The sequence below is a fragment of the Streptomyces africanus genome, assembly GCF_030816955.1.
Taxonomy (GTDB): Bacteria; Actinomycetota; Actinomycetes; order Streptomycetales; family Streptomycetaceae; genus Streptomyces; species Streptomyces africanus.
The window spans coordinates 4,488,492-4,544,040 of the sequence record NZ_JAUSYP010000001.1 but is presented as its reverse complement, the minus strand read 5'-3'; the positions used below and the strand labels follow the sequence as shown (position 1 = coordinate 4,544,040).

The window sequence follows — 55,549 nt, the reverse complement described above, 5'->3', positions numbered from 1 at the left end:
ACCGCCCCGCGCCGCTCGTCGCTGACGTAGCAGCGGCCCTCCGCGTCGAGCGTGACGTCCACGGGGTGGTCGAGGCCTTCGGCCAGGACCGTGACCGTGTCCGTCCCGTCGATGGCGATGACGCGGCCGGCGCCCGTCTCGGCGACGACCAGGGTGCCGTCGGGGCGGGCCGTGATGCCGAGGGGCTGGTCCAGGCCGGTCGCCCTGGTGCGGGTGGTGCCGGTGGCGGGGTCGTAGGTCTGGACGGTGCCGAACTGCGAGGTCGTGTGCAGGACGTCGCCGTCGGCCGTGATGCCGTGGACGAAGGGCTGGAGGATCTCCGTGGTGACGTCGCCCGACGCGCCGGGGTCGGGCTCCTCCGGGCGGGTCACGCGGTAGTGGTCCGCCGCGTACACCGTGCCGCCCAGGTCGATCGTCACGCCGTAGGGGCCGTCCAGGCCGCGCGGTACGACGGGGCGGGTGCGTCCGTCGGGGTGGAGCTCCGTGATGCCGCCGCTGGCGAAGCTGGAGACGAACATGCGGTTCTCCCCGTCGAACGCGGCGTTGTCCAGGCCCGTGACCCCGCTGGTGACCAGGGAGCGGGAGCCCGTGCCGCGCAGGTCGACGCGGGTGACGATGCCCTCGGGGCCGCGCGACAGCACGTGCAGGACGCCGCCCTGGTCGAAGCGGACCGCGACCGGGTCGTGCACGTCCTCGGCGACGACCTCGGGCACTCCGCCGTCGGGGGGTATGCGCCAGACCTGATTGCCGACCATGTGCGGGTAGTAGAGGCAGCCGTCCGGGCCGAGCTGCATGGCGTTGCCGAGGGCCAGCCCGTCGGTCAGGACGACCGGGTCACCGCCCCCGGGGAAGAGCTCCAGCAGCCGGCCGTTCATCCGCATCTCGTTGACGAACAGCCGGTCGCCGACGCACGTGATGCCGTTGGGCACCTTCACCTCGTCGGAGACGAGGCCGTACTCGCCCCCGGGGCTGCGGCGCCACACCCGGCCGGGGACCAGGTCGGCGATGTACATCGACCCGTCCGCCCCGAAGGCCAGGTCGTCGGGCGACTGGACCGGGCCGTCCGGCGGGACCACGACCTCGACGTCCCCGGTGGCCGGGTCGACGGCGCTGATCTGCCCGGCGAGGAACTGCGCGACGTACAGCCGCCCGTCGGGGCCGAACGCGACACCGTTCGAACCCCACAGCGGATTCGGCGAGTTGAGGCGCCGGGCCGCCCAGCGGGTGCTGCGCACGCCACTCGCTTCGTGGCTGCTCGAACGCCCCGTCACGAGCCCAGCACCTCGTCCATGCCGCCCTCCGCCCGCCAGCGCCGGATCAGCTCGTAGAACGCGATCGGGCCGTCGCCGTACGACTCGCTGCGGGGTCTCGGCATGCCCTCGGCGTTGTAGTAGCCGGGGGTGCACTCGGACTGGAACGCGTACAGGTCCACCGACTTGGTACGGATCACGTCCCCCCAGGCGGCCTCCGCCTCGGCCGTCGGCTCCACGCACCGGACCCCGCGCCTGCGCGCCTCGGCGATCACCTCGGCGACGTGCGTGGCCTGCTCGTCCAGGACGTGCACGTAGTTCACGGAGCTGGCGGACTGCACCGAGCCGAGCATGAACAGGTTGGGGAAACCGCGGCTGTAGAAGCCGTGCAGGGTCCTCGGGCCGGTCTTCCCCCAGGCCTCCAGCAGGGCCACGCCGTCCCTGCCGTACGCGGGGAGCTGCCCGGACAGCAGCCCGGAGACGCCGACCTCGAAACCGGTGCCGAAGATGACGCAGTCGACCTCGTACTCCACCCCGCCGGCCACGACGGCCCGCTCCGTGACGCGCTCCACGCCCCCGTGGCCGGACGTGTCCACGAGGGTGACGTTCGGCCGGTTGAAGGTCTCCAGGTAACCGTCGCTGAACGTGGGCCGCTTGCACATGTAGCGGTACCAGGGCTTGAGCTTCTCGGCCGTCGCCGGGTCCTGGACGATCGCGTCGACCCGGGCCCGCAGCTCGTTCATCTTCTGGAAGTCGGCGATCTCCTCCAGGCGTTCGCGCTCCTCGGGTATGAGGCCGGTGAAGCCGTCGGTGGGGATGAGCTTCTGCTGGAGGCGGGCGGTGCTGGTCCAGCCGTCGGCTACGAGGTCCTCGTCGGCCCCGGCGCCCGTGACGACCGCGAGGAAGTTGTCCCGGCGCCGCCGCGCCCAGCCGGGCTGCAGCGAGCCGGCCCACTCGGGGTCGGTGGGGCGCTGTCCGCGCACGTCCACGGAGGACGGGGTGCGCTGGAAGACGTACAGGTGCTGGGCGTCCCGGCCCAGGTGCGGCACGACCTGGATGGCGGTGGCGCCGGTGCCGATGAGGGCGACGCGCTTGTCGGCGAGCTTGTGCAGTCCGCCGCCGGCGTCGCCGCCGGTGTAGTCGTAGTCCCAGCGGCTGGTGTGGAACATATGGCCCTTGAAGGACTCGATGCCTTCGATGCCGGGCAGTTTGGGCTGGCTGAGCAGGCCGGTGGCCGCGACGACGTGGCGTGCGGTCATGCGGTCGCCGCGGTCGGTGGTGACGAGCCAGGCGGACTCGCCCTCGTCCCAGCGCAGTTCGCTCACCTGCGTCCGGAAGCAGGCGTCGCGGTAGAGGCCGAAGTGCCGGGCGATCGCCTGCGCGTGCTGCCGGATCTCCTCGCCCGGCGCGTACTTCCACTTCGGGACGTAGCCGAGCTCCTCCAGCAGCGGCATGTAGACATACGACTCGATGTCGCAGTGGATGCCCGGGTACCGGTTCCAGTACCAGGTGCCGCCGAAGTCGGCTCCCTTCTCGATGATCCGGACGCTCTCCACGCCGGCCTGGCGCAGCCGGGCACCGGTCAGCAGGCCGCCGAAGCCGCCGCCGACGACCACGACGTCCACGTGGTCCTGCAGCGGCTCCCGGGTGAATCCGGGCTCGGCGTACGGGTCCTCGTCGAAGTGGCCGAACTCGCCGGTGGTGCGCCGGTACTGGCGGTTGCCGTCCGGGCGGATCCGCCGGTCGCGCTCGGCCCGGTACCGCTCGCGCAGGGCGTCCGGGTCGAAGTCCAGGGCCGGCAGGGGAGTGTGGGGGGCGGACATGCGTGTCCTCTTCCTCTCGCGGTACGGGGAGGCCGGATGGCGGGTGGGGTCAGACCGCGGCCCAGGCGTTGTCCACCGGCAGGACGACGCCGTTGACGCTGCTCGCCGCGTCGGAGGCGAGATAGACGATGGCGGCGGCCTGCTCCTCCGGGTCGCAGATGCGGCCCATGTTGACGAAGTGCCGTCCGACGACGGCCGGTCCGTGGGCCTCCCGGTCGATGTGGAGGCCGGCGGTGATGTCGGTGGCCGTGCCGCCCGGGGCTATGGCGTTGGTGCGGATGTTCTGGTCCCGGTACATCACCGCGAGGGAGCGGGTGAGTCCGAGGACGCCGTGCTTGGAGGCGGTGTAGGCCGTGCCGGCCGCGCTGCCGCGCAGTGCCGCCTCGGACGCGGTGTTGACGATGGCGCCGCCGCCCGCCGCGATCATGTGCGGCAGCACGGCCCGGGTCAGCAGGAACGGCGCGGTGAGGTTGATCCGCAGGACCCGCTCCCACTCGGCGTCGGTGACGTCCGCCGCGGCGGACATGCTGTCCATGACGCCGGCGTTGTTGACCAGGACGTCGATGCCGCCGAAGGTGTCGACCGCGGCGGCCACGACCGCGTCGACGACGGCGCTGTCGCTCAGGTCGCCCGTGACGGCGACGGCCCTTCCCCCGGCGGACTCGATGGCCCCGACGACCCCCTTGGCGCCCTCCGCGTTCAGGTCGGCGACCACGACCCGCGCTCCCTCCTGCGCGAACCGCAGGGCGGTGGCGCGGCCGATGCCGGAGGCGGCTCCGGTGACGATGACGCTCTTGCCTGACAGACCCGTGGCACCCATGGCGCTCCTCTGCTCGTCGCGTTGGCCCGGCGTTCGGGCACAGTACTGGTTTTTGTCTCAGTGCGACATAAAGACGCGTCGTGCCAACAGGTCGTTTCACGCCAGAGAGACGTGACGTGACGTAAAATAGAGTGGGGGCGGCAAGTCGAGGAGGGCGCATGGCCGGACGATCGGGTGGGGCCACGGGGCGGCCGCCGCTGACGGAGCGGCGGCGCGCCGAGACGCGGATGGAGATCGCCGAGGAGGCGGTCCGGCTCTTCGCCGCCAAGGGCGTGGCGGCGGTCACGGCGGAGGACATCGCCTCCGCGGCGGGGGTGTCGACGCGCACGCTGTGGCGCTACTTCCGCTCCAAGGAGGAGTGCGTACGCCCCCTGCTCACCACGGGCCTGGAGCTGCTGCGAGAACATCTGCGGGACTGCCGGGAGGAGCACGACTCCCTCGCGGAGGCGATCCTGAGCATCCGGTACGACGACGAGACGTCACCGCGCGTGCGGGCCCTGCGCGACCTGCTGCGGCTGAGCCGTGACGAGCCTGGGCTGCGAGCGGTGTGGCTGGAGGCGCACTACGACGCGGAGGCCGCGTTCGCCGCGATGATCGCCGAGCGAACGGGCCGGCCGGCCGGTGACCTCGCGGTCCGGGTGGAGGCGGGCGTACTGAACACCGCGATGCGCATCGCGGTGGAGGACTGGGCCCTGCGGTCCGACCGGTCGGCGGGACCGTCCTTCGCGGAGACGGTGACGCGGGCGTTGCGGATGATCGACAGAGTGGGGCGGGGATGAGAGTTCTGGATCTTCGATGACCGGTTGGTCGTCGTCGGGGACTGGCACGCCGCGCTGTGGCTGGACGACGGGGAGACGATCGCCCTGTATTCACGCGTCCGGGAAGCCTTCGACGAGGCCGCCGTGTACGGGACCGCCGCTCAGCGCGTGATCAGCCGGGCGCGGCGGGCCGTGAGCATCTGAGTCACCGCGATGCCCGTGGGCGTGCTCCCTCACCCCGTCGGTCCCGGCCCGGCGCCCCCGTGCTCTCCCGCCGCACCAACCGCGTGGGCACCAGCGTCGTCCCGTGCTCCTCCCCGTCCTGCCGCATCTTGCTCAGCACTCCCTCCACGCACAGCCGCCCCACCTGGGCGAAGTCCTGGTGGATGGTCGTGAGGGGCGGGAGGAAGGACGCGGACTCGGGGATGTCGTCGAAGCCGATGACGCTGATGTCGCCGGGGACGCGCAGGCCGCGTTCGTGCAGGGCCCGGAGCAGGCCCAGGGCCATCTGGTCGTTGGCCGTGAACACCGCGGTGCAGTCCGGCTCGTCGGCCAGCCGTAGCCCGGCCCGGTAGCCGGATTCGGCCGACCAGTCGCCCCGGACCAGGGGCGGCGGGACGCGGCCGGCCGCGGTGAGGGTGTCGCGCCAGGCGTTGGCGCGGCGCTGGGCGGCGAAGGAGCCCTCGGGGCCGGCCAGGTGCCACACCGTCTCGTGGCCGAGGTCCAGCAGGTGCCGTACGGCGTCCCGCGCGCCGCCCGCCTGGTCGGTGTCGACCACGGTGTAGCGGTCGCCGGCGTCCGAGTCGGCCACGACGACCTGCACACCGGGCGGGAGCGAGACCGTCGCCGCGTCCAGCAGATGGATCTCCATGATGACGATCACGGCGTCCACGGCGAGTTCGCCCAGGCGGGAGAAGGCGCCGTTCACCTCGTCCTGGGTGGGGACGGCGACGGGCAGCAGCGTAACGGCGTAGCCGTGCTGGGCCGCTGAGGTGGCGATGGCCTCCAGGGTGCGGATGTTGCCCATGGTGGAGAGGGAGAAGGTGATCACGCCGAGGGTGCGGAACTCACCGCGCTTGAGCGCCCGTGCGGCGCTGTTGGGGCGGTAGCCCAGCTCCCGCATCGCGGCCAGGACCTGCCGGCGGGTGTCCTCCGTGACGCCCGGGAAGCCGTTGGAGACGCGCGAGACCGTCTGGGAGGAGACGCCGGCGAGCTGGGCGACGTCCGCCATGGACACACCCTGACGGGGCCGGGCCGCACGCCTTCTCGTCCGGCTCGTGCCCCTCGACTCGCTCTCGCCGTCCACTGTGCCCACATTCCCCTCCCTACGCGACCGGCGCGCAAGTTTCGGTCCGGAACGAGTCCTTGACCCCTGAGATTCGGACAGTGTAGACATCCCGCCAGTGGATGTTTACGTAAACATTGCCTAGTCGAAATCGTACGAGAAGCCGCCGAATCCGTACCAGTCGCACCACGTAGGCCCCGATCTCTGCGTCCGCCGGGACGCGCGGCACGCAGAAGAGCTGGAGTACTCGAGATGGCACACCGCACCCGCAAGAGAAGGCTCCTCGGGGCCATCGGCGTCACCTTGGCGACCGGAGCCGTCCTGGCCACCGCCACCTTGCCCGCCGCGCACGCCGAGACGACGGCTGCCGAGGCCGCCGCGGCCGGGGTCACCGTCCAGCCCGACCCCTCGTACTCGGGGGAGAAGTTCGAGGGCTGGGGCACGAGCCTCGTCTGGTTCGCCAACGCCACCGGCGACTACCCGCCCGAGATACGCGAGAAGCTCTACAAGCTCCTCTTCGGCGACGAGGGCCTCGCCCTGAACATCGCCCGCTACAACATCGGCGGCGGCAACGCCCCGGACGTAAAGGACTACCTGCGGGCCGGCGGCGCGGTCGAGGGCTGGTGGAAGGCCCCGGCGGGCACCACCCGCGAGGACGTCGACTGGTGGGACGCCGACGACCCGGCCGACTGGAACAAGAACGCGGACAAGACGCAGCGCTGGTGGGTCGACCGCATCAAGAAGGACATCACCCACTGGGAGACCTTCAGCAACTCCCCGCCCTGGTTCATGACCGAGAGCGGCTACGTCTCGGGCAACTTCGACGCGGGCAAGGACCAGCTGAAGCCGGAGTCCGTCGAGGACTTCGCCAAGTACCTGGTGGGCGCGACCGAGCGGCTGGAGAAGGCACACGGCATCAAGGTCGACACGCTCGACCCGTTCAACGAGCCGAACACCAACTACTGGGGCACCAAGCTCGGCCCGGACGGCGAGCCGGTCGGCGGTCGCCAGGAGGGCGCGCACATCGGCCCCGAGCTGCAGCAGAAGGTGATCCGCGCCCTGGCCCCGGTCCTGAAGAAATCCAAGTCGGACGCGGAGATCTCCGCGATGGACGAGACGAATCCCGGCACGTTCGCCACGAACTGGAACTCCTACCCCCAGGACGTGCGCGACCTGGTGGGCCAGATGAACGTCCACACCTACGGCACCGGCCAGCGCACCACCGTCCGGGACCTCGCCAAGGCCGCCGACAAGCCGCTGTGGATGAGCGAGGTCGAGGGCGACTGGGGCGACGGCCAGAGCTTCACGGACATGCGGCCCGGCCTCGGCCTCGCCCAGCGCATGGTCGACGACCTGCGCGAACTGGAGCCCAAAGCCTGGGTGTTCTGGCAGCCCGTCGAGGACTACGACAACATGAAGCCGGGCGGTGAGTCCGCGAAGGGCGGCAACTGGGGCGAGATCCAGCTCCCGTTCAGCTGCACTTCGAAGGACACACTGAAGTCCTGCCCGGTCTACACGAACACCAAGTTCGACACGGCCCGCAACTTCACGCACTTCATCAAGCCCGGCGACCGGCTGATCAAGACGAACGACACGTCCAGCACCGCGGCGATCTCCCGCAAGGGCGACGCGGCGACGGTCGTCCACGTCAACAGCGCCACCGAGTCCCGTGCGGTCACCCTCGACCTGTCGAAGTTCGGCCGGGTCTCCTCGCACGCCACCGTCACCCCGGTGGTGACCAGCGCCGACGGCAAGCTGGAGAAGCAGAAGGCGGTCCGGGTCTCCGGCAAGCAGGCCACGGTCACCGTGCCCGCCCAGTCGGTGACGTCCTTCCTCGTCAAGGGCGTGTCCGGCGTCGCGAAGGACGCGGCCGAGCTGCGGAAGGGCCACACCTACCGGCTGACCGGCGTCCAGAGCGGCAAGGACCTCACCATCGCCGGCAACGGCACGGGCCTGGTCATCAAGAGCGCCAACGCCTCGGACCCGAGCGGTCAGCAGTGGCGGGTGGAGCAGATCCGCGGCAAGGACAACCGCAAGCGGTACGTGTTCACCGAGACCACCACGGACAAGCGCCTGGCCGTCCGGGACGGCGCCCTGGTCGCCGAGCCGGACGAGGGCCGCCGCGACAAGGCCACCGAGTGGATCATGTCCTCGACCGGTGACGGCACCTGGACCCTCGTCAACGCCGCCACCGGCCAACTCCCGGACGTCGGGGGCCAGTCCACGAACGAGGGCGCCTCGGTCGGCCTCTGGCAGCCGAACTCCGGCTCCAACCAGCGCTGGAAGGTGACGGACGTGACGGGCAGCTAGCCTTCTGCGTCCCGCACACACCCTCTGCACGACGCCCTCGGCCTGCCGCACCCCATGGTGACGGCGAGGCCGGGGGCGTCGTCGTGCCGGAGTGGGTGGTTCACGGCACCGCAACGGGGCGGAGCACCGTCAGGGACTCTTCCTGGCGAGCCACCATCGCGAAGGAGAACCGGTCGATCTCCAGGCAGAGATCGACATCGTCCAAGTGGAATCCGCTCCGCAGCCCACCGGCGAGGTCTGCCGCGGCACGGGAATTCCTCGCGCGCCGGAGATACGGGTCCGCCTCGACACCGCCCCCGGCCATGCATCGACCGATGTATTCAGCACAGGCCAGGTCCTCGTCGGCCCGGCCACCCTCGCCGGTGACGACGAACGTCACCGGACCGCAATCCCCCCTGGCCTGCAGGAACCGCGCGGTCGGGCCGGCCACCACGAAGCTCGCGCACAGGACGAGCGGCGCGTCGGCGACGGCCAGCGCGCCCACGGTTCCTGCCGTCGTCTTCTGCACCAGCGTGCGGCCGGCGAAATCACGTGACCTGAGCAGGCCGGGTGAGTTCACCGCGTCGAAGCCCGCCGCTGGAGCTCCGTCCTTCAGAGCCAGCCAGCCCGAGTGGCTCTCCTTCAAGGCAAGTGCCTCACTCTCCGTTTCGGCCAGGACGATCCTCTCGACGCCACGCGAGAAGGCCCAGGCAGCCACGGTGAAGGCACGCATGACGTCGATGACGACCGCGACACGGGGAACGCCGGTCAACTCGGGTATGCCGAGGAAGTGATGGTCCATCGCGCCATTGTGATGCCCTGCCCGAGATCACGGGGAAGAGGAGATCTGTTCCCGCACCCATTCCGGGTCGGGGTTGGTGTGCGGCCTGCCCGCCACGACGACCGTCGGCACGGTCTCGTTGCCGTCGTTGGCCGCCCTCACCACTGCGGCTCCCGCCGGATCACGCCAGATGTCGACCCAGTGCAACCGGCGGGCGCCGCGGCCCAGCCGGATGCGCAGCCGCATGCAGTACGTGCAGCCCGGCCGCCAGTAGACGACCGGCCGTCCGTCGACCGCGCTGCGGCGTTGTGCCTCCGGGGCACTGATCGACCTCGGGAAGATCAGGGGCGAGTTCACACCCGCGAGCACCAGGAACAGCAGCAGGACTGCCGTGGCGGCACCGGCGTTCCCCGCGGAGATCAGTCCGGCCGCGACGGCCGAGCCGCACAGCACCAGCAGCAAGGGCAGGACCCAGGCGCGCATCATGCTCCGAGTCAACCTCACGGCAGCAACCTTCACAGCCCGAAACAACTCCACCGCGTTGTCGTGGCACACCGCCCGCAGCCAGTCCTCTCCGAGGTCCAGCCGTTCCAGGGCGTGGAGCTGGTGCACGTACGGATAGGGGAGGTTGGGAAAGTCGGTGCCGAGCAGGACGCGGTCGCCCAGTGCGGCCAGCCGGGGCAGGGCCCGGCGGGGGAACGGCATAAAGGTCTCGGTGAAGTCGGTGAACGCCATCGTCGTGTCCAGCCGCACCTCCCCGTACCGTTCGGCCAGGCCGAAGAACTCCTCGTACTCGGGCATTCCCATGTGCGCGACGACCAGCCGCAGCCGGGGGTGCCGCGCCAGTACCCGGGCGATCGGCTCGGGGCCGGTGTGCTTGCCGGGCGCGGGCCCGGAGCCGCAGTGGATCACCACCGGGATCCCGGCCTCGGCCAGCAGCCCCCACGCCGGCTGGAGCAGTTCGTCGGCTGGGTCGTACGCCCCCACCTGCACATGCGCCTTGAAGACCCGCGCGCCCGCCTCGACGGCCTCCCGGACGTACGCCTCGACGCCCGGCTCGGGGAAGAGCGTCGCGGTGTGCAGACAGTCGGGGGTGCGACGGGCGAAGTCGACCGCCCAGCCGTTCAGCCAGCGGGCCATGCCCGGCTTGTGCGGATACAGCATCGCGGTGAAGGCCCGCACCCCGAACGCCCGCAGGATGTCCGCCCGTTCCGCCTCCTCCTGCCGGTAGGTGATCGGCCACTCCAGCCCTCCGGTCATCGGCCCGAGCGCGTCGAAGTAGTCCCACACCTTGTGCAGCACCCGCTCGGGCATGAAGTGCGTGTGCACATCGATCAGCCCGGGAAGCCCGAGCCGCTCCCGGAAACGACGGACCTCCTCCGCTTCCGTACGCGGACCGGCAGGGTCGACTGGCGCCACACGGTGATCATCCATGCCGCCCACGATCGGCCCGGGCGAGGCGGTCGGTCCACTCCCTTGCACGAGAGAGCGGTGAGGGATCCGTCACGGCTACGTCCGTCTCTCCTCGCGGCCCGTGACCACGGCCAGGCGCTCGGGCTGCCGCGAAGTCCACTGCCCCGGGCCGTACTCCGGCCGCAGCACCCAGACCGCGCCGCCGCGCACATCCGTGACGACACCGCGCCGGCCGGCGATCTCGTCATGGACCAAGTCGCCCACCCAGGGTCTCCGCTCGCCGGTCATCCGCGTTCCTCCCCGTGCAGCTCCGCCCACACCCGCTTGCCCCACGGCAGGTGATCGGTGCCCCAGTCCTTCGCCAGCGCTCCGACGAGCACGAGGCCGCGCCCGCTCTCGTCGCCCCTGCGCGGATCCCGTAATTCCGGTAACCGCTTGGACTTGTCCACGACCCCGATGCGCACCCGCGACGGCTCGGGTCTGGTGACCGTGACGCGGATGGAACGGCATCGCGCGTGCCGGACCGTGTTGGACACCAGCTCGGAAACGATCAGGGCCCCGTCGTCGGCCAGCTCGTCCAGACCCCAGGCGGCCAGCGCGACACACACCAGGCGCCGGGCCCTGCCCGCGCTCTCGGGCTCACGCGGCAGGGTCTCGCTGTACCCGGGACAGCCGGTGTGACGCGCCTGCGTCGTAGGTTGCGGCATGTCGGTCTGCTCTCTCAGATCGGCCAAGCCCCGGGGCCGTTCGCACGGTCGCCGAGGCGCTGTCCGTTATGCAAGCGACATGCCGGGAACGCCGACAGGGGCGCAACGTCCCACTTTCACCACGCTATTCACCGACGCCCAGAAACTCCGCCAATGAACGCAAGCCCGGCGGGTGGTTGGGAAGCGACCAGAGATCGCGCACGATGGCCACGGCCAGCGTGTGGTGCTGCATCCACGTCGGCGCCACACGGCGGAGGGACTCCAAGGTCTTCACCGCCCCGGCCGCGTCCCCGATGTCGGTGTGGGCCCGGGCCACATCGAGCAGCAGCCAAGTCCGCCAGGATGGTGGGGTGTCCTTGCTCAGTCGCATTCCCTTGGCCAGCGACAGGGCGTCCTGCGGGTGTCCGTACTGAACGGCGAGACGGACGCGTTCGATTCGGACCGACGACGGGCTGAAGACGCTCACCATGCGGTTGTCGCCACCATCGGGCAGTTTCGAGACCCGGGCCGCTTCCTTCTCCGCTGCCTCCATCATCGCGGCCGCACGCTCGTAGTCGCCGCTGCGCGCGGCGGACGTGGCGGCGCTCATGGTCAACGCGCCCCACACCTTCAGCCCGTCGGCCGTACCGGTCCGTCCGTTGTCCGCGATGTCGGCCGCGGCATGGAGCGCGATGTTCAACGCGTCCTCCAGGCGTCCTTGCCGCTGATAGGTCCACGCCGTGGAGTTGACGATCATCGGCACGAGCAGCGGATCGGAGGACTGTCCCGCAGCCTCTATCGCTCGCTCCAGGCTCGTCAGGGCAAGGTCCGTCTTGCCCATCCGCACAGCGACGTGTCCGGCGAGCTGAAGCGCCTTGCCGAGGGCCCCGTACCCGGCCTTGCGCTCGCCGTCGTCGCCCGAGGCGGTGGCGGTACGGGCGTCCGAGATGAGGTCCGGCAATGCCTTCATCACCGTGTCGAACTCGGCGGCGTGGTACTGCGTCCAGCCGTCCGCGATCTGCTCGCGCAGGCGCTCCAAAGAGAAGCCCGGTCCTGGTGGCTTCGGCGCAGACCCCCAGAGCACGGGCATGATGGCGCGACGCACAGCCACGAAGCGTGGCCCGTCATTCTCACCTGTGGAGGAGACCGCGGGCGGATCGCCCAGGAGCGTGGTGAGCTCCACTCCGAGACCGTTGGCCAGTGCGTGCAGTGTGGGCAGGCGTGCCGAGTGCTTCCGCCCCTGTTCGAGCTGGCGGATCACATCGACGGACACACCGGAGCGTTCGGCCAGTTCTTCTTGCGTCAAGGAGGCCAGACGACGCAAGCGGCGCAGGGTCCGCCCCAGGTCTTCGTTTGCCACGCTGCCACCGTACGCCGCGACGAGGAGGCGAACAGCGCCATCTCGCGAGCGGGGCAGGCACGGTACGACCTGCCCGCAGGCTCCGGCCGCCTCGTGCTCACGCTTTCGGGACGCCGTTGGAGGTCGCGACGCCGCCGCGACCCGCGTCGACGACATGGCTTGAGGAGTTCCGGCGGCGCCGCGCCGGGTGACGCACCACGGAGGTCCGGCTCCTTGCCGGCTGCTCTTATGGCGGCGACGGCAAGCGCGCGTGCCGCACAGTGCACTCCAACGGCGTAGAGGTCGGCTCGTCCGCCCGTCGACTGAAGGAAGACCCTTGACCAGTAAATCCACAGTCCAGAGGATCTTGCGCGGCCCTCAGGAGGCGCAGCGCACATCCGGCCGGACGGAACGGGGCGTGTCCGCTGCGCTTGCGGCGGCCGAAACCGTGCCCAGACTGAAGGGAAAGTTCCAGTGGAGGTGACCTTCTCATGGCCAGGATCACGCGGGAGACCGAGAACGAGTCGATCCAGGAGATCGAGCTTTTCGATGTCGACTTGAGCGAGGCGGAAAAGGCATTGTTTCGGTCGACCCCCGAGCAGTTCGCCAAGGACTTCCTCGAAAGTGAAGGGTTCACGGTCAATCGCGTCGTCGTCGAGAGGCGTCTGCATGGCGACGACGACACCGACCCCGGTTTCTGCGACCGGCCGTTGAAGCTGGTCCACGCCAAGGTGGGGAGCCTGAACTCCACCTGGATCTGGCTGTGCCCGCACCCCATCTAAGACCGTGTCCTACATGGTCAGTTTGAGAAACCGCTTGTAGCAGCCGAGAGCGGATACCAGTCCGAGAAAGGCCAGGTAGTTGCCTGGCTTCCGCTCGTAGCGGTGGTTGAGACGGCGGTAGCCGGTCAGCCAGGACATGGTGCGTTCGATGACCCACCTGCGACGGCCGAGCCGCTCGCTGGAGTCGATGCCCTTGCGGGCGATACGGACACCGATGCGTTTCGCCTCGGGCGGAACTCCCCTTCTCCAAGACCGACTTCGGTGCCGCCCTGGAGGAGTCCACCAGCCTGGTGCCGGCCTTCCGCACGGCGCCGAGGGGGCGCCGCCGCAACGGCGTGTTCGCCATGACCCCAGACGAACTCCCGCTGGTCGGGCCCGCCACCGGGCTCGCCGGACTGTGGTTCGCGGAGGCGTCCTGGGTCACGCACGCCGGCGGTGTCGGCCGTCAGCTCGCGAACATGCTCCTGGAGACCGGCGACCTGCTCGTCGACCCCGACCGGATGGCCCCCGACCGCTTCGCCTCCTGGAGCGACCAGCGGGTCCGCGAGACGGCACTGGCCCACTACCAGGGCATCTACGACGCGCACTGAGCCCTGGGACACCCCCTAGGGGGTGCCGACCGGCCGGAACCGGTCCGTGGCCGCCAGCACCGCCTCCGTCGTGGCGTCGCCCGACAACCCGTGCCCCTCCTCGCCGATCAGCACGAGCTCCGCGTCCGGCCACACCTGGGCCAGCCGCCACGCCACGTCCGGAGGGCCGCTGATGTCCAGCCGCCCGTGGATCAGCACGCCGGGGATGCCCGCCAGCTTCCCGGCGTCGCGCAGCAGCGCCCCGTCCTCCAGGAAGCCGGCGTGCCGCCAGTAGTGCGTGACGAGGCGGGCGAAGCGCAGCCGGAAGTGCGGGTCCTCGAAACGGGGATCGGGCCGGTGCCCGGGGTGCGTCGACACGTGCACGTCCTCCCACCGGCACCACTCCCGCGCGGCCCGCTCCCGTACGGCCGGATCCGGGTCGGCGAGCATCCTGGCGTACGCGTCCACCAGGCTGCCGTCGCGCTCCCCCTCGGGGACGGCGTCACGGAACCGGGCCCACTCCTCGGGGAAGATCCGGCCCATGTCCCGCGTGACCCACTCGACCTCGCGGCGGGTGGTGTTGGTGACGCTGAAGAGGACCAGCTCGGACACGCGCCCCGGGTGCCGCTCGGCGTAGGCCAGCGCGAGGGTCACGCCCCAGGAGCCGCCGATGACGAGCCATTCCCCGATGCCGAGGTGCTGCCGGAGCAGTTCGATGTCGGCGATCAGATGGGGGGTCGTGTTGGCGTCGAGCGAGGTCCGCGGATCGGCGGCGTCGGGTGTGCTGCGGCCGCACCCGCGCTGGTCGAACAGCACGATGCGGTACGCCGCCGGGTCGAACAGCCGCCGCCAGAACGGCCCCGCGCCGGATCCGGGCCCGCCGTGCAGGACGAGGGCGGGCTTGCCGGCCGGGTTCCCGCAGCTCTCCCAGTACACACGGTTGCCGTCGCCGACGTCGAGCATGCCGTGCTCGTACGGCTCGATGGGGGGATGGAGCTCGGCCATGACGCATTCTCCTCGACCCTCGGCTCTGGCTGTCCACAGATTTAACAGCACCGCCCCGGTTCTCCCCGGCGAGCTTCCTGCGGTGCGTTCACAGCAACGGCGGCGCGTGGAACTCGCCGAGCCCTGAGGTCAGATCCCGGTCCAGCCAGTAGCGGCGGGGTTCGGCGAGCATGACGTCGACGCTGACCGTGAGGATGCCGGGGATCTCGGCGAGTTCGTGGTCGACGAAGAATGCCAGGGCGGAGCGGTCGGGGACCAGGCCGGTGGCGAGGACCGACATGTCGCTGGCGACGTGGGCGACGAGCCGGGTCTGGGGGAGCCGGTCGATGCGCAGGGCCGCGACGACCTGCCCGACACCGCCGTCGGCGGTGCCAGCGACGCCAACTTCATCTCCGCCCTCGGCCTGCCCGTCCTGTGCGGCACGGGCGCGGTCGGCGACGGCGCCCACGCCCGGGGCGAGTTCATCCACCCCGACACGGTCCCCACCCAGACCGCCCTGGTCGCGGGCCTGCTGGCACGACTGGCCGAGCCGTTGCGGGGCTGAGCCATGGCGTCGACCGGCTGACCCGGTGGACTACACACGGGTGCCGACGGCGTCCGCAACCCGGTGGCATTCGGCGTGGAGATCAGGAACGCTGGCGCGCATGGTCTCTGTTGTGCAGAACGTGGCGATCGACTGTGCGAATGCTTACGAGCTCGCTCGGTTCTGGAGCAGTGTGACCGGGCGCTCGATGCATCCGGAGGACCGGCCGGGCGCCCGGGAGACTCAGGTGCTGCTGGCGGAGGGCCCGGTGCTGTACTTCAACCAGGTGCCCGAGGGCAAGACGGTCAAGAACCGGATCCACCTCTGCTTGCGCCCGGAGACCTCGCGCGATCAGGAGGTGGACCGGCTGCTGGGTCTCGGTGCCGCCTTCGTCGCGGATCACCGCAATCCCGATGGTTCAGGCTGGGCCGTCCTCGCTGATCCCGAAGGTAACGAATTCTGCGTTCTGCGCAGTGAGTCCGACCGGGCCGCCACGGATTCCGAGGTCAGCCGTACAGCGCCACCCTCGGCTCCACCGTCCCCCCGGCCCTCGGATTCAGGACGGTCACCCGGTACCGCTCCTTGAGCGTCTCCCCCGCCCCCAACGCCCGCTGCGCACCGACGAGATCCGTGAACAGCGTCCCCGTCTGGCTGCCCAGCCGCACGGGCATCCAGCAGCCGTGCCCCGTGCGCCGCTCGACCTTGACGTCCGACGGTGAGAGGAACGGCCCGGTGTCCGGGGACGTCACCAGGAGTTGGGGGGCGACGGTCGTGGTCGTCGGTGTGGGGTTGCGGTAGGTGACCGTGACCTGCTGGGGGCCGTCGGCCCGGAGGGGGCTCGCGGGCAGGGTCACGAAGTCCGTGGGTACGGCGGGCTCCTGCGTCTGAGAGGCCGCTGCGGTGGCCGCCGGCGGCGCCGCGAGGGCGGGACCCGCCGTGGTCAGGCCGGTGACCGCGACGACGGCGGCCAGGAGGGCGACTTTGAGACGACCGTTTTTCGACAACGACACGTGGGACGGTCCTTCGGGTGGGGGGAGGGATTCGCTCGGGTGAACTGGCTCGCCGCACAGCGGACTTGACCAGGTATGGCCTCAGACTACGCAGTCGATCCTGGGCAGCGGCCCCGACCCCGCGGATCGGCCGAACGGCCGAGGCGGCCGGTGTCGGCGCCGCGTACCCCCACCGTTCCGCGAGTGAACGGCATCGCAACTACCGCCGGGTAGTGGGGAGATCCCGTGGAAGGCGGCCCACAGGAGTGCTCGCCGTTCCCTTCCCCCTCCAGGTGAGCTAGAAACTTCAACGACCCAGCCCACACCACAGGGTGCTCGACGGCACACGCGCGCGCCCGAGGGGGAACCACCACAGTGACCGAACAAGCTCATGGACCGAGACGGTCCGGCACCCGCGCACACAGACGCTTCCCGCGTCTGAGGATCGCCATCGCCGCCGCCGTCTCCTTCGCGCTCGCCGGAACCGCCGCCCAGGCGATGGCCGGCCAGCCCGAGGACGGCGACGGGCAGCCGACCGTGCCGACCCTGTCCTGGTCCGACTGCCAGGGCGGCTTCGAATGCGCCAACGCCGACGTGCCGTTGGACTACCGCGACCCGCAGGGCAAGACCATGACCCTGGCGGTCATCCGCAAGAAGGCCCCGGACCAGGCCAGGAAGAAGGGCACGCTCTTCCTCCAGCCCGGCGGGCCCGGCAACTCCGGCGTGGACTTCGTGCGCGGCAACTACGCCGGCCTGCCCGCCGCCCTGCGCGACTCCTTCGACGTCTTCGGCTACGACGTACGCGGCGTCGGGCGCAGTTCGGCGGTCACGTGCTGGGACGACCCCACGTACACGCAGGCCGTCACCGCCGCCAAGGGCGCCCCCACCCCGGACGCCTACGAGACCGCCGTGCGCCAGGGCGCCGCGTTCGACCAGGCCTGCAAGGACAACGCGGGCGAGCTGGTGCCGTACGCGGGCACCGGGTACGTCGCCCGTGACATCGACCTGCTGCGTCAGGCGCTGGGCGAGGACCGACTGACCTACTACGGGCGGTCGTTCGGGAGCTACATCGGGACGGTCTACGCCGCCATGTTCCCCGACCGGGTGCGCGCGCTCGTCCTCGACGGCGCGTACGACCCCGAGCACTACGCGAACCACCCGTACGCCTACGACCGGCCCCAGTACCTGGCCCTGGACGGCGCGATGAGCCGCTTCCTCGACTGGTGCAAGGCGAACCAGGAGACGTGCGGGTTCGGGGACGGCGACCCCCGGGCCGCGTTCGAGAAGCTCAAGACCGACCTCGACGCCAACCCCGTACCGACCGCCAACGGCGGCCAGGCGAACGGCTACACCGTCGTCTACCGCCTCATGTTCAACATCAACGAGGGCAAGGTCATATGGCCCTCCCTCGGCCAGGCCCTGCGCAAGGCCCAGCAGCGCGACACCACCTCGTTCCTGCTCCGGCCGCCGTCCCCGGCCAGCTTCGACTTCCTCAACCCGAACATCGCGGTCGAGTGCGTCGACAAGGACTACCCGCGCAGCCCGGCCCTGCTGAAGCGGCAGGTCACCACGAACGCCAAGCTGGCCCCGCTGCTCGGCCCGGCCATGGCGTACGGCCCGCCGCTCTACGACCACCAGCACGCCACCACGTGCGCCCAGTGGACCGGCGAGAAGCCCAGCCGCTACGACGGTTCCTTCCGGGCGAAGGGCTCCGCGCCGATCCTCGTGCTCGGCACGACCGGTGACCCGGACACCCCGTACCAGGACGCGGTGGCCCTGTCCCGCACCCTCGACAACGGCCGGCTGCTCACCTTCCAGGCCGAGGGCCACACCGCCTTCGGGCGCAGCGCCTGCGCGACGGACGCCGTCACCGGCTACCTGGTGGACCTGAAGGTCCCGGCGCGCGGCACGAGGTGCGCGGACGAGACCCAGCCGCCGTCCGACCCGCCGAAGGTGGCCCCGCCGGGCACGACCCTCGGCGAGCTCCGCAACGGTGTGAGCGACCGCCTGGACCGCCTCGGCTCCATGCGCTGAGCAAGCCGCCGGCCGATGCGCTGACCGGCCGCACCGCGGCACCCCGGGTGCCGGGCCTCACCGGGCCCGGACCCGGGGTGTGCGCGTTTCCGGTGGTTCCCCCCTCTTGACCCCCTCTTGCGCGGACACGTAGAACTGCACTCGCAGAAACCGGTTACTACCACTTACCGCAAGGGAAGGCCCGTGATGAGAGCCTCTGGAGACCGGGAAGAGCCCGCCGCGGACGGACCGGCCGGCCGCCCGGCGCCCGCCTCCCGCCGGGTCGTGCTCAAGGGCGCGGCCGTCACCGCCGGGCTGGCAGCCGCCGGGATCGCCCCGACCCGGCCCGCCTACGCCGAGGACAACCCGCCGGACCGCCCGGAGAGCGTCACCGCCCGCATGGGCGGCACCTCCGTCACCCTGTCCCTGGTGGACGGCGCCCTGCGCTGGTCCGCCCGCCGCAACGGCCGCACGGTGATCGACACCTCGGCTCTGGGTCTCCGGCTCGGCGACGGCACCGTCCTCGGCGCCGACGTCCGGGTGGTCAGGCAGCGGTACGGCACCCACCGCACCACCTGGACCCCGGTCTACGGCCGCAACGCGACCGTCACCGACCACTACCAGGAACAGCGCTGGGACCTGGTCGACCGGGCCTCGGGCATCCGCTTCGGCGTCCAGATCCGCGCGTACAGGACCGGCGTGGCGCTGCGCTACCTCCTCCTCGACGAGGGCACCATCACCGTCGCCGACGAGCTGACCACGTTCGTCTTCCCCGACGGCACCACCGTCTACAGCGCCCGCGACGAGAACGCCTACGAGCCGGTCGCGCCGGGCTCCATACCGGTCACCGGCACGTCCACCACGGACAACGGCCCGCTCACCGACCTGCCCCTGACCGCCGCCCTCACCGGCGGGCTCATCGCCTGCGTCTGCGAGTCCTCACGGGTGGACTACCCGCGGCTGATGCTCGGTTCGGTCCCCGGCGAGCCGAACACCCTCTCCGCCTTCCTGATGGAGCACACCGCCCGCGGCACCGGCCCCGTGGAGACGACCTCCACCGTCACCACGCCCTTCGCCACGCCCTGGCGCGCGGTGGTGATCGGGGCCACCCACGCCGAACTCGTCGACAACGCCGAGCTGGTGCTCAACCTGGCGCCGCCGAACGCCCTCCCGGACACCTCCTGGATCAAGCCCGGCAAGGTCTTCCGCTGCGAGCTCAGCACCGCCGCGGGCCTGGCGGGCGTCGACTTCGCCGTGGCGCGCGGCCTGGAGTACATCGAGTACGACGCCGGCTGGTACGGCCCGGAGTTCACCACCCCGGACGCGACGACGCCGATCGCCGCGATCGACCTGCCGTCGGTCATCTCGTACGCCACGAGCAAGGGCATCGGCGTCTTCCTCTACGTCAACCGGCTCGCGCTGACCGACGCGGACTCCCTCTTCGGCCTCTACAAGAGCTGGGGCGTGCGGGGCATCAAGCTCGGCTTCATCAACGACGGCACTCAGTCGATGACGAACCAGATCATCGACTGGGCGAAGACGGCCGCGAAGTACCGGCTGCTGATCGACATGCACGACGACGTACGGCCGTTCGGCTACGAGCGGACCCACCCGAACTGGATCAGCCTGGAAGGCGTGCGCGGCAACGAGCAGTTCCCCACCGCCACCCACAACGTGACGCTGCCGTTCGCGCGCAACATCGGCGGCCCGATGGACTACACGATCTGCTACGGCCAGTCCCGCGACAAGACGACCAACGCCCACCAGATGGCGATGGCCGCCGTCTACTACCAGCCCCTCAACTTCCTCTTCTGGTACGACAAGCCGTCCAAGTACGACAACCCGGCGAACTGGCCCGGCCTGCCGTGGTTCAACGCCGTGCCGGTGACCTGGGACGAGAGCCGCACCCTGGCCGGGGAGATCGGCGAGTACATCGCGGTCGCCCGCCGCAGCGGCCCCACCTGGTACCTGGGCGCGATGACCAACGAGTCGTCCAGGACGCTGTCCCTGCCCCTGTCCTTCCTCGGCAGCGGCGCCTACACGGCGACGGTCTACGCCGACGGCACCCCGGGCTCCAGCCCGTTCAGGACCCCGGTCGTGGTCGGCACCCGGACCGTCACCGCCGCCGACACGCTCGACGTGGCCATGGCCCCGGCGGGCGGCCAGGCGGTGGTTCTGACGCCGAGCTGATCGGGAGCTGGTGGGGTTTTCCCCAGGGCCGGGATCCACCGGTCGGTGGACGGCAGGTTCAACCGAGTACCTCTGTCCGGCAACTGCCCAGCTCAGCCAGGCTTTCGGGCATGAACTCACTATCTGTGCGGGTGGCGCGCTGGAGTGCGCGGCATCCCTGGCGGGCGATCGTCGGCTGGCTGGTGTTCGTGGCCCTGTGTCTGGGGGCCGGCAGTGCCGTCGGCACGAACAGCGCGAAGACGGCGGACTACCGGGTCGGTGAGGCCGGCCGTGCCGAGGCCCTGGCGGCCGATGCGCATCTGGAGCGCAGGGCCGCCGAGCAGGTGCTGATCTCCTCCCGCTCGGGCGGTGCTCTCGACGAGGGCGCCGCCCGGGCCGCCGCGGACGACCTGACCGACCGGATACGGGGGCTGCCCGATGTGGCGGGCGTGGCCGGCCCGTTGCTGTCCGAGGACAGACGGATCCTGATGGTCGAGGTGGCGCTGAAGGGCGAGGAGCGGGACGCGAAGGACAAGGTCGACGCGCTCGTGGCGCAGACCTCGGCGGTGCAGAAGAGCCACCCCGGGCTGCTGCTGGAGGAGACCGGAAGTCCCTCCGTCAGCAAGGGAGTCGACCAGCAGCGCAGTGACGACCTGGCCCTGTCCGAGGCGATCACCCTGCCGGTCACCCTGCTCACCCTGCTGGTGGTGTTCGGGTCGGTCACCATGGCAGGGGTGCCGTTGCTGCTGGCGCTGTCGTCGATCGCGGCGGCGGTCGGGCTGTCCATGGTCGTCTCGCACATCTCGCCCGACGCCGGGGTCGGCACGAACGTCATCCTGATGATCGGCCTCGCGGTCGGCGTCGACTACACGCTCTTCTACCTCAAGCGGGAGCGGGAGGAACGGGCCCGCTCCGGCGGGCGGCTGTCCTCCGAGGCGCTGGTGGAGCTGGCCGCCGCGACCTCGGGCCGGGCGGTCGTGGTCTCCGGGTTCGCGGTGGTCGCCTCCACGTCGACGCTGTACCTGGCCTCCGACGTGATCTTCTCCTCCCTCGCGACCGGCACCATCGTGGTCGTCCTGGTCTCGGTGGCCAGTTCGCTGACGGCCCTGCCCGCACTGCTCGTCAGGCTGGGGCGGCGGGCGGAACGCCGGGCACTGCGGCGGGCGGAGCGCGGCAAGCCCGTACGCCGGACGCGGGGCGGGACGGGCGGCGGCCGGGTGTGGAGTGCTCTGCTGCGGCCCGCGGCCCGGCATCCCCTGGCGACCCTGTGCGTCTCGGTCGTCGCGCTCCTCGCCCTCGTCGTCCCGCTGGCCGGGCTGAAGATCACCGAGATGAGCCGGGACACGCACTCCCGCGACATCCCCGCGATGCGGGTCTACGACCGGCTCAACGAGGCCTTCCCGGAGCGGCGGGTGACCCACCAGGTCGTCGTGCGCGCCGACGCCACGCGGTCGGGGGAGGTCTCCGCCGCCCTGCGCGAGGTGGCTGGACGGGCCGAGGCCGACCCGCTGTTCAGCGGCGCCTCGCGGATCCGCACCTCCGCCGACGACCGCACCAGCGCCCTCGAACTGCGGGTGCCGTACCTCGGCAACTCCGACGAGGCGTACGACTCCCTGGACCGGCTCCGGGACGACTTCCTGCCCGCGACCGTCGGCCGGATCGCCGGCGCCGAGTACGGCGTGTCCGGGGACGTCGCCCGCTACGCCGACTATCCCGCCCACCAGAACGGCAAACTGCCCCTGGTGCTGGGCGCGTTGCTGCTGGTGACGTTCGCGATGACCGTGTACGCCTTCCGTTCGGTGGTGCTCGGGCTGCTCGGCGTCGCCCTGAACCTGCTGTCCGCCGCGGCGGCGCTCGGGCTGCTCGTGCTGGTTTTCCAGGGGACGTGGGCCGAGGGGCTGCTGGACTTCCGGTCCACCGGGTCGATCGGGTCGCGTGTGCCGCTGTTCCTCTTCGTGATCCTGTTCGGGCTGTCGATGGACTACCAGGTGTTCGTGGTGAGCCGTATCCGGGAGGCGGCGCTCGCGGGCGTGCCCACGCGGCAGGCCGTGCTGGACGGGATCCGTTCCTCGGCGAGCGTGGTGACCAGTGCGGCGGTGGTGATGACGACGGTGTTCGCCAGCTTCGTCTTCCTGCACATCATCGAGATGAAGCAGATCGGTTTCGTCCTGGCGGCGGCGGTGCTGATCGACGCGTTCGTGGTCCGGGTCATGGTGCTGCCGGCGGCGATGCTGCTGCTGGGCGAGGCGAGCTGGTGGCCCTCGCGCCCGGGGCGCCGGGTGACGGCCGGCCCGGAGGAAAAGTCGCCCGCCCGCCCGGCTGTCGACGTACGTTGACCGGCATGACCGCTCTCGCCGGGGCCGCCCCCGACGCCCTCTGGGCCACGTCACTGCGCCGCTGGAACACGGTGTGCTGGCTGCTGTTCGCCGTGATGGCCGTCGGGCTGGTCGCTATCGACCGGCCCGGCGGGAGCAAGTACGCGGCGCTGGCGCTGCTGGGCGGGGTGGTGCTGTCGTACGCGGTCGTGGACCGCTTCCCGGCCAATCCCGTCGTACGGCCGCACGTCTATCTGTCGGTGCTGGTGGTCGCGCTCGGCGGGCTGGCGTATCTGCGGGGCAACTACGCGGCGCTGTTCATGGTGACGCTGCCGCACTACTGGATGTTCGGGCGTACGCCGAGGGCCTCGATGGTGTTCCTGGGGCTCGCCGCGGCCGCCACTCTGGCCGCGAGCGTGCTGCGGCAGGACGGCTGGACGGTGGAGTTCTTCACCGAGACGCTCGTGTCCACGGTGCTCGTCGTCGCCGTGGGGGCACTCATCGGACTGTGGGCCCACTCGGTGGTCGGGCAGAGCGCCGAGCGGGCCCGGCTGATCACCGAACTGGAGCGGGCGCAGGCCGAGTTGCTGGAGGCACACCAGCGGCAGGGCGCGGCGGACGAGCGGGAGCGGATGGCACGCGAGATCCACGACACCCTCGCGCAGGGCTTCGCCTCGATCATCGTGCTGGCCGAGGCGGCCCGGGCCGGGCTCGACACCGAACCGGCGCGCAGCGCCCAGCAGTTGTGGTCGATCGAGGCGACGGCCCGGGAGAACCTCGCCGAGGCCCGGGAACTGGTCGGCTCGCCCCAGCGGCCCGGCCAGGCAGCGGCCGGTTCGGTGGCGCAGACCCTCCGCCGGACCCTGGACCGTTTCGCGGAGGACACCGGCCTGACCGTGGAGGCCGAGCTGTCGGACCTGGAGTGCGACCAGCAGACCCGGATCGCGCTGCTGCGCTGCACCCAGGAGTCCCTGGCCAACGTGCGCAAGCACGCCCGCGCCTCCACGGTCGGCGTGGTCCTGGCCCGGCAGCCGTACGGAGTGGAGCTCGAAATCACCGACGACGGGAGCGGGTTCGTCGTGGAGTCGTCGTCGGGCTTCGGCCTGGACGGCATGCGCAAACGGCTGGCGGAGCTGGGCGGGAGACTGACGGTGACGAGTTCGGTGGGCGACGGGACGCGGGTGCTGGCGCTGATACCGCCGACCGCCGCGGAGAGCGGGGCGACGGCATGACGGGCAGCTCTCTGCGCATCATCGTCGTGGACGACCACACCGTCATGCGGGCCGGAGTGGTGGCCCTCCTCGCCTCCGAGACCGGCATCGAGATCGTCGGCGAGGCAGGCGACGGCCGCGCGGCCCTCGGCCTCGTGGAGCGCCACGAGCCCGATGTCGCCCTGGTCGACCTGCGGATGCCGGTCCTGGACGGAGTGGCGACCACGACCGAGATCGTGACGCGCTTCCCCCGCACCCGGGTGCTGATCCTGACGACGTACGACACGGACGCGGAGATCGAGCGCGCGGTGGAGGCCGGGGCGATCGGCTACCTCCTCAAGGACACCACCCGTGAGCAACTGGCCGACGCGATCCACGCGGCGGCACGCGGCGAGACGGTGCTGGCACCCCGGGTCGCCGAACGGCTGGTCGCCCGCATGCGCCAGCCCGCCCAGATCCCGCTCACCGCCCGGGAGGCGGATGTCCTGAACGCGGTCGCGGACGGCCTCACCAACGCCGAGATCGGCCGCCGCCTCGTCATCGCCGAGGCCACCGTCAAGACGCATCTGCTGCGCCTGTTCGCCAAGCTCGACGTCAACGACCGCACGAGGGCGGTCGTGGTGGCGATGGAACGCGGGCTGCTGCACAGGCCTTGAGCCGTTGAGCCGTCAGGACCCGATGTCCACCACGCGGGCCCAGGCCGGGGGTGAGTCCGGGACGTACTCGGGGTTGGTCTCGTCGTAGGCATGGCTCTGGTAGCGGCGTGGGAACAGGCCGATCACCGTCCGGCAGGGAGGGCGGGTGGCCGGCCAAGGCGTCTGGCCGTCGGTCAGGGCCACGATGACGTCCGGGGCGGGGCGGGAGCGCAGGGCCCGGGTGAAGCCCGTGCGCAGGTCCGTGCCGCCGCCGCCCGTCAGCGGGATGCCCTCGGCACGGCACAGCGTGTGCACGAACCGGGCCGACGCGTCGCACGGCACCACCGTGACCAGGTCGCGCCGGCCGCCCACGGCCCGGGAGATCGCGGCCACCTCCAGGAGCGCGCTGCCCAGTTCGGCGTCGCTGACCGACCCGGACGTGTCGATGATGACGGACACCCGGGGCGGCCTGCGCCTGATGCTCGGCAGCACGGCCCCGGGCACGCTCGCCGAGCGGCGGGCCGGACGGCCGTAGGTGTAGTCCTCGCCCGCGCCCGGCCCGGACGCCGCCGAGCGGACCGCCGCGCCCAGCAACTCCCGCCACGGCTGGGGCGGGTGGAACGCCTCGTCGGCCCAGCGCCGCCACCCCTGCGGGGCGCTGCCGGGACGGCCCGTGATGCCCTGCGCGACCCGGAAACGGACGCCGTCCCGCTCCTGCTCGCTCAGGCCGTGCGCACCGTCCGGGCCGAGCTCCCACTCCCGGTCGAGGCCGTCGGCGCCGCTGCCGCAGTCCAGCCAGACCAGGTCGCTCATCCGCGGGCCGAGGCTGAACTGCCGCAGGTAGTCCTCCATCAACTGCCCCTCGGGCAGCCCCAGTGTCTCCGGATCGACAACGCCCTCCGGGCGGGCCAGCCCCTCGCCGTACACGTCGTCGTTGATCTCCAGGTCCGCGGCGATGTTCATCCGCAGCCGCTCCGCCGGGCCGCTCAGCCCGCGCTCCCGCGCGACCCGGTCGCCGCGCCCGTGGTGGTCGCGCAGCAGGTGCGACACCTCGTGCACCCATACGCCGGCCAGTTCCTCGACGGGCGTACGGTCAACGAACGCCGGCGAGACGTAGCACCGCCAGTACCGGTCGACGCCCATGGTCGGGACCCGCCGTGACTCGACGACGTGCAGGGCGAACAGGGCCGTCGCGAGATAGGGGCGGACTCGGGCGGCGTGCAGGCGGGCGGCGAAGAGTTTGGCGCGGTCGAGTGCGGCAGGAGTTCCGAGAGTGTCCGGCGCCGGGGGCGCGTCCGGCTCGTGCCCCGTCATCGGCGCGCCTTCGCCGCCGTCGGCGACTTGGTCCGGGCCGCCGCGTCGTCCGCCCGGCGGGACAGGGACACCACCCCGGCGAGGCTCTCGATCGTCGCCGGTACGTCCCAGTCCTCCCGGCGCAGTGCGGCGAGCGTGGTCGCGGGGACGACCACCACGTCCGGGGGTCCGCTCTGCGCCGCCCTGACCAGGAGCGCCCACGCCGCGTCCCAGCGGGACTTCTCCGGACGGCCGCGGACGGCGGCGACGACACCGTCCAGCGCGGCCTGGCGCAGATCCCCCCGCTCGGGCAGGACCGCACCGGCCGGGTCGGCCAGGAGCGTTTCCGGGTCCGGGAGGTCCATCCGGTCGATGCTCGCCAGCAGTTCCAGGCCCGGCCCGTCGCCGACGGTGCCGCGCACCAGCTGGGAGAGGACGTCCCGGGAGGAACCGGCGGCGGTCGCGAAGGCGGCCAGGTGCAGTGTCATCTCCCAGCTCCGGGGCGACGGCCAGGGCCCGCCCCGGCGGGTTTCGCCGCTGGGCAGCCGGTGCACGAGCCCGGGGCGTGCGCAGAGCAGCCCGCACACGGCACGCCGGGCGAAGGCCACGGCCTCCGGCAGCTTCCCGGGGTCGAGCCGGGGCAGGGTCGCCCGGGGCCAGGTCCCACCGAGCCCGCGTACGACGACCTCGGTGTCGTGGGCCCACTGGAGATGGACGAACCGGTTGGCGAGCGGCGGGCTCAGTTCCCAGCCGTCGGCGGCCGAGGACCGCGGGTTGGCGGCGGCCACGATCCGCACGCCGGGGGGCAGCCGCAGCGCGCCGATCCGCCGCTCCAGCACGAGCCGGAGCAGGGCGGCCTGGACGGCGGGCGGCGCGGTGGAGAGTTCGTCGAGGAACAGCAGCCCCCGGCCGGCCCGCACCAGTCGTACGGCCCAGTCCGGCGGGGCCATCGGAACGCCCTGTTCGGCGGGGTCGTCGCCGACGATGGGCAGCCCCGAGAAGTCGGACGGCTCGTGCACGCTGGCGATCACCGTGGTCAGCGGCAGGTCCAGGGCCGTGGCGAGCTGGGTGAGGGCCGCCGTCTTGCCGATGCCCGGCTCGCCCCACAGCAGCACGGGCAAGTCCGCGGCCACGGCCAGCGTCAGGGCCTCCAGTTGGGTGTCGGGGCGGGGTTCGGTGGTGGTGTCGCGCAGCAGGGACAACAGGTCGCCGGCGGTGTCGAGTTGCGTGGCGGTGTCCGGCTCGGTGGACAGGGTGCGTGTGGACATGTGATCACCTGGGGGTGTGAGTACGGGCGTGAGTGGGAGACCGGGCGGCCGGGGGAGCCGGGCGGAGGCCGCCGGCCCGGATGCCGGGGTCAGAAGAAGGAAGGTGCGGGGCGGGTGGCCGCACCGCGATGGCGGGAGGCGTTGAGGTCGCCGGGGCGCAGCCGCCCGGGTGAAGGCCCGTCCAGGCCCGCCCGGAACAGTCCGTAGGCGATGCGCCGCCGCGCCGCCGTCTCCAGCGCGTCCCGCAGCGGGCCGTTGCGCAGCACCGCCTCGGGGCCCAGCAGGCCCTCCACGACGGCCAGCGCACCGGCGACGTCGCCGTGGTCGAGGCGTTCGCGGACGCCGGTGAGGCAGTCGGGGCGGCGGTGTGCATCGTCGATGGCCCGCAGGCAGGGCAGCGGGGGCCCGCCGAGGGCGGCCAGCAGCTCCTCGCGCCGGATCTCGGCCGGGTCGTGGTCCAGCGCGGCGAGCACACCGTCGGCCAGACCGATCCGGTGCCGGGCGCCCCGGCACTCCACCAGCCGTGCATCACCGGCCCGTTGCGGCACCCGGGAGGTGCCGGCCGGCACCCGCTCCACCCTCAGCGCGGAAGCGACCAGCGGATGCAGCCGTCCGGCGTCGATCGCCCCGGCCCGCAGCAGTGCCAGGTCGGGCAGCACCCAGGTCGCGGCATCGGGCAGGACGGGCAGCGAGGAGTCGCCCCGGTGCCCGTACGCCGTCACGGCCCCGTCGGACAGGTCCAGCACGAGCCGCGTGCGCGCTGCGAGCCGCACACAGACCCTGCTGCTCGAAGGCCCTTCGGCACGCAGCAGGATCGCCGCCTCGGCGGCCCACCGGTCGACGGCCCCCTGGTGCCCCGGCGGCAGCAGGCCGGCCAGTTCCCTGTTCATGGCCGTATCCACAGCCGTATCCCCGGCCACGGCCGAACGGTCGTCACCGGAGGACCGTTCGGCCCCGCATCGCACCCCCAGTTCACCGGCGTGGCGCGCGTCCCACAGATGGCGGTGCAGGTCGAGACGGAACCGCCGGCTCGGACGGGGATGCGGATGACGGCGGTCGGCCGCCGCCGCGTGGGACGCGTCCCACAGGGCGAGGCTCATCCGCTGACCGGCGTCCGCCCAGGCCGGCGGCGTCCGCACCACGAGGTGCAGCGGACGCACGCCGTCCCGCCCGGCCGCGTCGTACCGGGCCAGGGTGACGGTCAGCCCCGGCCGCAGCAGCCCGTCGGGCGCGATCCTCGGCATGTGCCAGCGCAGCAGGTCGGGGGCCAGGTGACGAAGGTCCTCCCGGAGCCGGGCGGCGAGTTCTGGGCCGTGGACCCGGGCCACGGCACGCGGCTGGAGGTCGACGTCGACGCCCGCGGCGGCGCACGCGCCCGCCCAGTCCCCGGCACGGCGCCGGGCCGTCGCGGTCTCGATCATGGAGGGCGGCACGGCGAACTCGCGCACGCGCGGCCAGAAGGAAAGCGGCTCGCAGGAAAGCGGGGAGCCCCCGTTCGCGGTGTGGGTGAGCATCAGCACTCACCTGGCGCGGACGGGACCCCCAATCTGTCAACAGAGTGAGTCGTCATCGCCGGGATGCTATCGCCGCCGACTCCCTTGCGCAGCCGATTATTTCGCGGTTTGGGACTTCGCGGGCTTTGCCATCTCTTTACAACCCGCCCCCCGGCCGCCTCGTCTCTCCGTTCGACCCGTCACGCACCCCGCCCTTCACCGGGCGGGACCGACGAAGGAGAGCGTTCCCATGCGCCGAACCGTCCTCACCGCCCTGGCCCTCGCGGGCACCGCCGTACTCCTGGGCACCGGCCCCGCGTTCGCGAGCGAGGCGACGACCCCGAGCCCGGTCCCGACGGCCGCCGCGCCCACGCCCCGGCCGGCGGAGAGCGCCGAACCGACGGCCGCCCCCGCCGAGCCGACGCGCGCCCCGGCCTCCGCCCACCCGGTCCCGAGCGCCGAACCGACCCGGGCACCGGCCGGTGACCAGGTCTCCGTCGTGCCGAGCGGCGCGCCCGACACCGGTGTGACGAAGGAGTCCTCGGCCTCCGGCGTCGGCGGCACGGCGGTCGGCGCGGGCGCCGCCGCGGTGCTCGCCGTGGGCGGCGGGACGCTGGTCGTCGTGCGGCGTCGCCGGGCGACCGGGGCATGACCGCGTTCTCCAGGCGCGCGTTCACCACGGCGGCGCTGGCGTCCCTGCTCGCGGCCTGCGCAGGCCAGGGGACCAAGGGGACGGCGTCGGACTCCGGGACCACCGCACCGCGGTCGCGGTCCTCGCACCGGACGGTCCCGGCCGAGGATGCGCGCCCCCTGGCCCGTTCGGTCCCGGTCCGGCTGCTGGTCCCGGCCATCGGTGTCGACACCCCGGTCATCCGACTGGGCCTGGCCCCGGACGGCACCGTGCGGGTGCCGCCGGTGACGGCTGACGACCCGGCGGGCTGGTACCGGCACTCGCCGACGCCGGGCCAGACGGGCCCGTCGGTGATCCTCGGGCACGTCACGGTCGGCAGGTACGGCGACGGCGTCTTCCGCCGCCTCGCCGAGCTGCACCGCGGCGACCGGATCGTGGCGCGCCTGGAGAACGGCACGGCGGCGGAGTTCGCCGTCACGGCGGTACGGACCGTCCCCAGAACCCGCTTCCCGGCGGACGACGTCTACGGGAACGTGGACCGCCCGGAGCTGCGGCTGATCACGTGCGGCGGAGCGCGTACCGGCGACGGATACGCGGACAACGTGATCGTGTTCGCCGCGCTGAGCGGCGCCGAGACCCCCACCCCTGGAGAGCGTTGAAACGGTCCCGTGAGACGGCCGCGTCCGAGCTGTTCGCCGCCCTCTACCCGCGCCTGGCCGGCTGGTGCCGCCGTCTCGTCGACGACGACGAGACGGCGCACGAGATCGCCTCGGAGGCGTTCACCCGGCTCTGGGCCCGCTGGACGAAGGTGGAGGAGCCCCGCGGTTTCCTCTACGTCACCGCGGCCAACCTCGTGCGGGACCACTGGCGCAAACTGGAGCGCGAGCGAAGGGCCATGCACCGCGTCACCTCGGAAGCCGCCGTACGGGCCCACCCCGAGCAGGCCGACCCGTCGGTGCGCCTGCTCGTGCAGTCGCTCCCGGAACGACTCCGCGTCCCGATCCTCCTCCACTACTACGCTGACATGCCGATCCGGGAGGTGTCCGTGCTGACCGGGCGCAAGGAAGGAACCGTCAAGGCCGACCTGCACGCGGCCCGGGAACTGCTCCGCGTCCACCTGAGGAGAAGCCTTGACCACACGCCTTGACGACGATCCGGGCGACCGGGAGTCCGGCGCCGACGACCCGCTCGCCGTGATCCTGCGGCCGTCCTCGCCCGACTACCTCGGCGCGCGCCCCGGCCAGTACGAGGCGATCCGCCGCAGGGCGACCCGACGACGGGTGCTGCGCGCCGCGGCCGGGGCCGGCCTGTGCTGCGCGGCGGCGGCCCTCATCGCCCTCCCCCTGCGCTCCACGGCCCCGGAGCCCGCCCGCTCCCCGACGATCCCGATGGCTCCGCCCCCGGCGAGCACGGCACCGGCTCCCTCTCCCTCGGCGTCAACTCCTTCGCGTTCCCCTGCGTCTCCGTCCGAGGCCCCGGCCCCGGCGACGCCCCGCCCCGGCACGGACGCCCCGGGCGACGCCGCCCGCCCGACGGCCGTGCCCCGCCCCACGTCCGCCGTACCGACCCCGGCCCGGCCGGTCCCGTCGGTGACTCCGCCGGACACGGCTCAGAGGTCGGCCACCAGCAGCCGGTAGCCCATGTCGACGGCGTCGAGCGCGAGCAGCCCGGTGTGCCGGGTGTGCCGGCGGCCGCTCGTCAGGTCGTCCGCGAGCCGGGCCGGGCCGGGGGCGATGTCGTCGTCGCCGGTCTGGGCCAGCAGGGAGATCCCCGCCCGCACCCGCGGGTCGAGGTAGGCGTGGGGGCGGCGCCAGTACGCGGCGGCGTCGTCGAACGCCGCCGCCTCGGCGAGGTACTCCCGTACCGGCCAGAACCGTTCACGGAAGACGTCCTGATCTCAGGTCAGGACGACGACACGGAGCGATCGTGCGGGGCATCGGACCGCCCAGGCCCGACCGGAGGCCCGACGGCGTGAGGAAACCCGCCCCCGCGTACCCGGAACAGGACTCACTCCCGCTCAGTCTTCAGGAACGGTGTCATAGGTCGCCGTACGGGTCAGCCTGCCCGGCACCGTGCCCCTGGCGTCGCACTCTTTCCGCCACCTCGCTCTTCTCGGTCTCCCACCAGGGGCGCACCAGTTCGGGAGCCGGTCCGCCCGCGGGCTCCGGGGCCGCCGGGGCGAGTTCGCCGTCCAGCCGGCGGTCCAGTGCGGCCGACTGGGCGCGCTCGGCGCGGGCCCACTGGACGAGGATCGTCAGCAGGAAGGGCAGTGCGGTCAGTTCGGCGATGCCGAGCATGGCGCCGCCGCCGATCTGCTGGTCGTGGTGGACGTCGGGGGACCAGGGCGGCGCGTGGTGCAGGTACCAGGCGCCCGCGATCAGGGTGCCGTGCGTCATGACCACCAGGCCGGGGAGGGCGTCGACGATGCCGTCCAGGAAGACCAGGGCCGCTCGCACGGGGTGGGTGCACCAGGCGGGCAGGGCCTGTTCGCGGGTGAGCACCGGCAGGACGAACAGGCAGCCGGCCGCCAGCAGATGCAGGTACATCAACTCGTGCAGCCAGCCGACGCGCAGCGCGGTGGCGAAGTACGGCGTGAAGTAGACGGTCAGTTCCGTGGCCAGCACCAGGACCGTGCTGACGAGGGGGAACGTCAGGGTCCTGACCAGCCGGCCGGTCATGACCCGCCGCACCCGCTCCGCACCGCCCTCCGGCAGCGCCTCGACCGCGAGCCGCAGCGGGTCGCCGAGGGCGAGGCCCAGCGGCGCGAGCAGATCGAGGGCGACGTTCTGGACGGCGGCGGGCCAGAACAGTTCATGGTCGTAGACGGCCAGCCCGGACATCGTGGCCACGACGATCGCGCAAAGCCCGAGCGCGACGAACGCGGCGGGGCGCGCGAGCGGCCAGGAGCCGCCCCGGCCGCGGACCCGCGCGACGCCCCAGCCGTAGAGCGCGCCGAGGACGACGACCAGCAGCAGCGCGGGCACGTCCAGCCGCCAGGAGCCCAGCAGCCGTCCGGCGGTCAGCTCCGGCAGGTACCCGGCCGACAGTTCGTTCACGTTCACCGGGCGGACGGTAGCCGTCGAAGTTAAGGAGGCGGTCGGCGATGGGCCGTTCGTTCATGAACATGAATGAGAATCATGTACACGACTATTGACGCGTCCACGGCAAGCTCTTACGTTCCCAGAAAGCGCTTACTCCAGCCAGTCCCCTGCGTCCGATCTCACCCTGGAGACGAACGATGCACCTGAGACCAGTGATCGCGTCCGTCGGCCTCCTGGCCGGCAGCCTCGTCGCGCTGTCCGGGCACACGGCACAGGCGGCGACCGTCCGCTACGAGGCGGAGACCGCGCCGGCCGTCTGCTCCGGCGCCATCGAATCGAACTGGACCGGATACTCCGGCAGCGGGTTCTGCAACGGCGACAACGGAACCGGCGGCTACGCCCAGTTCACCGTGACCGCGTCCGCCGCCGGCACCGCGACCCTGAAGGTCCGCTTCGCCAACGGCACGACCTCCGCACGCGCCGCGAACATCGTGGTCAACGGCGCGACGGCCACCACCGCGTCCTTCGAGGGCACCGGCGCCTGGAACACCTGGGCCACCAAGACGCTCACCGTGCCGCTGCGGTCGGGCAGCAACACCGTCCGGCTCGCCCCGACCACCTCCGCCGGTCTGCCCAACATCGACTACGCCGACGTCGAGACGAGCGGCAGCGACCCGCAGCCCACCGGCCCGGTCCTGTACGTGTCCCCGAGCGGCACGGACAGTGCGGCCGGTACGGAGTCCGCTCCGACGACCCTCACCTCGGCGATCAACCGCGTCTCCGCCGGCGGGACGATCTACCTGCGCGGCGGCACCTACCGCTACTCCCAGACCGTCACCATCCCGGCGGGCAGGAACGGCACGTCCGGCGACCGCACGGAACTGTTCGCCTACCCGGGCGAGACCCCCGTGCTGAACTTCTCCGCCCAGGCCGAGGACCCGGCCAACCGCGGTCTCGCCGTCAACGCGTCGTACTGGCACGTCAAGGGCATCGTCGTCGAACGGGCCGGGGACAACGGCATCTTCCTCAGCGGCAGCAACAACGTCATCGAGCGCACGGTGACCCGCTTCAACCGCGACTCGGGGCTCCAGCTCTCGCGGGCGCTGTCCAGCACGCCCAAGGACCAGTGGCCGTCCAACAACCTGATCCTGAGCGCGGAATCGCACGACAACGTCGACTCCGACGGCGAGGACGCCGACGGCTTCGCCCCGAAGCTCACCGTCGGCCCCGGCAACGTCTTCCGCTACACCGTCGCCCACAACAACATCGACGACGGCTACGACCTCTACACCAAGACGGACACCGGCCCCATCGGCGCCGTGACCATCGAGGACTCCCTCGCCTACGACAACGGCACCCTCAGCGACGGCTCCCAGGCCGGCAACGGCGACCGCAACGGCTACAAGCTCGGCGGCGACGACATCGGCGTCAACCACGTCGTCCGGCGCAGCATCGCCTATCAGAACGGCAAGCACGGCTTCACCTACAACAGCAACACCGGCGCGATGCAGATCTCGGACAACGTGAGCATCGGCAACGAGCAGCGCAACTTCAACTTCGACTCGGGCAGCACGTCGGTGTTCCGGAACAACACCTCGTGCGACAGCGGGTCGAACGACCGGATCATCGGAAACTCCGACAGCTCGAACCAGTTCTGGTCCGGCTCGAACGGCTCCCGCTGCTCCTCCTACGCCGGGGCCCTGCGCTGGTCGTTCGGCTCGGACGGGCGGCTCGTCGTGACGTTCGGCGGCAGCCGGTAGCCTGGCCGTATGGCATGCACCGGCATTCCGCACTGCTTCCTCTGACACCGCGGTGAGGACGGCGACGTGAGTCGATCACGTCGCCGTCCTCGGCGTGCCCGCCGTCCGCGGGCGCCGACGACTCTCCGTTCACCGCCTGTATCCAGCTCGGCCGAGGCGCCTTGTCCCGCTGAGCTGTCGAGGAGCATCCATGCCGACCACTCCTGCGGGACCCGGCCGACACCGCCCGTCCGACCGCCTGCTGACCGTGCTGACCTGCCCCCTGTGCCCGTCGGGCCTGGAGCGCGCCGATGGCGCGCTGCGGTGCGGGCGTCGGCACACCTTCGACATAGCCCGGCACGGCTACGTCAGTCTGCTGACCGGCCACCGGCGGGCCGCGAGCGCCGACTCGGCCGACATGGTCAGGTGCCGCGGCGCGTTCCTCCGGGCCGGGCACTACGACCCGCTCGCCCGCACTCTCGCGAGGCTCGCCACGGAACTGGCCCCGCCCGACGCCGTCGTACTGGACGCCGGGGCGGGCACCGGGCACTACCTCGCGTCCGTCCTGGACGCGCTGCCCGGGGCCATGGGGCTCGGGCTGGACAGTTCCGCGCACGCCCTGCGCGCCGCGGCCCGGGCCCACGCCCGCGGTGAGGCCGCCGGGTGGGACGTCTGGCAGCCGTGGCCGGTCCGGTCCGGCTCCGCCCACCTCCTGCTCAACGTCTTCGCGCCCCGCAACGGGCCGGAGTTCCACCGTGTCCTGCGGCCGGACGGTGCCCTGCTCGTCGTCACGCCCAGCGACCGGCACCTGCGCGAACTGCGCCGGTCCGTGGGGCTGCTGGACGTCGACCCCCGGAAGGAGGAGCGCCTGCGCCGGACGTTGGCGGACCGCTTCCGGCACGAGCGGGCCGAGCCGCTGGAGTACACCATGAGCCTCACCGCCGAGGACGTCGCCGGTCTGGTGACGATGAGTCCGGCGGCACATCACGTCGGTGACGCGGAACTGCGGCACCGGGTCGGGGAGTTGGCGGTGCCGGTGCGGGTGACCGCCTCGTTCGTGGTGTCGGTGTACCGGCCTCGGGAACGTTAGGGCACTGTCAGGCGCCGGGCCGTGCGGCCTCGTCCATGCGCTGCTGCTGTGCCGTGGTGAGCGTGCGGATCATCAGGGCGGCGGTCCCGGCCGCCGCCACGATCACCACGTCGGCGGCGATCAGGGGCAGGACGTCGGTGTAGGCGCGGGCGATGACCTCGTCCGTGGAGTCGGCGTGGACGAGGCCCACGCCACCGGCCAGACCGACCAGCCACAGGCCCCACCACCAGTTCACGACGGTCGGCAGCGGCCGGTCGGGGAAGACGGACCGGTGGGCGTCCGCGACGATGCCCCGGGGTATCCACAGGTTCACGACGGGGACGATCCAGCCCGCGAAGAGCCAGGGATACGCGTACTGCGGCTCCGCGCCCGAGAGGGCACGGGCGTTGTCGCGCACGCGGTCCAGCCAGGACAGGAACGCGAGCGCGCAGACCACCGTGACGGCCCCGCCCACTGAGTTGACCAGGTGGTAGGAGTCCTCCAGCGCGGTCAGCGGGCGGTGTGTGCCGCCTCCCTGGTCCGGCGGGCCGGAGGCCGGCTGCCCGGCCAGGGAGAGCCGGAGGTGCCAGACCGCCCGGGCCGCCCACGCCAACGCGGCGAGGGCGAGCCCTGCGACGGCACATCGGGCCGCGCCACGGACGGGGCGCAGGGCGGGGGCGGGGCCCGGGGCGGGGGCGGGGGCCTTGTCGGTGACGGGTGGTTCCTGATCGTTCACCGGGTCATCCTGTCGTATCGCTCACCCGTTCGTGTTCCGAAGCCCCACTGCCCTGCCCTGCTCGTCCCACCGCACCTCCAGGACGTGGTCGACGGCGTCCCGGTCGAGGGGGCCGTACACATGCGGGAAGAGGGTGTCCTCGGCGACGCCGGGCGGCGGGGCCGGGTCCGCCGCCTCCCATTCCACCCGCGCGGTGAGGCGGGCCTCGTCGAGGGCGAGCACCAGCAGGGGCCGGGGCGCGTCCCGGTAGAAGGCGTTGACGACGGCGAGCGTGGTCGGCTCGTCCGGTGAGCAGTGCACGAAGCCCTCCTCGGCGAGGGAGCCGGGCGCGTACGGCCCGTCGGGGGCTGTCTGCCAGTCGGTGAGCGGTATGGAGTGGTAGATCATGGCCCCGTTATAAGCCACCGGGGGCCCGGGGGCCTCTAGAGCCCGAGGGCCGTGACGGTACGTGCGGTGGCTTCGGCGATCAGGGCGTTGGAGGGTTTGGCGTCGTAGCCGGGCCGGTCGGTCATGACGGCCAGGACGAGCGGTGCGGTGCGCGGTGGGCGGACGATCGCGATGTCGTTGGCCCGGCCGTAGTTGCCCGTGCCGGTCTTGTCGGCCACCTGCCAGCCCTTGGGGAGCCCGGCCCGGATGCGCCGGGCGCCGACCGCGGTGGCGTTGTGCGAGAGCCAGTCCGTCAGCAGGGCGCGTTCCCCGGTGGGCAGGGCCGTGCCCAGGAGCAGCGCGCGGAAGTCGGTGGCGACGGCGCGGGGGGTGGTGGTGTCGCTGGGGTCCTCCGGCCGCACGTCGTGCAGTTCGGGCTCGTAGTGGTCCATGCGGCTCACCCTGTCGCCCAGTCCTCGCAGATAGGCGGTGAGCTGCGCGGGGCCGCCGAGGTCGCGCATGAGCAGGTTGCCTGCCGTGCCGTCGCTGTAGCGGACGGCGGCGTCGCAGAGTTCGCGCAGGGTCATGCCGGTCGTGACGTGCCGTCCGGTGACCGGCGTGGTGGACTTCAGGTCGGCCCGCGTGTAGGTGACGCGCCGGTCCAGGCCGGCCAGGGAGCGGTGGTGCAGGACGGCCGCCGCGGCCAGGGCCTTGAAGACCGAGCAGAACGCGAAGCGCTCGTCGGCGCGGTGCACCGCCGTGGCGCCGGTGCCGGTCGCGAGGGCGTAGACGCCGATGCGGGCGCCGTACTCGCGCTCCAGGTCCGCGAGGCGCGGGCGGCGGGCGGGCGGGGCGGGGGTGCGGCGGCTCGGCTCCGGGGTGGGCCGGGCACTCGTGGCGGCTCGGTCCGCGCGGTCGGTGTCCCGGCCGCCCGTGCCGCAGCCGGCCAGGGGAAGTAACGCCGCGGCGGCCAGGACGGCGCGGCGGGACGAGGCGGGCCCGTCGACGGACATGCCTGGTGCTCCTCTCATCGAGCAGGCGGCGGACGACCGGCCCGGCCGAGCCGCCGCCTTCACCGGGCCGGGTCGCTGATCAGGGCGGGACGTCAGAACTCGGGCCGAGAGCCGGGACTCAGAGCTGGAACTCCGCCGGCGACAGCCCCAGCGCCGCGCAGGCCTCGCGCAGGACCTGCGCCTCGGCCTGGGAGAAGTGGCCGTCCGCACCGGCGATGACCATGCCGGTCTGGATCACGGCCCTGGCCTCGGTGGGCTTCTTGGCGGTCTTGGCGATCTCCTGCATGGCCTCGGCCTTGCCGTGCTGGAAGTTCATCGTCAGCTGGTCGACATGCTTGTTGAAACGCTGCCGCAGCTGCTCCGGCGGGAAGTTCTGGAGGACGTCGTTGCTGAGGATCATCGACTCGACCTGCTGCCGCTCGGCCGGGTCCACCTGCCCGTCGGCCGCGGCGACCAGGGCGCAGACCGCCATGCTCGCGTCCCGGTACGCACCGCTCTTCAGCTCCGTCTTCAGCGAGCCGAGCTGGGTCTTCAGCACACCGATCAACTGGGCCTTGCTGCCGCCGCCGGACCGCGTGCCGCCGCTGTGGCCACCGCTGTGCCCGGCGGTGGCCCCTCGCCCGCCCTGGTTCTGCTGGAGAGCCTTGGCCTGGTCCTTGAGCCGGTCCCAGACTGCCATGGAGTCACCTCGGTAATCGTCGGAAGTCATCTCGCGAACCCGCTCCCGCGCGCTCACCGGATCAACGCCCGACCCCCGGGCAAAGGTTCCGCAAAACGCGCCCCTCTCTCACCATCTGCTTCTCTCGCCGCCGAAACGGCGACTGCCCGCCCCCGGTGACCGGGTGCGGGCAGTCGCGGTGACGTGTTGTCAGCCGCGGTGACGTGCGGACAAGGCGCTGTCCCGCCGCGTCACGCGCCGTCGCGCGAGCGGAGCTTCAGGCGCGGGCCGAAGCGGAACGCCACGAAGCCCGCCGCGGCCAGGGCCGCGGCCGCCGCGAGGAGGATGCCGATGCCGCCGGCGCCGGTCGAGGCGAGGCTGCCGCTGTCGAGGTTCGTCGACGTGCCGCCCGTGGTCGAGGAGCCGGTGCCGCCGGTCGTGCCGGACGTGCTCGTGCTGGGCGACGGGCTCGGGCTGGCCGAGGGGCTCGGGTCGGTCGAGGGGCTCGGGGACGGCGATGCGGACGCGTCACCGGGGACGACCTCGACGGCGAACTGGGTCATGGCCTCGCCGACCGACGCGGCGACCGTGTAGGTGCCCGTGCCCTCACCGGCGGTCAGGGTCGGGGCCGTGGCCTCGCCCGAGTCGTCGGTCCTGACGCGGACGACCTGCTCGCCGTCCTCGAAGCGGGGGGCGTCGTCGCTGTCGTCCTCGACCCGGAACTCGACCTCCGTACCGGCCGGTGCCGTGGCACCCGACTTGACCACGCGGGCCTGGAGGGCCTCCTCGAAGGCCTCGCCCTGTTCGGCGCGCTGGTCGTCACCGCCCGCGACGCTCACGGTGTAGGCCGACTTGCGCACCTTCACGGTGAAGACCGTGGAGGCGCCGCCGGCCTCGGCGCGGACCGCGAACTCGCCCTCCTTGCCGGTGCCCGTCTCGAGCGGCGCGGACTGGGCGCGGCCCCGCGCGTCGGTCGGCACGGCCAGCTCGGTGGTGTCGGCACCGTCCTTGACGAAGAAGAAGGCGCCGAGCTTGTCCGGGTCCTCGACCGTGAAGGTGACGGAGGCGTTCTCGACCGGGTTGCCGGCCTTGTCCCGGACCACCACGGCCACCGGGTCCGCGCCGCCGCCCGGCTGGGTGGTCTGGCCGGCTCCGGAGACCTGGGTCAGCTCCGCGATCGCGGGGGTCTTCCACTGGAAGACGATGCGCCCGTTGCCGGAGCGGTCGGTGTTGACGCCGCCCTCGGCGATGCCGCCGCGCACCGGCTCGCCGGAGGGCTGCCAGAAGGGGTCCGTCTTGGCGGGGGCCACCGTGCGGTCGCCGCTGAGCAGCCGCGCGCCGGTCACCCGGTCCGCGTCGACGTAACTGCTGCCGCCCGCGCCGCTGCCGGTCGCGCCCCGGTCGTCGTCCGTGCCGCCGCCACCGCCGCCGCCGCCCGCGTAGCCGGCGCCGCCGCCTCCGCCCGCGCCGCCCGAACCGGAGCCGCCCGCGCCGCCCTTGCCGCCGCCGGAGGCGTCGGCGCCGGAGGAGCCGTTGCCTCCGCCCGCGCCGCCGGTGTCCCCGGCCGCGCCCTTGCCGCCGCGCTCGGACTCGGTGTCGTCCTGGCCGCGCTCGCCGCCACCGGGGCCGCCCTGGCCGGCGTCCAGGCTGCCGTAGCCGGCGCCGCCGCCACCGGCGGCGATGAGCAGCGGCTTGCCGTCGCTGGTGCGGACGCCGCTGCTGTTGCCGCCGACCGCGCCGTACTTGTCGCCGCCCGCGCCGCCGAGCGCGTCACCGAAGCGCTCGACGCCGACCGCGAGCGACAGCCGCTCCCCGGGCGTGACGCTGAGCGTGCCCGCGGTGTATCCGCCCGCGCCGCCGCCTGCGAAGGGGGTGCCCTCGCCGCCCTGGCCCCAGGCCCGCACGTCCAGCGCCGTGACACCGGCCGGGACCTGGAACTCCTCGCGGGCGCCCGTCGGATCGAACAGCCGGCAGCCGGAGAAGCCCTCCGTCGGCGTGCAGGTCTTCCCGGCGAGGACCGCGCTGCCGGCGGCCGTGGCGCCCGGCGCGCCCGTCAGGGCGGTGGCGGCGGTCAACGCCACGAAGCCCAGGGCCGCCGCGCCACGCCGGAATCTGGCGCGGCGCAGCACGACGGAACCGTGATCCATCAAGGAAACTCCCCCACTTGTCACAAGCTCCCCCCCAGGGAGCCCGGAAACGCTCGATCAGAATCGAACACAACTAGTGGGACAGCTGACCAAACTTGAGGCTCCTGGTCAACTGAGAATGGTCGATTCCGGGCAACCGCTTGCTGAGCCCGTCACGGGCGTCTTCCGGGCTCACGAGACCGGCCCCGGGAGCGGATTCGGGAGCGGTCCCGGAACCGGCCGGGCAGAGGGCGCGGACGACGTACGCGTACAGGGCGTCGTCGACCGCGTGCGGCTTCGGGCGGCCGTTCTCGTCGACGCTCTGATACTTCATCAGGTTCTGCGCGAGAGCGACCTGGCGCTTGCCGTCCCGGCTGGACAGCGCGGTCATGCCGGCGCCGAACACCGCGCCGTCGTGGCCCCAGAAGCGGCCGCAGCCGGGCAGTTCCAGCGCGTAGATGCCGAGGCCGTAGTCGAGGCCGCTCACCGGGACCGTGCGCGTCATCTCGTCCAGGGCGGCCTTGCCGATCAGCTTCCCGCCGAGCAGGGCGCGGTAGAAGCGGTTCAGGTCGTCGGTGGTGGAGACGACCGCGCCCGCCGTGTACGCCCAGGACATGTCGTAGACGCTGTAGTCGCGCGGCGGGTCGATCAGGCCGTAGAACGACTCGTACATCCGCGGGTGCGGGCCCTTGATGTACGGGGTGCGCGGGAAGGACGTGTGGCGCAGTCCGGCCCGGTCGATGACGTTGCGGGTGATGTGCTTCTCGGCGTCCTGGCCGGTGATCTTCTCCAGGAGCAGCCCGGCGATGACGTAGTTGGTGTTGGAGTACGAGCCGGGCAGCTCGCCCGGGCGCCCGGTGGCGGGGGCCGCGAGGCCCAGCCGGACCAGTTCCCCCGGGCGGATGGAGCGGAACCGCTCCTCGTCGAGGCTGGCGGTCGAGCCCTTGGCGAGGGAGGGGAAGGCGCCCAGGACGTAGTCGCCGATGTGGCTGGTGTGGTTGAGGAGCATGCGGACGGTGATCTGCCGGCCGCGCTCCCCGGGTATGAGGTCGGGGAGGTAGTCGCCGACGGGCGCGTCGAGGCGGAGCCGGCCGCGCTCCACCTGCTGGAGCAGGGCGACGGAGGTGAAGGTCTTGCTGATGCTGCCCACGCGATGCCGCATGCCCGGGGTGACGGGGCGCCCGTTCCGCACGTCGGCGACGCCGGAGGCTCCGGTCCACCGCTCGCCGCCGTCCCTGACGGACGAGAAGACGCCGTACATGCCCGCCTCGTGGATGGCGTCCAGCGAGTCGCGCAGGGCGGTTCTGTCGAGTGACGTTCCGTCCACGGGCCCCGCGGGCGGCGCGGCCGGGCCGGCGTGAGCGGGCGCGGTCAGCACGGCGGTGGTCGTCAGCAACGTGCTGCCCAGGACGGTTCCGAGAAGCCGGGCGATACGCAACGGCCTTCCCCTTCCTCGGTGTTGAAAAGGTCGGGGTCATCGTCACGGGAAGCAGATGCGGCTTACATCCACCCACGGGATGATCGTTTATCGGCCGGTCGAGGGCAGAGTTGACCACAAGTGGCCTTGATTTCACTGGAGCTTCGTCGCGTCCGACTCATTGACGCCGCACGTCTCCCACCCCTACGGTCTGGCCGACTTACCGAACTGCGTTCGCAGGATCGAACACGCTTCGCTCCGTAACCCCCCGACGGAAGGCCGAGCCGCCATGACCACCCCCCGCAGACCCTCACGCCGCCGTGTCCTCGGCATGGCCGCCACCGTGCCGCTCGCCCTGACCGCCGATCTGGCCCTGGGCGCCGGTCCGGCCGGCGCGGCGACGGGTCCGGCGTTCGTGATGGCCCACTTCACCGAGTCCCCGGACGGCCTCGGCACCGACTACGGCCTGCACCTGGCCGTCAGCCCCGACGGCCTGGAGTGGACGCCGCTCAACCAGAACAAGCCGGTCGCCACCCCCACCCAGGGCGCCGGCGGCCTGCGCGACCCGTTCGTGCTGCGCAGGCAGGACGGCACGTTCACCGTGCTGGCCACCGACCTGAAGGGCACCGACTGGAGCTACAACAGCCAGTACATCCACGTCTGGGACTCCACCGACCTGCGCTCCCTCACCGGCTACCGCAGGCTGAAACTGCACGACATGACCACGCACAGCTGGGCCCCGGAAGCGTTCTGGGACGCCTCGCGCGGGCAGTACGGCATCGTCTACTCGTCCGTGAACTCCAGCGGCCACAACGTGCTGATGATCAACTACACCACCGACTTCCGCACGGCGTCCGCACCGCAGGTCTTCTTCGACCCCGGCTACGACGTGATCGACGGCAGCCTCGCCCTGGGCGTCGGCGGCACGAACTACCTGTACTTCAAGGACAGTTCGAAGCAGGCCCTGGTCGGCGCCCGGTCCGCCGGTCTCGCCCCGGGCAGCTGGCAGGTCTTCAGCACGCCGGTGGCCCACGGCGGCACCGAGGCGCCGATCCTGGTGAAGTCGCCGTCGTCCGGCACCTGGTACCTCTGGGGCGACACCTACACGCCCAACGGCGTCTTCTACGCCTGGCAGACCGGCGACCTGGCCTCCGGCACCTGGACGCCGGTCGACCAGCGCCGCTACACCCAGCCGGTGAACTCCAAGCACGGCAGCATCGCGCCGCTCACCGGCACGCAGTACGACAACCTCCTCGCGCACTGGGGGGCACCGGCCTGGAACCGGCTGAAGTCGTACAACCACCCGGACCGCTACGTCCGCCACGCCGGTTTCGCGGGCCGGATCGACCCCTACCCCTTCGACCCGTACACCGACGCCCAGTGGAAGCTCGTCCCCGGCCTCGCCGACGCCTCCGGGGTGTCCTTCCAGTCGGTCAACTACCCGGACCGGTATCTGCGGCACTACAGCTACGAGCTGCGGCTGGACGTCAACGACGGCACGTCGGTGTTCGCCCAGGACGCCACGTTCCACAAGGTCGCCGGGCTCGCGGACTCCGCCTGGACGTCGTTCCGCTCGCACAACCACCCGACGCGCTACATCCGCCACTCCGGCTACGCCCTGCGCATCGACCCCGTCTCCACCGCCACGGACCGGGCGGACGCGACGTTCCGGATCGGGTACTGACCGCACCGGACCGACGACACCGGCGGGCGGGAAGGCCGGGCCGGGCTCCCGAGCGGCACACGCGGGGACGCGACGGCCCGGACCGGCCTTCCACTGCCCGCAATCTGCCACCCGGCGCCCCGCTCCGCCTCCCGGACGGGCCCGAACGGGGAAGCGGCCGGGCGAGCCTGCGATGATGCGGCGCATGTCGACCCTACCGAGACCTGGAAGCCCACCGGGTCGGACGCCACCGCGCCCCAGAGGAGGCCGGCGGCGAGGAAGCCGTTGTAGAGGCCCTGGTTGGCGGCCAGGGCCTTCGTGCTGTTCCGCGAACTCGGCGGTGGTGCCGAGGGTGGCAGAGTTCTTCCTGGCGTGCGTCGCGGTTGCGGGGGTGTACGGCGCGGCCACCGCCAGCCGGAAGATCCTCTTCGTACAGACCGTCCCGGCGCTGATCGCCCTGGTCCTGGTGCTGCTCGCGCACTAGCGCAGGGCGTCAGGCGTCCTGGGTGACGGCCCGCTCCATGAGCGCGACCGCCTCCGCCTCCGGGGTCGCGGGCGGCACCACCAGCAGGTCCCAGCGGCCCCGGCCGGGCGTGAGCAGACAGACCGTGTCCGGGGTGGCCGGCGACTCCCTGCGACCCACGTGGACCTCCCGGCCGACGACGTCCAGCCGCTCCGGGCAGGGCAGCCAGGTTTCCCCGTGGACCAGGACGCTGCTGACCCGGCCCCAGGCGCGCGGCAGCACGGCCAGCAGCCCGGGCAGCTCCGCGGCCAGATCGTACGAGCGGGGCCACCACGCCCCGTCGATACGGCGGGCCGTGCGGCCGAGGCGCGGCTGGGCCGCGAGCCTCAGCCGGACCTCGGAGGGTGCCGGGAGGGGCGGCGGGGGCGAGGAGGCGGACGTCATCAGGGCTCCTGCTGCGACGGGGGCGTGGCCAGGAGACCGTGGGCCACCGGTTCCGGCATACCCGCGGTCCTTCCACCGTACGCCGCGGGGCGGTACGGGGGCCGGGGCCCGCCCGTACCGCCCTGTGTCGGTCAGAGGCCGTAGCGGCTCTTCAGATGGCGCCAGAAGTCACGCAGCATCCACTGGTCGAACTCGGTGATCTGCGTGGCGCTGCCCGCCTTCATCAGGAAGCAGCACTGGCCGGTCGGCGACCAGTCGTAGAAGTCGTCGAGGCCGAAGGTGTGGCCGACCTCGTGCAGGTAGATGTGGATGTTCTCCTGGTTCAGGGCGCCGGTGAAGTACTCCTGGCCCATGCGCTGGCCCCAGTCGCCGCCCGCGCCGCCGCCGAAACCCTTGGTCAGCCACAGTGACTGGTCGTAGTGGCGGGCGGCGCCGCCCGGGCACTTCGAGTAGTTGCCGTCCTGGTGGAAGAAGCGGCCGCAGTCCGGGGCGCACTGCGGGGCGCCGCCGCTGTCGAGGATGCCGGTGTAGATGTCGACGGAGTTGTCGGTCCACTGCAGGGTGGAGCGGTTCTTCACCGCCCAGCCGACGATGTTGACGGGGACATTGGTGTACGGCCAGGCGTTGTGCCCCTTGCCGTTCTCGGTCATGGCCGTCATCCACTTGCCGAACTGCTTCTTCAGCGCCGCGTGGATCCGGTCGCGCATGGCGGCGCTGACGGGGGCGTCGGACTCCCAGCGGACGCAGTAGTTGACGCTGCCGCGGTTGGCCATGATCTGGTCCCAGCCGTAGTTGCGGAAGCCGTACAGGTTCCCGTAGGTCGACTCGACGTGGTTCCACACCTCGTTCAGGGGCTGGGCGAGGTGCGCGGGCGGGTTCCACTGGTCGGCGGCCTGCGCCTTGCCGCTCGCCATGCCGGGGGTGGCGAACGCCGCCGCCAGGACGGCGAGCACGGTGAGCAGTCGTGCGAGGTGTCTGCGCATGGTGATCTCCCTCGTGTGGGGGACGGGGTATCACCGGCAGGTCGTCACAGGGCCCGGGAAGGTTGCCCGCACCACCGGGGCAGATGCTCATCTGTGGACATTGCGGGAGCTTTATCGCATGACGTCGGCGATAATCGGAGCATGACTACGGCAACGTATGAAGTGCTGGCGGCTTCGTCAGATCACGCGGTCGCCGTGACCATCGCCTTCGTCGGCGGGGCGATCATCGCCCTCGCGCTGATCTGGGCGGTGCTGGTCGGGATGCGCGTCATGGACAAGGACACGCACCACCCCAGCCCCGAGGAGCAGCCGCACCTCCCGGAGGGCGGGCCGGTCCATGAGATGCGGGAGATGCGGGAGCCCGACGAGATGCCGCTCGTGACGCGCGACGGCGAGCGGCTCCTGCCCCATGAGCTGCACCACGCGAGCACCAGGACGGGCAAGGACCAGAAACCCCGCCGTTGGCTGCCCGGATCCAGCGGCTCCTTCGGCGGCGGCGGCCTCGGCCACACGTGAGGCCATGAGACGCGGACGCTGGGCGACGGGCGGAGCGGTGCTGCCGCTCGCCCTGGCCGCCGTGCTCACCGGCTGCGGCGGCGACAGCCCCGGGGACGCCGCCCGCGAGGCGGAGTCGGCGGTCGGGTCGTTCGCCTCGCAGGCATCCGAGGCGGTGGAGTCGGCCACGGCGGAGGCCGGACGCCGGCTGGACGACATCCGGGGCGGCATCGACGTCAAGGGCGATGTGAAGGCCGGCCGGCCCACCGTCGGCTCCGACGGCCGGGCCCGGGCCGAGGTCACCGTGACCAACACCGACGATTCGGAACGGTCCTTCGCCGTCCAGGTCGATTTCACCGACGCCGGGGGCCGGCTGACCGACACGGTCATCGTCACGGCGGACCACGTGCAGGCGGGCGACACCGCCACGGCCACCGCCCGCAGCACCCATGACCTGTCCGGCCAGGTCCGGGCCGAGGTGGCCCGGGCCGTGCGCTACTGACCGGCGCCGGCGTCCGCCACCGAGATGTCGATCTGCTCGCTCATGGCGCTCACCCCGTTCAGCGTGGCGACCGCCTGGAGCCGGTTGACGCCCGCCGGGAGCGCCCTGGGGGTGCAGGCCCAGGTGCCGTCGGGGGCGGCGGTGGCCGCGCAGGCCTCGCGGTCGTCCTTGTCGCGGACGGTGACCCGGGCGCCCGGGTGGGCCGTACCGGCGATCCGCGGCCGGACGTCCAGCGCCACGCCGGACAGCGGGCTGGTCAGCGTCGGCCCGGCCAGGCCCACGGTCACGGCGCACCGGCCGGCCGCCCGCCGTACCCCGGCCGCGTCGGTGATCCGCAGGGCGCAGCCGCGCAGCCGCGTGCCGGGCACGGCGTCCGCGGGGACCGCTAGCACGAAAGGGAAGGTACGGCCCTGCCACGCCTGCCCGGCCGCGTCGCCGGTGACCGTGTACGTCCCGCTGCGGCCGTCGGCGGCGACCCGGCCGAGGTAGCCGGGCGCGTCGAGCGGCGTGGCCGTCACCCGGGTGCCCCGGGGCGCCGTCAGGGTCAGCGTGGCGCCCGGCGCCGCTCCCTGGGGGCCCGTGACGTCGAGGATGCCCTCTCGGCCGGGTGCGATGGTCGCGGCACCCCACGGCTCACCGTCCCCGGCCGCCGCCGACGGGCCGGGGCACGCGAGCACCCCGGCGACGACGGCCCCCGCCACGACTGCTGTCTTCCTGGACCTGTTCATGGCGGGCGGGGCTCCCTGTGCGGACGTCGACGGCACTCTGCCAGCGATTCTCGCGGGGCGTTCGCGCAGGTGGCGCGTGCTGCTGGGCCGTGCGGGTGGTACGGCCCCGGGGGCTCGCCCCGGGGGCCGGGGGCTAACGCCCGAGCCACACCGTCGTGTCCGGCCCGAGCCGGCCGTCCTCCAGGGGGGCGCTGCTCAGCAGGACCTCGCCGGCCGGCAGCGGGACCGCCGTGCCGGACAGGTTCGTCACGCACCGCCAGCCTTCGCAGCGGTCGAACTGGAGGACGCCGTCCGGGGCGTCCTCCGCCCAGGCCAGCTCCTCGCCGTCGAGCAGTTTGCGGCGCAGCCTGAGGGCCGTGCGGTACAGCTCCAGGGTCGAGCCCTCGACGCCGTCCTGCGCCTCGACGGCGTAGGCGGCGAAGCCGGGCGGCTGCGGCAGCCAGGCGCCGCCCGGCCCGAAGCCGTACGACGGTCCGGTCGTCGTCCACGGCAGCGGCACCCGGCAGCCGTCGCGGCCCTTGCGGACGTGGCCCGTCTGCTCCCAGATCGGATCCTGGAGCACCTCGGTGGGCAGGTCGGCGACCTCGGGCAGGCCGAGTTCCTCGCCCTGGTAGACGTAGGCCGAGCCGGGCAGCGCCAGCATCAGCAGGGTGGCCGCCCGGGCCCGGCGCAGTCCGGCCGCCTCGTCGACGGCCGGGGCGTGACCGCCGGAGAGCAGCCAGGCGTTCTCGTCGGTGCCGGGCGGGAGCATCAGGCGGGAGGCGTGGCGGACGACGTCGTGGTTGGACAGCACCCAGGTCGCCGAGGCGCCGGCCGCGCGGGCGGTGGCGAGCGAGTCGGTGATGATCTGCCGCAGTTCGTGCGCGTCCCAGCCGGCCTGCAGGTACTCGAAGTTGAAGGCCTGGCCGAGCTCGTCCGGGCGGGCGTACAGCGCGCGCCGGGCGCCGGGCACCCAAGCCTCGGCGATGGCCATGCGGGGCGGCCGGTAGGCGTCCAGGATCTTGCGCCAGTCGCGGTAGATCTCGTGCACGTCGTCGCGGTCGTAGAACGGGTGCGTGCCGGGCGGCATCGTGGTGAGGGCGTCCTCGCGGCTCAGCTCGGGCGCGCCGAGGTCGCGCAGCGGTTCGCTCAGGTCCTTGACGAGGGCGTGGGCGACGTCGACGCGGAAGCCGTCGACCCCGCGGTCGGACCAGAAGCGCAGGGTGGTGCGGTAGTCGGCGCGGACCTCCTGGTTCTCCCAGTTGAGGTCGGGCTGCTCGGGGGCGAACAGGTGCAGGTACCACTGGCCGTCGGGCACCCGTTTCCAGGCGCTGCCGCCGAAGACGGACTGCCAGTCGGTGGGCGGGAGCTCGCCCTGCTCGCCGCGGCCGTCGCGGAAGACGTACCGGTCGCGGGCCGCCGAGCCGGGCCCGGAGCGCAGGGCCTCCTGGAACCAGACGTGCTGGTGCGAGGAGTGGTTGGGCACGATGTCGACGATGACCTTCAGGCCGAGCCGGTGGGCCTCGGCGACCAGGGCGTCGAAGTCGTCGAGGGTGCCCAGGCGCGGGTCGACGTCCCTGGGGTCGGCGACGTCGTAGCCGCCGTCGGCCAGCTCGGACGGGTAGAACGGGCTCAGCCACAGGGCGTCCACGCCCAGGGCGGCGAGGTGGGTGAGGCGGCGGGTGATGCCGCGCAGGTCGCCGAGGCCGTCGCCGTCGGCGTCGGCGAAGCTGCGGGGATAGACCTGGTAGACGACGGCCTGGCGCCACCAGTCGGGGTCCCGGGACGACAGGTCGAGGGTGGAGCGATCGGTCACGCGGTCTCCTTGTGCGGGGCGTACGGGCGACGGCATCGACAACATTGAATCTGTCCAGAATGCCGGAAAGAGGAACCATCGCGCCGATCGGAGTGATCCATTCCTGCTGTGATGGAAGTGTGATGATGGAGTAACTTCCTTTGCATACCCGCAGGTTGACAGCCTGCTGCGGCACGGCCACGATGGGGGCGCACTGAGGCGCATGTGACCAATGAGCCCAGTGTTTCTTCGACCACTCACCCTCCGGTGCGGCCCCGGCAGCCGTGCGCCGCGCGCTGCCCGCCTGCCGTCACCCGGGTTCGGCACAGCCAAGAAATGGGATCCGCATGTCCATAGCGAGACGTGTCACCGCGCGACGCCTGCTGGGGACGGGCGCCGCGGCCCTCGCCCTCTGCGCCGCCTCCGCCACCACCGCGTTCGCCACCGGTACGCCCGGTGGCGACGGCTGGTCGTCCGGCGGCACCTACAAGCCCGGGACCGGCGCGGGCACGGAGACCGGGACCGACCGCTGCCAGTTCTCGCTCGACGGCTCGAACTTCTTCGACTCGGTGAAGGTCGACGACCAGAACCTGAAGCCGACCGAGGACGGCAAGGTCCACATCAAGGTCCGCACGGCCGGCGACGCGACGACGTGCACGGCCTCCCTGGCCTCCTACCTCGCGCACGGCGCGACCTTCGAGACCTCCGGCGAGCAGGTGTTCGTCGACTTCGACACGGTGACGGTCAAGCCGGGCGGCACCGACTCGCTCGACATCGCCATCCCCGACAAGGGCTGCTTCGGGCAGATCGACCTCTACCGGGGCGCCGTGAAGTTCGACGGCGTGCTCGACGCGAAGGACGGCTTCGAGCACGGCGAGCTGCCCAAGGGCCCCGACCGCCCGGTCATCAAGGACAAGCTGATCGCGGCCTGGAACGGCGGCACGAAGGAGTGCGAGCTCACGCCTCCGCCGGCTCAGTCGCAGCCCCCGTCCACCCCGCCCGCGAGCCCCTCGGAGCCGGCCGAGGAGACGACGCCCCCGGCGCCGTCGGAGCCCTCCGAACCCTCGTCGCCCCCGGCCACGGACACGGACACGCCCACCCCGTCCGCCTCCGAGTCGACGACGCCCCCGGCCCCCAAGCCGAACGGCGGCGGCGGCGACCTCGCGGAGACCGGCGCCGACAGCAGCACGGGACCGATCGCCATCGGTGCGGGCGTCCTCCTCGCGGGCGGCGCGGCCATGGTGGTCATGACCCGCAGGAAGCGCGCGACCCGTTCCTGACACCGTGAAGGGCCCGGGACTTCCACAGTCCCTGGCCCTTGTGCCGGAGTGGCCCTAAGCCCCTTCGACGACCGTCAGCCACAGCTTCACGTACCGCTCCACGTCGACGCCCAGCGCCACGTCCACCAAGGGCTGGGCGCGCGTTCCCTCGTGGATCTCGGACTCGCCGGGGAGCGGGCGGCGGTCGACGATCGTCTGGCCGCGGGTGGGTCCGGGGGCCAGGGCGACCTCGACCGGCAGCCGCTCGGTGGTCAGGCCGCCCGGGTCGACCACCGCGCACACCGCGCCCGCGTCGCCGAGACCGCCCGTCGGGGTGGGATCCCCCGAGGTGGCCGGGTCGCGGTGGGCGAGGAGTTCGCCGGCCAGGCGGAGGCTGGGGTCCGTGCCCCCGCGCAGGCGCTGGAGATCGGCCGCCGGCACCAGGACCTGCTTGAACACGTCCAGCCCGTACATCGTGATCGGCACCCCCGCCGTGAGCAGCACCGCCGCCGCCTCCGGGTCGTGCCACACGTTGAACTCCGCGACCGGCGTCGCGTTCCCCGTCGCCACCGCGCCGCCCATGAACACGATCCGCTCGATGTTGCGGGTCACCTCCGGGTGCGTCCGCAGCAGCAGCGCGATGTTCGTCAGGGGCGCCATGGGGATCAGCGTCACCGGCCTCGGCGAGGCGAGGATCTCGCGCCGCAGCAGCGTCACCGCGTCCACGTCGACCGGCACACGGGTCGGCGCGGGCAGCCCCAGGTCCCCCATCCCGTCCTGCCCGTGCACATGCCGCGCCGTCCGCACGGGTTCGATCAGCGGACGCTCGGCGCCCCGGGCCACGGGAATGTCACCGGCACCGGCCACCTCCAGCACGGTCAGGGTGTTGCGGACCACGCCGTCCACGTCCGTGTTCCCGGCCACGCAGGTGATCGCCCGCACGTCGAGCGCCGGATGCCGTACGGCGAACAGCAGGGCGAGGGCGTCGTCGACGCCCGTGTCGCAGTCGATGATCACCGGAATAGGCTGACCGTCCGTCATGGCGGTGGCTCCTTCCACTGTTCCCGCACTGGCTTTCGAGAGCGACCCTACGGCCTGCGGCACCTCCGCCTACGGGCGAACCCGCTCCTGCGCCGCCTCCCACAGCTCGGAGCCGCGCGCCGCCACCCGGTCCGCGACACCGCGCAGGAACGCGGCGGCGGGCAGCACCCCCAGCCGTCGCCCGTCCCGCAGGCGCGGTGCCACCTGGTCCGCTTCGGCCTCCCGCCCGCCGATCACCGCCTGGTACGGGACCAGCCGGGCCGCCCGGACGCGCGCGGCGAGGGTGCCCTGCTCGGGGCCGGAGACCTCGGCGCGCAGGCCGAGTTCCCGGGCGCGCTCCACGAGTTCGCGGGCACGGTCCGCCTGTTCGTCGCCCACCGGGAGCACCACCAGCTGCACCGGGGCCAGCCAGGGCGGGAAGGCCCCGCCGTGGGCCTCAACGAGGTGGGCGACCGCGCGCTCCACGCTGCCGATGATGCTCCGGTGCACCATGACCGGGCGGTGCTTGGCCCCGTCGGCGCCGATGTAGTGCAGGTCGAAGCGTTCGGGCTGGTGGAAGTCGATCTGGACGGTGGACAGGGTGGACTCCCGCCCGGCCGGGTCGGCGATCTGCACGTCGATCTTCGGGCCGTAGAAGGCCGCCTCGCCCTCGGCGGCCTCGTACGGGATGCCGGAGCCGTCCAGGACCTCGCGCAGCAGGGCGGTGGCCCGCCGCCACAGGTCCGGGTCCGCCACGTACTTGCCGCCCTCGCCCGGCAGGGAGAGACGGTGGCGGACCGCACGGATGCCGAGGTCGGCGTAGGCCCGGCCGATCAGCTCCAGCGCGGCCCGCGCCTCGTCGACGGCCTGCTCCAGGGTGCAGAAGATGTGCGCGTCGTTGAGGGTGATGGCCCGGACCCGGGTCAGACCGCCGAGGACGCCGGACAGCTCCGAGCGGTACATGCCGCCCAACTCGGCCATCCGCAGGGGAAGTTCCCGGTAGCTGTGGGAGCGGGAGCGGTAGATCAGGGCATGGTGGGGGCACAGGCTCGGGCGCAGCAGGACCTGTTCCGAGCCGAGGTCCATCGGCGGGAACATGTCCTCGCTGTAGTGGTCCCAGTGCCCGGAGATCTCGTACAGCTCGCGTTTGCCGAGGACGGGCGAGTACACGTGCCGGTAGCCGGCCCGCCGTTCCGCCTCGCGGACGTACTCCTCCAGGGCGTGCCGCACGATCGCGCCGTCGGGCAGCCAGTACGGCAGCCCGGCGCCCATCAGCGGGTCGGTGTCGAAGAGGTTCAGTTCACGGCCGAGCCGTCGGTGGTCGTGCATGGTGGGCTCCTCGTTTGTCGGAGGGCGAGCACCACGCGAAGAAGCCCCGGGCACTCGCCCCGGGGCTTGAAGACATCTGCGTCAGCTGTCAGCGCGCCGGGACACTCTCCGGCGTCGTCGTGCGAGACGGGAACGGCTGGGCGCGCTTCATGGGAGTGACCGTAATGGGGGTGGGGCGAGCGGGGCCACTGCTTTTCGCGGTGCCCGCGGTGTGCACGCCTCCCTCACCCGAACAGCCCGTCGCACTGGTGTGCCGACCGTCGCGGTGGTGCCGTAAGAGCAGGTACCCGATCTTGGAGAGCCCGCCCCGTCGGGAGGCATCTCCATGAACTTCCCGCAGGAGGCCTCCGATGCCCCACCCTCCGGCCGGCCGGCGTGGCCCAGGAGCCCGCGCGGTCCTCGCCTGCGCGCTGTCCGTGACCGCCCTGCTCACCACGGCCGCCTGTTCCGTCCAGGACGAGCCGCGGCCGCGGTGGTTCTCCGCCTCCCCGACCGGCACCGGCGCGTCACCCGCCGTCGAGCGGCCCGCGAGCTCCGGGGCCGGTCTCACCGAGGCCCAGGCCCAGGCGGCGCTGATCACCCACGCCGACCTGGGGGAGCCGTGGGGACCGACGCAGGGTGCCAGGACCTGGCGGGACGGGCTGCTCAAGGCGACCACGAAGGACCCCGACTGCCGGCGGCTGCTCGACGTCCTCTACACGGAGGAGCTCTTCGGCACCCCGGCCGGGCCTCGGGCGACGGCCGCGTTCGACGACGCCGACACCGACGCCCAGGTGCGCTACCAGGTCGCCGCCCATCCGCCGGCGGACGTCGACCGCACCCTGGCCTGGCTGAAGTCGCTGCCGGGGAAGTGCGGCGAGTTCACGGCCGCGACCACGCGCGGCGTCGCCCAATCCGTCCAGGTCGGCGACATGCCGCTGCCGCCGGTGGGGGACGCCCGGCAGGCCCTGCGGGTCACCCTGGCCGGCGAGACGGAGGACGGGGAGCTGACGTACCTCACGATGGACCTCGCGGCCGTGCGGGTCGGGGAGGAGACGATCACGCTCACCAACGCCGGGCTCGACGAGGTGTACGCGGAGCTCACGCAGCGGACGGTGCAACTCGGGGCGCGGCGCCTGGCCGAGATCACGAAGCAGGCACGGGCACGGATCTGAGCCCGGTACCGGGTCATCAGCGGTCTTGGGCCTGTCGTTTGGATCACGCCGCAGACGCGGGGTCTGGCACGCGCATCTGCGGCGTTGTCGTCGGTTGCCGACGCTCCGCGTCGACGCCCTCCTCCGCCTTGCAGATGCACGCACCAGACCCCGCTCACCGGCGCTGATCAGCGCTGCCGGTTCCCTGCGACATGATCCAAACGACAGGCCCTAGCGCTCGAAACGCCTGCGGTGGGCGATCACCTCGCGGGCCACGTCGAGGGCCGTGCGACCGCGCGCGAAGGCGTCCGCCCGCAGCCGCGCGAGCGCGTCGTCGGCGCCGACGCCGAGCTGCGCCATGATCATGCCGACGGCCTGGTAGACCTCGTCGTGGTCCGCCGCCAGCCCGCTCAGCCAGGGCTCCTCGTCCCGCGGCGCGGCCTCGGTCTCGCGGGGCAGTGCCATCAGGGCCACCGTCATGACACCGGCCACGAGCCGGGCCACGTGCAGCTGGCGGTCGGTGAGCACCCCCGGGCGGTCGCGGTAGAGGTCCAGGGTGCCCACGCACGCCGCGTCGCTCCCCAGCGGCACCGCGTACACCGCCCGCACCCCGGCCTCCGTCGCCTGCTGGGCGAAGACCGGCCAGCGGCCCGCGTCCCGGCCGCTCGTCAGATCGCAGGCGAACACGGGCGCCCCCTCCTCCAGCACGCTCTGGCAGGGGCCGTCGCCCAGCGTCGCCTGCATCTGCGCCAGGCGCGCGGCCTGCGCGCTGCTGGCACTGAGCTGGACGGGCATGCCCTCGCTGCGCAGCGACACACTCGCGCCGATCACCGGCAGCAGCTCGACCGCCACCTCGCACAGCCGTCCCGGGACTTCGCCGGGCTCGACGCCGCGCACACCCCTGGCGATCACATCGGCGGCCCGGATGCCGTCCAGGTCCAGGTCACCGCCCCCGGCGCGGCGCGGACCGGGATCGCCGCCGGGGGCACCTGGGGGATCGTCCCTGGGCCGCACGACCACCGCCTCCTTCATCACCGGCCTTCACCGTCGACGCTCTTCCGGGGCGCCCTGCCACGGACGCGAAGGTGGGCCGGGGCACAACCACCCGCACGGGACGGCCCGCTGCGCGACGGCCGCGCAGCCTGCCGCCGTACGGCGGCCACCCGGATCATGCCCCGAGCCCTCCCGGAATCGTCGCCCGACTACCCGTCGGGGGTGGGGCGAAACCCGTGCACCGGGTCGCCGCCCCGGCCTGGCCCTCAGCGCTTCTCGTGCAGGTTGTCCGGCTGCCGTACCCGCTGTCTCGTCACAGCGGGGGCTGGGCGGGCGCGGGCCCGAGGGTGGTGGTGCCGGGAGCCGTACGGTGTCCGAGGCCCGTCCGGTAGGCGTCCAGCGCCGCCTCCACCCGGCCCGTGCGGCGCAGCAGGTCGCCCAGCAGCCGGCACAGGTCGGCCAGGTCACCCGCGGCGCCGGCCCGCTCCAGCAGGCTCAGGGCGCGGACGTAGTGCTCCTCGGCGTCCTCGGTGCGGCGGGCGTCCTCGGCGATGATGCCGAGGAGGCGGTGCGCGGCGGCGGAGTGGACGGCGCCGCGCTCGGGGGACAGGTCGTCGAGGACGCCGTGCAGCAGGGCCGCCGCCTCGTCCGACTTCCCGCGCCGGTGCAGCACGTCGGCCAGTTCGACGGCGACCTGGCTGCTGTAGAGGGCGGCGCGCTTGGCCGACAGCATGCCGAGGGCCTCCCGCAACTCGCCCTCGGCACACTCCAGTCGACCGTCCTGGGCGTAGACGTAGCCGCGCATCCAGTGGCAGTTGGCGAGTTCGGTGCGGATCTGCAGGCCCCGGTACAGCTCGGCGGCCTTGGCCAGCGAGGCGTCGGCCTCGGCGAGGCGGCCCTCGGCGACCAGGGTGCGGGCGACCGACCGGTGCATGCGCGCGACGAGGGCCGGGTCGCCGGACTGCGGGGCGAGCGCCAGGGCGAACTCGGCGGCCTGGGCGGCGCGGGCGTGCGCGCCCATGTCCATGTAGGGCCCGATGGCGCTGGCGTAGAGCAGCAGGAGGGCGTCGGGATCGTGCAGCCCGCCGCGATTCAGCTCATCGAGGGTGGTCTCCAGCAGGTAGACGGCGTACCGGAGTTCACCGGCGAGGTAGTGCGCGACGGCCCGCCCGCGCAGCGCCGGGACCCGGGCGGGCAGCGGCGCGCCGGCGAGACAGGCCTCGGCCCGCTCGAAGTACTGCCGGCCCGCCACGAGCTC

The 55,549-nt window shown here is 72.5% G+C and carries 53 protein-coding genes and 5 pseudogenes (2 of these 58 only partly in view); 24 read left to right on the top strand and 34 right to left on the bottom strand.

From position 1 onward, the window contains the following. The 3 genes in view from QF034_RS21115 to QF034_RS21105 are tightly spaced (at most 49 nt apart) and all read right to left on the bottom strand, a layout consistent with a single transcriptional unit that may run on beyond the window. Positions 1–1,271, bottom strand: partial view of an SMP-30/gluconolactonase/LRE family protein gene (locus QF034_RS21115; RefSeq protein WP_370880825.1) — the 5' portion only. The gene continues 346 nt to the left of window position 1, outside the view; the window shows 1,271 of its 1,617 coding nt (coding positions 1–1,271); its start codon is at positions 1,269–1,271; the stop codon falls past the left edge of the window. Then, on the bottom strand, positions 1,268–3,073 hold the full coding sequence (locus tag QF034_RS21110) for a flavin-containing monooxygenase (RefSeq protein ID WP_307176424.1): 1,806 nt from the start codon (positions 3,071–3,073) through the stop codon (positions 1,268–1,270). Before QF034_RS21110 ends, QF034_RS21115 begins: the two co-directional genes overlap by 4 nt. Before the next feature lie 49 nt (positions 3,074–3,122). Continuing rightward, positions 3,123–3,893, bottom strand: a complete 771-nt coding sequence (locus QF034_RS21105) for an SDR family NAD(P)-dependent oxidoreductase (protein WP_307176423.1) — start codon at positions 3,891–3,893, stop codon at positions 3,123–3,125. A 158-nt stretch (positions 3,894–4,051) separates the two neighbouring features. Here QF034_RS21105 and QF034_RS21100 point away from each other — a divergent pair, with 158 nt between their 5' ends. Then, positions 4,052–4,672, top strand: a complete 621-nt coding sequence (locus tag QF034_RS21100; RefSeq protein ID WP_307176422.1) for a TetR/AcrR family transcriptional regulator — start codon at positions 4,052–4,054, stop codon at positions 4,670–4,672. Between the two features lie 24 nt (positions 4,673–4,696). After that, complete coding sequence (locus QF034_RS21095) at positions 4,697–4,855, top strand: hypothetical protein (RefSeq protein WP_307176421.1); 159 nt, start codon at positions 4,697–4,699, stop codon at positions 4,853–4,855. Position 4,856: 1 nt separating this feature from the next. Here QF034_RS21095 and QF034_RS21090 read toward each other — a convergent pair whose 3' ends face one another. Continuing rightward, complete coding sequence (locus QF034_RS21090; RefSeq protein ID WP_307176420.1) at positions 4,857–5,882, bottom strand: LacI family DNA-binding transcriptional regulator; 1,026 nt, start codon at positions 5,880–5,882, stop codon at positions 4,857–4,859. A 306-nt stretch (positions 5,883–6,188) separates the two neighbouring features. On the opposite strand from QF034_RS21090, the gene QF034_RS21085 reads away from it, so the two are divergent. Further along, on the top strand, positions 6,189–8,246 hold the full coding sequence (locus QF034_RS21085; RefSeq protein ID WP_307176419.1) for an RICIN domain-containing protein: 2,058 nt from the start codon (positions 6,189–6,191) through the stop codon (positions 8,244–8,246). 100 nt (positions 8,247–8,346) lie between these two features. Here QF034_RS21085 and QF034_RS21080 read toward each other — a convergent pair whose 3' ends face one another. The 6 genes and pseudogenes from QF034_RS21080 to QF034_RS21060 form a co-directional block, all read right to left on the bottom strand. Next, the gene (locus tag QF034_RS21080; protein ID WP_307176418.1) at positions 8,347–9,027 is read right to left on the bottom strand and encodes a 2-phosphosulfolactate phosphatase; all 681 of its coding nucleotides are present in this window, start codon (positions 9,025–9,027) and stop codon (positions 8,347–8,349) included. A 27-nt stretch (positions 9,028–9,054) separates the two neighbouring features. After that, positions 9,055–9,489, bottom strand: coding sequence for a glutaredoxin domain-containing protein (locus QF034_RS41540; protein ID WP_370880956.1), 435 nt, complete (start codon positions 9,487–9,489; stop codon positions 9,055–9,057). Positions 9,490–9,531: 42 nt separating this feature from the next. Beyond that, a pseudogene (locus QF034_RS21075) lies at positions 9,532–10,440 on the bottom strand (amidohydrolase family protein); the annotation flags it as partial. A gap of 75 nt (positions 10,441–10,515) precedes the next feature. Next, the gene (locus QF034_RS21070) at positions 10,516–10,707 is read right to left on the bottom strand and encodes a hypothetical protein (RefSeq protein WP_307176417.1); all 192 of its coding nucleotides are present in this window, start codon (positions 10,705–10,707) and stop codon (positions 10,516–10,518) included. Further along, complete coding sequence (locus QF034_RS21065) at positions 10,704–11,126, bottom strand: ATP-binding protein (protein WP_307179938.1); 423 nt, start codon at positions 11,124–11,126, stop codon at positions 10,704–10,706. Before QF034_RS21065 ends, QF034_RS21070 begins: the two co-directional genes overlap by 4 nt. Before the next feature lie 124 nt (positions 11,127–11,250). Beyond that, a complete protein-coding gene (locus QF034_RS21060; protein ID WP_307176416.1) occupies positions 11,251–12,465 on the bottom strand; it encodes a helix-turn-helix transcriptional regulator in 1,215 nt (404 codons plus the stop codon). Between the two features lie 470 nt (positions 12,466–12,935). Here QF034_RS21060 and QF034_RS21055 point away from each other — a divergent pair, with 470 nt between their 5' ends. Continuing rightward, on the top strand, positions 12,936–13,226 hold the full coding sequence (locus QF034_RS21055; protein WP_307176415.1) for a hypothetical protein: 291 nt from the start codon (positions 12,936–12,938) through the stop codon (positions 13,224–13,226). A 9-nt stretch (positions 13,227–13,235) separates the two neighbouring features. Here the strand turns inward: QF034_RS21055 and QF034_RS21050 are convergent. Then, positions 13,236–13,451, bottom strand: a pseudogene (locus tag QF034_RS21050) (transposase); the annotation flags it as partial. 119 nt (positions 13,452–13,570) lie between these two features. Between QF034_RS21050 and QF034_RS21045 the strand changes: the two are divergent. Further along, positions 13,571–13,816 (top strand): hypothetical protein, encoded by a 246-nt coding sequence (locus tag QF034_RS21045; protein ID WP_307176414.1) that lies wholly within the window; start codon positions 13,571–13,573, stop codon positions 13,814–13,816. Between the two features lie 15 nt (positions 13,817–13,831). On the opposite strand, the gene pip is transcribed toward QF034_RS21045, so the two are convergent. Together pip and QF034_RS21035 are read right to left on the bottom strand one after the other, a co-directional pair. Continuing rightward, on the bottom strand, positions 13,832–14,800 hold the full coding sequence (pip, locus tag QF034_RS21040; protein ID WP_307176413.1) for a prolyl aminopeptidase: 969 nt from the start codon (positions 14,798–14,800) through the stop codon (positions 13,832–13,834). A gap of 88 nt (positions 14,801–14,888) precedes the next feature. After that, positions 14,889–15,131: pseudogene (locus tag QF034_RS21035) on the bottom strand (Lrp/AsnC family transcriptional regulator); the annotation flags it as partial. On the opposite strand from QF034_RS21035, the pseudogene QF034_RS21030 reads away from it, so the two are divergent. Then, positions 15,132–15,344: pseudogene (locus QF034_RS21030) on the top strand (M20 family peptidase); the annotation flags it as partial. A 100-nt stretch (positions 15,345–15,444) separates the two neighbouring features. Then, a pseudogene (locus QF034_RS21025) lies at positions 15,445–15,825 on the top strand (VOC family protein); the annotation flags it as partial. A 4-nt stretch (positions 15,826–15,829) separates the two neighbouring features. Here QF034_RS21025 and QF034_RS21020 read toward each other — a convergent pair. After that, a complete protein-coding gene (locus QF034_RS21020) occupies positions 15,830–16,327 on the bottom strand; it encodes a signal peptide protein (protein ID WP_307179937.1) in 498 nt (165 codons plus the stop codon). Positions 16,328–16,687: 360 nt separating this feature from the next. On the opposite strand from QF034_RS21020, the gene QF034_RS21015 reads away from it, so the two are divergent. From QF034_RS21015 to QF034_RS20995, 5 genes are all read left to right on the top strand, one after another. After that, positions 16,688–18,346, top strand: coding sequence for an alpha/beta hydrolase (locus QF034_RS21015; protein ID WP_307176412.1), 1,659 nt, complete (start codon positions 16,688–16,690; stop codon positions 18,344–18,346). 186 nt (positions 18,347–18,532) lie between these two features. Further along, complete coding sequence (locus tag QF034_RS21010; protein ID WP_307176411.1) at positions 18,533–20,515, top strand: glycoside hydrolase family 97 protein; 1,983 nt, start codon at positions 18,533–18,535, stop codon at positions 20,513–20,515. 110 nt (positions 20,516–20,625) lie between these two features. Then, positions 20,626–22,830, top strand: a complete 2,205-nt coding sequence (locus tag QF034_RS21005) for an MMPL family transporter (protein ID WP_307176410.1) — start codon at positions 20,626–20,628, stop codon at positions 22,828–22,830. A 5-nt stretch (positions 22,831–22,835) separates the two neighbouring features. Further along, the gene (locus QF034_RS21000) at positions 22,836–24,041 is read left to right on the top strand and encodes a sensor histidine kinase (RefSeq protein WP_307176409.1); all 1,206 of its coding nucleotides are present in this window, start codon (positions 22,836–22,838) and stop codon (positions 24,039–24,041) included. Then, the gene (locus QF034_RS20995) at positions 24,038–24,676 is read left to right on the top strand and encodes a response regulator (RefSeq protein ID WP_307176408.1); all 639 of its coding nucleotides are present in this window, start codon (positions 24,038–24,040) and stop codon (positions 24,674–24,676) included. The genes QF034_RS21000 and QF034_RS20995 overlap by 4 nt, the downstream gene beginning before the upstream one ends. 12 nt (positions 24,677–24,688) lie before the next feature. On the opposite strand, the gene QF034_RS20990 is transcribed toward QF034_RS20995, so the two are convergent. The 3 genes from QF034_RS20990 to QF034_RS20980 form a co-directional block, all read right to left on the bottom strand. Next, positions 24,689–25,969 carry a vWA domain-containing protein gene (locus tag QF034_RS20990; RefSeq protein WP_307176407.1) on the bottom strand — a complete coding sequence of 427 codons (1,281 nt, stop codon included), beginning with the start codon at positions 25,967–25,969 and terminating at the stop codon, positions 24,689–24,691. After that, positions 25,966–27,216 carry an AAA family ATPase gene (locus tag QF034_RS20985; protein ID WP_307176406.1) on the bottom strand — a complete coding sequence of 417 codons (1,251 nt, stop codon included), beginning with the start codon at positions 27,214–27,216 and terminating at the stop codon, positions 25,966–25,968. Before QF034_RS20985 ends, QF034_RS20990 begins: the two co-directional genes overlap by 4 nt. A gap of 89 nt (positions 27,217–27,305) precedes the next feature. Then, positions 27,306–28,730: a hypothetical protein gene (locus QF034_RS20980; RefSeq protein ID WP_307176405.1), complete on the bottom strand. Its 1,425-nt coding sequence runs from the start codon at positions 28,728–28,730 to the stop codon at positions 27,306–27,308. 229 nt (positions 28,731–28,959) lie between these two features. On the opposite strand from QF034_RS20980, the gene QF034_RS20975 reads away from it, so the two are divergent. From QF034_RS20975 to QF034_RS20960, 4 genes are read left to right on the top strand one after another with little or no spacing between them, the layout of a single operon-like run. Continuing rightward, positions 28,960–29,361 (top strand): sortase-dependent protein, encoded by a 402-nt coding sequence (locus QF034_RS20975; RefSeq protein WP_307176404.1) that lies wholly within the window; start codon positions 28,960–28,962, stop codon positions 29,359–29,361. Further along, the gene (locus QF034_RS20970) at positions 29,358–29,999 is read left to right on the top strand and encodes a class F sortase (protein WP_307176403.1); all 642 of its coding nucleotides are present in this window, start codon (positions 29,358–29,360) and stop codon (positions 29,997–29,999) included. Before QF034_RS20975 ends, QF034_RS20970 begins: the two co-directional genes overlap by 4 nt. After that, a complete protein-coding gene (locus tag QF034_RS20965) occupies positions 29,996–30,487 on the top strand; it encodes an RNA polymerase sigma factor (protein WP_307176402.1) in 492 nt (163 codons plus the stop codon). The genes QF034_RS20970 and QF034_RS20965 overlap by 4 nt, the downstream gene beginning before the upstream one ends. Next, positions 30,471–30,977 carry a hypothetical protein gene (locus QF034_RS20960; RefSeq protein ID WP_307176401.1) on the top strand — a complete coding sequence of 169 codons (507 nt, stop codon included), beginning with the start codon at positions 30,471–30,473 and terminating at the stop codon, positions 30,975–30,977. The genes QF034_RS20965 and QF034_RS20960 overlap by 17 nt, the downstream gene beginning before the upstream one ends. Here the strand turns inward: QF034_RS20960 and QF034_RS20955 are convergent. Further along, positions 30,950–31,120: a hypothetical protein gene (locus QF034_RS20955; RefSeq protein ID WP_307176400.1), complete on the bottom strand. Its 171-nt coding sequence runs from the start codon at positions 31,118–31,120 to the stop codon at positions 30,950–30,952. The genes QF034_RS20960 and QF034_RS20955 overlap by 28 nt on opposite strands. Positions 31,121–31,376: 256 nt before the next feature. Continuing rightward, positions 31,377–32,396: a cytochrome c oxidase assembly protein gene (locus QF034_RS20950; RefSeq protein ID WP_307179936.1), complete on the bottom strand. Its 1,020-nt coding sequence runs from the start codon at positions 32,394–32,396 to the stop codon at positions 31,377–31,379. A 182-nt stretch (positions 32,397–32,578) separates the two neighbouring features. Between QF034_RS20950 and QF034_RS20945 the strand changes: the two genes are divergently transcribed. Together QF034_RS20945 and QF034_RS20940 are read left to right on the top strand one after the other, a co-directional pair. Beyond that, positions 32,579–34,141: a right-handed parallel beta-helix repeat-containing protein gene (locus QF034_RS20945; protein WP_307176399.1), complete on the top strand. Its 1,563-nt coding sequence runs from the start codon at positions 32,579–32,581 to the stop codon at positions 34,139–34,141. 190 nt (positions 34,142–34,331) lie between these two features. Continuing rightward, entirely contained in the window at positions 34,332–35,210 is an 879-nt protein-coding gene (locus QF034_RS20940; protein ID WP_307176398.1) for a putative RNA methyltransferase, read from the top strand. A gap of 7 nt (positions 35,211–35,217) precedes the next feature. Here QF034_RS20940 and QF034_RS20935 read toward each other — a convergent pair whose 3' ends face one another. From QF034_RS20935 to QF034_RS20910, 6 genes are all read right to left on the bottom strand, one after another. After that, positions 35,218–35,925, bottom strand: a complete 708-nt coding sequence (locus QF034_RS20935) for a DUF4328 domain-containing protein (RefSeq protein ID WP_307176397.1) — start codon at positions 35,923–35,925, stop codon at positions 35,218–35,220. Positions 35,926–35,946: 21 nt separating this feature from the next. Next, the gene (locus tag QF034_RS20930) at positions 35,947–36,312 is read right to left on the bottom strand and encodes a DUF952 domain-containing protein (protein ID WP_307176396.1); all 366 of its coding nucleotides are present in this window, start codon (positions 36,310–36,312) and stop codon (positions 35,947–35,949) included. 35 nt (positions 36,313–36,347) lie between these two features. Further along, entirely contained in the window at positions 36,348–37,304 is a 957-nt protein-coding gene (bla, locus tag QF034_RS20925) for a class A beta-lactamase (protein WP_307176395.1), read from the bottom strand. Positions 37,305–37,422: 118 nt separating this feature from the next. After that, positions 37,423–37,983 carry a tellurite resistance TerB family protein gene (locus QF034_RS20920; RefSeq protein WP_086565370.1) on the bottom strand — a complete coding sequence of 187 codons (561 nt, stop codon included), beginning with the start codon at positions 37,981–37,983 and terminating at the stop codon, positions 37,423–37,425. Positions 37,984–38,213: 230 nt separating this feature from the next. Continuing rightward, a complete protein-coding gene (locus QF034_RS20915) occupies positions 38,214–40,109 on the bottom strand; it encodes a hypothetical protein (RefSeq protein ID WP_307176394.1) in 1,896 nt (631 codons plus the stop codon). Between the two features lie 73 nt (positions 40,110–40,182). After that, on the bottom strand, positions 40,183–41,526 hold the full coding sequence (locus QF034_RS20910; RefSeq protein ID WP_307176393.1) for a serine hydrolase domain-containing protein: 1,344 nt from the start codon (positions 41,524–41,526) through the stop codon (positions 40,183–40,185). A gap of 268 nt (positions 41,527–41,794) precedes the next feature. On the opposite strand from QF034_RS20910, the gene QF034_RS20905 reads away from it, so the two are divergent. Continuing rightward, positions 41,795–43,189, top strand: a complete 1,395-nt coding sequence (locus QF034_RS20905; protein WP_307176392.1) for a glycoside hydrolase family 43 protein — start codon at positions 41,795–41,797, stop codon at positions 43,187–43,189. On the opposite strand, the gene QF034_RS41795 is transcribed toward QF034_RS20905, so the two are convergent. Beyond that, positions 43,117–43,479 (bottom strand): DUF1304 family protein, encoded by a 363-nt coding sequence (locus QF034_RS41795; RefSeq protein ID WP_307179935.1) that lies wholly within the window; start codon positions 43,477–43,479, stop codon positions 43,117–43,119. The genes QF034_RS20905 and QF034_RS41795 overlap by 73 nt on opposite strands. A gap of 29 nt (positions 43,480–43,508) precedes the next feature. On the opposite strand from QF034_RS41795, the gene QF034_RS20895 reads away from it, so the two are divergent. Continuing rightward, entirely contained in the window at positions 43,509–43,652 is a 144-nt protein-coding gene (locus QF034_RS20895) for a DUF1304 family protein (protein ID WP_503167801.1), read from the top strand. A 9-nt stretch (positions 43,653–43,661) separates the two neighbouring features. On the opposite strand, the gene QF034_RS20890 is transcribed toward QF034_RS20895, so the two are convergent. Both QF034_RS20890 and QF034_RS20885 read right to left on the bottom strand, forming a co-directional pair. After that, positions 43,662–44,075: a DUF5994 family protein gene (locus QF034_RS20890; protein WP_307176391.1), complete on the bottom strand. Its 414-nt coding sequence runs from the start codon at positions 44,073–44,075 to the stop codon at positions 43,662–43,664. A gap of 131 nt (positions 44,076–44,206) precedes the next feature. Next, positions 44,207–45,058 carry a hypothetical protein gene (locus tag QF034_RS20885; protein WP_307176390.1) on the bottom strand — a complete coding sequence of 284 codons (852 nt, stop codon included), beginning with the start codon at positions 45,056–45,058 and terminating at the stop codon, positions 44,207–44,209. Positions 45,059–45,199: 141 nt separating this feature from the next. Here QF034_RS20885 and QF034_RS20880 point away from each other — a divergent pair, with 141 nt between their 5' ends. Both QF034_RS20880 and QF034_RS20875 read left to right on the top strand, forming a co-directional pair. Next, a complete protein-coding gene (locus QF034_RS20880) occupies positions 45,200–45,574 on the top strand; it encodes a DUF6479 family protein (RefSeq protein ID WP_307176389.1) in 375 nt (124 codons plus the stop codon). Between the two features lie 4 nt (positions 45,575–45,578). Then, positions 45,579–46,055: a hypothetical protein gene (locus tag QF034_RS20875; RefSeq protein WP_307176388.1), complete on the top strand. Its 477-nt coding sequence runs from the start codon at positions 45,579–45,581 to the stop codon at positions 46,053–46,055. Here the strand turns inward: QF034_RS20875 and QF034_RS20870 are convergent. Both QF034_RS20870 and QF034_RS20865 read right to left on the bottom strand, forming a co-directional pair. Continuing rightward, on the bottom strand, positions 46,049–46,783 hold the full coding sequence (locus QF034_RS20870) for an Ig-like domain-containing protein (protein WP_307176387.1): 735 nt from the start codon (positions 46,781–46,783) through the stop codon (positions 46,049–46,051). The genes QF034_RS20875 and QF034_RS20870 overlap by 7 nt on opposite strands. A gap of 133 nt (positions 46,784–46,916) precedes the next feature. Continuing rightward, complete coding sequence (locus tag QF034_RS20865; RefSeq protein WP_307176386.1) at positions 46,917–48,614, bottom strand: glycoside hydrolase family 13 protein; 1,698 nt, start codon at positions 48,612–48,614, stop codon at positions 46,917–46,919. A 290-nt stretch (positions 48,615–48,904) separates the two neighbouring features. On the opposite strand from QF034_RS20865, the gene QF034_RS20860 reads away from it, so the two are divergent. Continuing rightward, entirely contained in the window at positions 48,905–49,837 is a 933-nt protein-coding gene (locus QF034_RS20860) for an LAETG motif-containing sortase-dependent surface protein (protein WP_307176385.1), read from the top strand. Between the two features lie 54 nt (positions 49,838–49,891). Here QF034_RS20860 and QF034_RS20855 read toward each other — a convergent pair whose 3' ends face one another. Both QF034_RS20855 and thrS read right to left on the bottom strand, forming a co-directional pair. After that, positions 49,892–50,857: a nucleoside hydrolase gene (locus QF034_RS20855; protein WP_307176384.1), complete on the bottom strand. Its 966-nt coding sequence runs from the start codon at positions 50,855–50,857 to the stop codon at positions 49,892–49,894. Between the two features lie 69 nt (positions 50,858–50,926). Then, complete coding sequence (gene thrS, locus QF034_RS20850; protein WP_307176383.1) at positions 50,927–52,219, bottom strand: threonine--tRNA ligase; 1,293 nt, start codon at positions 52,217–52,219, stop codon at positions 50,927–50,929. 296 nt (positions 52,220–52,515) lie between these two features. Between thrS and QF034_RS20845 the strand changes: the two genes are divergently transcribed. After that, positions 52,516–53,319, top strand: a complete 804-nt coding sequence (locus tag QF034_RS20845) for a hypothetical protein (RefSeq protein ID WP_307176382.1) — start codon at positions 52,516–52,518, stop codon at positions 53,317–53,319. A gap of 210 nt (positions 53,320–53,529) precedes the next feature. Here QF034_RS20845 and QF034_RS20840 read toward each other — a convergent pair whose 3' ends face one another. Both QF034_RS20840 and QF034_RS20835 read right to left on the bottom strand, forming a co-directional pair. Further along, positions 53,530–54,330 (bottom strand): GAF and ANTAR domain-containing protein, encoded by an 801-nt coding sequence (locus QF034_RS20840; protein WP_370880824.1) that lies wholly within the window; start codon positions 54,328–54,330, stop codon positions 53,530–53,532. Positions 54,331–54,604: 274 nt separating this feature from the next. Beyond that, a protein-coding gene (locus tag QF034_RS20835) for a helix-turn-helix domain-containing protein (RefSeq protein WP_307176381.1) crosses the window boundary here: on the bottom strand, positions 54,605–55,549 show its 3' portion. The gene runs 399 nt beyond the window's last position; 945 of the gene's 1,344 nt are visible here — the last part of the coding sequence; its start codon lies off the right edge, out of view — the gene reads right to left on this strand; the stop codon is at positions 54,605–54,607.

Bases quoted from the DNA above. Each gene is read 5' to 3' on its own strand.
- QF034_RS21110 (WP_307176424.1), bottom strand. From the start codon at position 3,073: ATGTCCGCCCCCCACACTCCCCTGCCGGCCCTGGACTTCGACCCGGAC.
- QF034_RS21105 (WP_307176423.1), bottom strand. From the start codon at position 3,893: ATGGGTGCCACGGGTCTGTCAGGCAAGAGCGTCATCGTCACCGGAGCC.
- QF034_RS21100 (WP_307176422.1), top strand. From the start codon at position 4,052: ATGGCCGGACGATCGGGTGGGGCCACGGGGCGGCCGCCGCTGACGGAG.
- QF034_RS21090 (WP_307176420.1), bottom strand. From the start codon at position 5,882: ATGGCGGACGTCGCCCAGCTCGCCGGCGTCTCCTCCCAGACGGTCTCG.
- QF034_RS21085 (WP_307176419.1), top strand. From the start codon at position 6,189: ATGGCACACCGCACCCGCAAGAGAAGGCTCCTCGGGGCCATCGGCGTC.
- QF034_RS21080 (WP_307176418.1), bottom strand. From the start codon at position 9,027: ATGGACCATCACTTCCTCGGCATACCCGAGTTGACCGGCGTTCCCCGT.
- QF034_RS41540 (WP_370880956.1), bottom strand. From the start codon at position 9,489: ATGCGCGCCTGGGTCCTGCCCTTGCTGCTGGTGCTGTGCGGCTCGGCC.
- QF034_RS21070 (WP_307176417.1), bottom strand. From the start codon at position 10,707: ATGACCGGCGAGCGGAGACCCTGGGTGGGCGACTTGGTCCATGACGAG.
- QF034_RS21065 (WP_307179938.1), bottom strand. From the start codon at position 11,126: ATGCCGCAACCTACGACGCAGGCGCGTCACACCGGCTGTCCCGGGTAC.
- QF034_RS21055 (WP_307176415.1), top strand. From the start codon at position 12,936: ATGGCCAGGATCACGCGGGAGACCGAGAACGAGTCGATCCAGGAGATC.
- QF034_RS21045 (WP_307176414.1), top strand. From the start codon at position 13,571: ATGACCCCAGACGAACTCCCGCTGGTCGGGCCCGCCACCGGGCTCGCC.
- pip (WP_307176413.1), bottom strand. From the start codon at position 14,800: ATGGCCGAGCTCCATCCCCCCATCGAGCCGTACGAGCACGGCATGCTC.
- QF034_RS21010 (WP_307176411.1), top strand. From the start codon at position 18,533: ATGAGAGCCTCTGGAGACCGGGAAGAGCCCGCCGCGGACGGACCGGCC.
- QF034_RS21005 (WP_307176410.1), top strand. From the start codon at position 20,626: ATGAACTCACTATCTGTGCGGGTGGCGCGCTGGAGTGCGCGGCATCCC.
- QF034_RS21000 (WP_307176409.1), top strand. From the start codon at position 22,836: ATGACCGCTCTCGCCGGGGCCGCCCCCGACGCCCTCTGGGCCACGTCA.
- QF034_RS20995 (WP_307176408.1), top strand. From the start codon at position 24,038: ATGACGGGCAGCTCTCTGCGCATCATCGTCGTGGACGACCACACCGTC.
- QF034_RS20990 (WP_307176407.1), bottom strand. From the start codon at position 25,969: ATGACGGGGCACGAGCCGGACGCGCCCCCGGCGCCGGACACTCTCGGA.
- QF034_RS20985 (WP_307176406.1), bottom strand. From the start codon at position 27,216: ATGTCCACACGCACCCTGTCCACCGAGCCGGACACCGCCACGCAACTC.
- QF034_RS20980 (WP_307176405.1), bottom strand. From the start codon at position 28,730: ATGCTCACCCACACCGCGAACGGGGGCTCCCCGCTTTCCTGCGAGCCG.
- QF034_RS20975 (WP_307176404.1), top strand. From the start codon at position 28,960: ATGCGCCGAACCGTCCTCACCGCCCTGGCCCTCGCGGGCACCGCCGTA.
- QF034_RS20970 (WP_307176403.1), top strand. From the start codon at position 29,358: ATGACCGCGTTCTCCAGGCGCGCGTTCACCACGGCGGCGCTGGCGTCC.
- QF034_RS20945 (WP_307176399.1), top strand. From the start codon at position 32,579: ATGCACCTGAGACCAGTGATCGCGTCCGTCGGCCTCCTGGCCGGCAGC.
- QF034_RS20940 (WP_307176398.1), top strand. From the start codon at position 34,332: ATGCCGACCACTCCTGCGGGACCCGGCCGACACCGCCCGTCCGACCGC.
- QF034_RS20930 (WP_307176396.1), bottom strand. From the start codon at position 36,312: ATGATCTACCACTCCATACCGCTCACCGACTGGCAGACAGCCCCCGAC.
- bla (WP_307176395.1), bottom strand. From the start codon at position 37,304: ATGTCCGTCGACGGGCCCGCCTCGTCCCGCCGCGCCGTCCTGGCCGCC.
- QF034_RS20920 (WP_086565370.1), bottom strand. From the start codon at position 37,983: ATGGCAGTCTGGGACCGGCTCAAGGACCAGGCCAAGGCTCTCCAGCAG.
- QF034_RS20915 (WP_307176394.1), bottom strand. From the start codon at position 40,109: ATGGATCACGGTTCCGTCGTGCTGCGCCGCGCCAGATTCCGGCGTGGC.
- QF034_RS20905 (WP_307176392.1), top strand. From the start codon at position 41,795: ATGACCACCCCCCGCAGACCCTCACGCCGCCGTGTCCTCGGCATGGCC.
- QF034_RS20890 (WP_307176391.1), bottom strand. From the start codon at position 44,075: ATGACGTCCGCCTCCTCGCCCCCGCCGCCCCTCCCGGCACCCTCCGAG.
- QF034_RS20885 (WP_307176390.1), bottom strand. From the start codon at position 45,058: ATGCGCAGACACCTCGCACGACTGCTCACCGTGCTCGCCGTCCTGGCG.
- QF034_RS20880 (WP_307176389.1), top strand. From the start codon at position 45,200: ATGACTACGGCAACGTATGAAGTGCTGGCGGCTTCGTCAGATCACGCG.
- QF034_RS20875 (WP_307176388.1), top strand. From the start codon at position 45,579: ATGAGACGCGGACGCTGGGCGACGGGCGGAGCGGTGCTGCCGCTCGCC.
- QF034_RS20870 (WP_307176387.1), bottom strand. From the start codon at position 46,783: ATGAACAGGTCCAGGAAGACAGCAGTCGTGGCGGGGGCCGTCGTCGCC.
- QF034_RS20865 (WP_307176386.1), bottom strand. From the start codon at position 48,614: ATGCCGTCGCCCGTACGCCCCGCACAAGGAGACCGCGTGACCGATCGC.
- QF034_RS20860 (WP_307176385.1), top strand. From the start codon at position 48,905: ATGTCCATAGCGAGACGTGTCACCGCGCGACGCCTGCTGGGGACGGGC.
- QF034_RS20855 (WP_307176384.1), bottom strand. From the start codon at position 50,857: ATGACGGACGGTCAGCCTATTCCGGTGATCATCGACTGCGACACGGGC.
- QF034_RS20845 (WP_307176382.1), top strand. From the start codon at position 52,516: ATGCCCCACCCTCCGGCCGGCCGGCGTGGCCCAGGAGCCCGCGCGGTC.
- QF034_RS20840 (WP_370880824.1), bottom strand. From the start codon at position 54,330: ATGAAGGAGGCGGTGGTCGTGCGGCCCAGGGACGATCCCCCAGGTGCC.